Here is a 55,829-nt window from a genome sequence, read left to right on the forward strand (position 1 = left end):
CCCGTCATGCCTGATGACCATAGCGAGTCGGTCCCACCCCTTCCCATCCCGAACAGGACCGTGAAACGACTCCACGCCGATGATAGTGCGGATTGCCCGTGTGAAAGTAGGTAATCGTCAGGCTCCTTCTTGGTCAAAAACCCCACCCATTGCGGTGGGGTTTTTCCGTTTACGGAAGACCTGAAATCGCTGCATATAAGTGAGAACGGTGGGTTTGGAATGATCAAGCAAGCCTTGACAAAAAGATGTTGTTCCCCCATAATCATCAGTTCTCTGCGGAGGGGTGCCCGAGTGGCTAAAGGGGGCAGACTGTAAATCTGTTGGCTTACGCCTACGTTGGTTCGAATCCAACCTCCTCCACCAGAATGCAAGTTGTAGCAGTTGTTGGGAATCCATGATCGTTGCGGGTGTAGCTCAATGGTAGAGCAGAAGCCTTCCAAGCTTACGACGAGGGTTCGATTCCCTTCACCCGCTCCAGTGACACGGAAGTAGCGCCCATGTGGCTCAGTGGTAGAGCACTCCCTTGGTAAGGGAGAGGTCGGCAGTTCGATCCTGCCCATGGGCACCAGAAGTATTCAGTGATTGTTTGCGCCCAGCGCAACGTACGGAAAATCCTCTTAGGAGTCGAAAATGGCCAAGGGTAAGTTTGAGCGGACCAAGCCGCACGTGAACGTGGGCACGATCGGTCACGTTGACCACGGCAAGACCACGCTGACGGCGGCGATCACGACGGTTCTGACGCAGAAGTTCGGCGGCGAAGCGAAGGCATACGACCAGATCGATGCAGCGCCGGAAGAAAAGGCACGTGGTATTACGATCAACACCGCGCACGTCGAGTACGAAACGGCAAACCGCCACTACGCACACGTCGACTGCCCGGGCCACGCCGACTACGTGAAGAACATGATCACGGGCGCAGCGCAGATGGACGGCGCAATCCTGGTGTGCTCGGCCGCAGACGGCCCGATGCCGCAAACGCGCGAGCACATCCTGCTGGCGCGTCAGGTTGGCGTTCCGTACATCATCGTGTTCCTGAACAAGTGCGACATGGTGGACGACGCTGAGCTGCTGGAGCTCGTCGAGATGGAAGTGCGCGAACTTCTGTCGAAGTACGACTTCCCGGGCGACGACACGCCGATCATCAAGGGTTCGGCCAAGCTGGCGCTGGAAGGCGACAAGGGCGAACTGGGCGAAGTGGCGATCATGAGCCTGGCCGACGCGCTGGACACGTACATCCCGACGCCGGAGCGCGCGGTTGACGGTTCGTTCCTGATGCCGGTGGAAGACGTGTTCTCGATCTCGGGTCGCGGCACGGTGGTGACGGGTCGCGTCGAGCGCGGCATCATCAAGGTCGGCGAGGAAATCGAGATCGTCGGTATCCGCGCAACGGCCAAGACGACCTGCACGGGCGTGGAAATGTTCCGCAAGCTGCTCGACCAGGGGCAGGCAGGCGACAACGTGGGTATCCTGCTGCGCGGCACGAAGCGTGAAGACGTGGAGCGTGGTCAGGTTCTGGCGAAGCCGGGTTCGATCAACCCGCACACGCACTTCACGGCAGAGGTGTACGTGCTGAGCAAGGATGAAGGCGGCCGCCACACGCCGTTCTTCAACAACTACCGTCCGCAGTTCTACTTCCGTACGACGGACGTGACGGGTTCGATCGAGCTGCCGAAGGACAAGGAAATGGTGATGCCGGGCGACAACGTGTCGATCACGGTGAAGCTGATCAACCCGATCGCGATGGAAGAAGGTCTGCGTTTCGCAATTCGCGAAGGCGGTCGTACGGTCGGCGCTGGTGTCGTCGCCAAGATCATCGAGTAACGCCAGATAGTTCTCGATAATCGGTTGTATCGGGGTTGGCGGTGTCGTCAGCCCCAAATGGTTTAGGGGTATAGCTCAACTGGCAGAGCGTCGGTCTCCAAAACCGAAGGTTGGGGGTTCGATTCCCTCTGCCCCTGCCAACTATTGCGCCGTAGTGGCGCTTCGTTAAGGTGTTATGGCGAATCCTTCCGTCGAAACTGTAAATACATCTGGCGACAAGTTGATGTTGATCGCGGGTGTATTGCTGGTCTTGGCCGGGTTCGTGGGGTTCTTCTGGCTGAGTGGCCAGGAATGGTACATCCGCGGAGCCGCCTTGGCTGTTGGTGCGATCGCGGGTGTCGCAGTCGGTCTTCTCTCGGTGCCTGGCAAGGGTTTTATCGCTTTCGCCAAAGACTCGTACAAAGAAGTTCGTAAGGTTGTTTGGCCTACCCGTAAAGAGGCTACTCAGACAACGCTTGTAGTGTTCGGCTTTGTGGTCGTGATGGCGATTTTTCTCTGGGTTTGCGATAAATCCATTGAGTGGGCGATTTTCTCGGTGATTCTGGGTTGGAAATGATATGAGCGATACACCGGCATCCCCGAGCGGCAAACGTTGGTACGTGGTGCACGCCTACTCCGGCATGGAGAAGAGCGTGCAACGAGCGCTTCAGGAGCGCATCGAGCGTGCCGGTATGCAGGACCAGTTTGGCCAGATCCTTGTTCCGACTGAAGAAGTCGTCGAGGTGAAAGGTGGTCACAAATCAGTGACGGAGCGTCGTTTCTTCCCCGGCTATGTGCTGGTGGAAATGGAAATGACAGACGAAACGTGGCATCTCGTAAAAAATACGGCAAAGGTGACCGGTTTTGTCGGTGGGGCGCGCAATCGCCCGAGCCCGATTTCTCCTCGGGAAGTTGAAAAAATCATGTCGCAGATGCAGGAAGGCGTGGAGAAGCCGCGTCCGAAGACCCTGTTTGAAGTAGGCGAGATGGTGCGGGTGAAGGATGGCCCATTCACTGATTTCAACGGCAGCGTCGAAGAAGTGAACTACGAAAAGTCGCGAGTCCGTGTTTCCGTTACGATCTTCGGCCGCGCAACGCCGGTTGAGTTGGAATTCGGCCAGGTCGAAAAGTTGTAATCCAGAATTTTACGGAACGCGCCGCTCGGTGCGTTCCGTATTTCGCGCTTACGGCCCGCGTAATGGTCGTTGAGGAGCGTAACTAGCTAGTTTTTCAGCGAACACGCGCTACTACTCACTGAACGTCCACATACACGTCGGCGTTCCAAAGAGGTTCTCAAGATGGCAAAGAAAATCATCGGCTTTATCAAGCTGCAGATTCCTGCAGGTAAAGCCAACCCGTCGCCGCCGGTCGGTCCGGCACTGGGCCAGCGCGGTCTGAACATCATGGAGTTCTGCAAGGCGTTCAACGCGCAGACCCAAGCAATGGAACCGGGCCTGCCGATTCCGGTCGTGATCACGGCATTCGCGGACAAGAGCTTCACGTTCGTGCTGAAGACGCCGCCGGCCACGGTTCTGATCAAGAAGGCAGCGAAGATCGACAAGGGTTCGAGCAAGCCGCATACCGACAAGGTCGGCAAGATCACCCGTGCTCAAGCTGAAGATATCGCCAAGACCAAGATGCCCGATCTGACGGCTGCTGATCTGGACGCAGCGGTTCGCACGATCGCTGGTAGCGCCCGCTCGATGGGCATCACCGTGGAGGGCGTGTAAATGGCCAAGCTTTCGAAACGTCTGCAAGCATTTGCAGCAAAGGTTGATCGTCAGAAGCTCTACCCGCTCGAAGACGCTCTGTCGCTCGTGAAGGAGTGCGCAAGCGCGAAGTTCGACGAATCGATCGACGTCGCGGTGCAACTCGGCATCGACGCGAAGAAGTCGGATCAAGTGGTTCGTGGCTCGGTCGTGCTGCCCGCTGGTACGGGTAAGTCGGTTCGCGTCGCGGTGTTCGCGCAAGGTGAAAAGGCTGAGCAGGCTCGTGCAGCCGGTGCGGACGTCGTCGGTATGGAAGACCTGGCTGAACAGGTTAAGGCCGGCAACCTGAACTTCGACATCGTGATTGCCTCGCCGGACACGATGCGTATCGTCGGTACGCTCGGTCAGATCCTCGGCCCGCGCGGTCTGATGCCGAACCCGAAGGTCGGCACGGTCACGCCGGATGTCGCGACCGCAGTCAAAAACGCCAAGGCTGGTCAGGTGCAATTCCGTGTCGACAAGGCCGGCATCATCCACGCCACGATCGGCCGTGCTTCGTTCGAAGCAACTGCTCTGCGTACCAACCTGAATGCTCTGATCGACGCGCTGCAAAAGGCGAAGCCGGCAACGAGCAAGGGTGTGTACCTGCGCAAGGTCGCTCTGTCGAGCACGATGGGTGTGGGCGTTCGCGTCGATCAAGCGTCGATCGCAGCGCAGTAATGAATTTCATCGCCCTGACGTAAGTCGGGGCGGTCTATAAGGGCTTTGGGCGGTTGCAAGGTGGCAGTCTGCATCGCGCAACCGGTTGTCAAAGACCGTTGGCGGGCCCGCAGCAGGTAGGCGAGTCCTTAATGTAAAGCCAACGCAGATGGCGAACCCGAAAAAGTTTGTGGTGATGAAACCGTTGGATGTCCGCAGCAATGCGGGTGTCGGGCGGTCGAAATACTCCTGACTGGTCGGACGCCGTTATTGAACGCGGTACACAAGGCGCACGCCGCGTGTATCGAATCTGGAGGTTAACCGTGCCACTCAACAAAGAAAGCAAGCAGGCCGTCGTCGCTGAGGTTGCCGCGCAAGTCGCGAAAGCTCAGACCGTGGTTCTGGCTGAGTATCGTGGAATCGCGGTTGGCGATCTGACCAAGCTGCGCGCGAAAGCGCGTGAGCAACAGGTTTATCTTCGTGTGTTGAAGAACACGCTGGCGCGTCGCGCTGTCGAAGGTACGCCGTTTGCTCCGCTGGCAGAGCAGATGACTGGCCCCTTGATCTACGGCATCTCCGAAGATGCAATTGCTGCTGCCAAGGTCGTCAATGACTTCAGCAAGAGCAATGACAAGTTGATCATCAAGGCTGGTTCCTACGAAGGCAAGGTGATGGACAAGGCTGGCGTGCAAGCGCTGGCAAACATCCCGAGCCGCGAAGAACTGCTCTCCAAGCTGCTGTTCGTCATGCAGGCTCCTGTTTCTGGCTTCGCGCGTGCTCTGGCCGCGCTGGCAGAGAAGAAACAAGGCGAAGAAACCGCTGCGTAACGTACATCAGTCGAGCGTAATTGATCGCTGGCTGTATCCGAATTCAATTTAGGAGTATTTCAAATGGCAATCGCAAAAGAAGACATCCTCGAAGCCGTAGGCTCGATGTCGGTTCTGGAACTGAACGAGCTGGTTAAGGCGTTCGAAGAAAAGTTTGGCGTGTCGGCAGCTGCTGTTGCAGTGGCTGGCCCGGCAGGTGCAGGCGGCGGCGCTGCTGCTGCTGAAGAGCAGACCGAATTCACGGTCATCCTGGCTGAAACCGGCGCAAACAAGGTTTCGGTCATTAAGGCTGTTCGCGAACTGACAGGTCTCGGCCTGAAGGAAGCGAAGGATCTGGTCGATGGCGCACCGAAGCCCGTCAAGGAAGCGGTGCCCAAGGCTGCTGCTGAAGAAGCCAAGAAGAAGCTGGAAGAAGCTGGCGCGAAGGTTGAAATCAAGTAAGTTTCAACGCGCTGTGCGAAGGCTGGCGGTTTTTCACCGCCGGCCTTTTTGTGCTTTGTGGGGCTTGCGTTTTTGTGGGTTTGCTCCGGCAAGAACGTGATTCCCAGAAGCCAAAGAAAATCGCCAATCGGCAACATTGACCGGCGTTTCTCTTTGTCTTCTGAAGCGACTGCAGAAGGCAAGTTTGGTCGGGTAGCGGGCAACACAGGCATCCGCTGCCGTCAGCCAGCGGTTGGTAGCGGCCAACCACCAAGCTTCTAGGCTCGTTCAAGCCATTGGACGGCCATCGGGTCTCAGTCGGTGAACACTCGGGTTGTCTCATCAAGGTATCCTGCCTCGACAACTATGCCCGCCGTGATTCGGAGATCGTATGCAATATTCCTTCACCGAGAAGAAGCGTATTCGCAAGAGTTTCGCGAAACGCCCCATCGTTCACCAAGTACCTTTCCTGCTGGCTACCCAGCTTGAATCATTCAGCACGTTTCTGCAAGCAGACACGTCTTCGACGCAGCGTAAGCCGGAAGGCCTGCAAGCTGCGTTCACGTCCGTTTTCCCGATCGTTTCGCATAACGGCTTCGCTCGTCTCGAATTCGTCAGCTACATGCTGTCGCCGCCGGCATTCAACATCAAGGAATGTCAGCAGCGCGGTCTGACGTACTGCTCGGCGCTGCGCGCCAAGGTGCGTCTGGTGCTGCTCGACAAGGAGTCGCCGAGCAAGCCGGTCGTCAAGGAAGTCAAGGAACAGGAAGTGTACATGGGCGAAATTCCGCTCATGACGCCGACCGGTTCGTTCGTCATCAACGGCACGGAACGTGTGATCGTTTCGCAGCTGCATCGTTCGCCGGGCGTGTTCTTCGAGCACGACAAGGGCAAGACGCACAGCTCGGGCAAGCTGCTGTTTTCGGCACGTATCATTCCTTACCGCGGTTCGTGGCTCGATTTCGAGTTCGACCCGAAGGACGTGCTGTACTTCCGTGTCGACCGTCGCCGCAAGATGCCGGTCACGATCCTGCTGAAGGCCATCGGCCTCACGCCGGAACAGATCCTCGCCAACTTCTTCGTGTTCGACAATTTCACGCTGATGCCGGAAGGCGCGCAGATGGAGTTCGTACCGGAGCGTCTGCGTGGTGAAGTTGCGCGTTTCGACATCACGGACCGCGATGGCAACGTGATCGTCCAGAAGGACAAGCGGATCAACGCCAAGCACATTCGCGATCTCGACAACGCGAAGACCAAGTTCATCTCGGTGCCGGAAGACTATCTGCTCGGCCGCGTGCTGGCGAAGAACGTCGTCGACGGCGACACCGGCGAAGTCATCGCGAATGCGAACGACGAAGTCACCGAAACCGTCCTCGAGAAGCTGCGCGAAGCGAAGATCAAGGACATCCAGGCGCTCTACACGAACGATCTGGACCAGGGTCCGTACATTTCGTCGACGCTGCGCATCGACGAAACGGCGGACAAGATGGCCGCCCGCATCGCGATCTACCGCATGATGCGCCCGGGCGAGCCGCCGACCGAAGAAGCGGTCGAGGCATTGTTCAACCGTCTGTTCTACAGCGAAGAAGCGTACGACCTGTCGAAGGTGGGTCGTATGAAGTTCAACCGCCGCGTCGGCCGTGACGAAATCGTCGGCCCGATGACGCTGCAGGACGACGACATCCTCGCGACGATCAAGATCCTCGTCGAGCTGCGCAACGGCAAGGGCGAAGTGGACGACATCGACCACCTCGGCAACCGTCGCGTGCGTTGCGTCGGCGAACTCGCGGAAAACCAGTTCCGCGCGGGTCTCGTGCGTGTCGAACGTGCCGTGAAGGAACGCCTCGGCCAGGCCGAAAGCGAAAACCTGATGCCGCACGATCTGATCAACTCGAAGCCGATTTCGTCGGCGATCCGCGAGTTCTTCGGTTCGTCGCAGCTGTCGCAGTTTATGGATCAGACCAACCCGCTGTCGGAAATCACGCACAAGCGTCGTGTTTCCGCACTGGGCCCGGGCGGTCTGACGCGCGAGCGCGCAGGCTTTGAAGTCCGCGACGTGCATCCGACCCACTACGGCCGCGTGTGCCCGATTGAAACGCCGGAAGGTCCGAACATCGGTCTGATCAACTCGCTCGCTCTGTACGCGCACCTGAACGAATACGGCTTCCTCGAAACGCCGTATCGCAAGGTGACGGACGGCAAGGTGACCGACCAGATCGACTATCTGTCGGCGATCGAAGAAGGCCGTTACGTGATCGCTCAGGCGAACGCGGCGGTGGCCGACGACGGTACGCTGACCGACGAACTCGTGTCGTCGCGTGAAGCGGGTGAAACGCTGATGGTCACGCCAGACCGCATCCAGTACATGGACGTGGCGCCGTCGCAGATCGTGTCGGTTGCAGCTTCGCTGATTCCGTTCCTCGAGCACGACGACGCGAACCGCGCGTTGATGGGCTCGAACATGCAGCGTCAAGCCGTGCCGTGTCTGCGTCCGGAGAAGCCGGTCGTCGGTACGGGCATCGAGCGCACCGTGGCGGTCGACTCGGGCACGACGGTTCAGGCACTGCGCGGCGGTGTGGTCGATTACGTCGACGCGGGCCGTATCGTGATTCGCGTGAACGACGACGAAGCGGTTGCGGGTGAAGTCGGTGTCGACATCTACAACCTGATCAAGTACACGCGTTCGAACCAGAACACGAACATCAACCAGCGTCCGATCGTGAAGATGGGCGACAAGGTTGCGCGCGGCGACGTGCTGGCTGACGGCGCATCGACCGATCTGGGCGAGCTCGCGCTCGGCCAGAACATGCTGATCGCGTTCATGCCGTGGAACGGCTACAACTTCGAAGACTCGATCCTGATCTCGGAAAAGGTCGTGGCCGACGACCGTTACACGTCGATCCACATCGAAGAATTGAACGTCGTGGCACGCGACACGAAGCTCGGACCGGAAGAAATCACGCGCGACATCTCGAACCTCGCGGAAGTGCAGCTTGGCCGTCTCGACGAGTCGGGCATCGTGTACATCGGCGCGGAAGTCGAAGCGGGCGACGTGCTGGTCGGCAAGGTCACGCCGAAGGGCGAAACCCAGCTGACGCCGGAAGAAAAGCTGCTGCGCGCGATTTTCGGCGAGAAGGCGTCGGACGTGAAGGACACGTCGCTGCGCGTGCCGTCGGGCATGAGCGGCACCGTGATCGACGTGCAGGTGTTCACGCGCGAAGGCATCCAACGCGACAAGCGTGCGCAACAGATCATCGACGATGAACTGAAGCGCTATCGCCTCGACCTGAACGACCAGCTGCGTATCGTGGAAGGCGACGCGTTCCAGCGTCTCGCGCGCATGCTCGAAGGCAAGGTGGCGAACGGCGGTCCGAAGAAGCTCGCGAAGGGCACGAAGATCGAGCGCGCATACCTCGAAGATCTGGACCATTACCACTGGTTCGACATCCGCCTCGCGGACGAAGAAGCAGCGGCCCAGCTCGAAGCGATCAAGAACTCGATCGAAGAGAAGCGCCACCAGTTCGACCTCGCGTTCGAAGAGAAGCGCAAGAAGCTCACGCAAGGCGACGAACTGCCGCCGGGCGTGCTGAAGATGGTCAAGGTGTATCTGGCGGTGAAGCGCCGCCTGCAGCCTGGCGACAAGATGGCAGGCCGTCACGGTAACAAGGGTGTCGTGTCGAAGATCGTGCCGATCGAAGACATGCCGTACATGGCCGACGGCCGTCCGGCCGACGTCGTGCTGAATCCCCTCGGCGTGCCGTCGCGGATGAACGTGGGTCAGGTTCTCGAAGTACATCTGGGTTGGGCCGCGAAGGGTCTCGGCTGGCGTATCGGCGAAATGCTGCAGCGTCAGGCGAAGATTGCCGAACTGCGCGAATTCCTGATCAAGATCTACAACGAGTCGGGCCGCGCCGAAGAGCTGGACAGCTTCAGCGACGACGAAATCCTCGAGCTGGCGAAGAACCTGCGCGAAGGCGTGCCGTTCGCCACGCCGGTGTTCGACGGTGCGACGGAAGAAGAAATGTCGCGCGCGCTGGATCTGGCATTCCCGGACGACATCGCACAGAACCTCGGCATGACGCCGTCGAAGAACCAGGTGCGTCTGTACGACGGCCGCACGGGCGAGATGTTCGAACGTACGGTGACGGTCGGCTACATGCACTACTTGAAGCTGCACCACCTGGTCGACGACAAGATGCACGCGCGTTCCACGGGCCCATACTCGCTCGTCACGCAGCAGCCGCTGGGTGGTAAGGCGCAATTCGGTGGCCAGCGTTTCGGTGAAATGGAAGTGTGGGCGCTCGAAGCGTACGGCGCATCCTACGTGCTGCAGGAAATGCTGACGGTGAAGTCGGACGACGTGACGGGCCGGACCAAGGTGTACGAAAACCTGGTCAAGGGCGATCACGTGATCGATGCCGGCATGCCTGAGTCGTTCAACGTGTTGGTGAAGGAAATCCGGTCGCTGGGTATCGACATCGACCTGGACCGGAACTAATCGGACTACTGGAGAGAAGCGATGAAAGCTTTGCTCGATCTATTCAAGCAAGTCCAACAACCTGAAGTTTTCGACGCGATCAAGATCGGTCTGGCCTCGCCGGACAAGATCCGTTCGTGGTCGTTCGGTGAAGTCAAGAAGCCGGAAACCATCAACTACCGCACGTTCAAGCCGGAGCGCGATGGTCTGTTCTGCGCGAAGATTTTCGGTCCGATCAAGGACTACGAATGCCTTTGCGGCAAGTACAAGCGCCTGAAGCACCGCGGCGTGATCTGCGAGAAGTGCGGCGTCGAAGTGACGCTCGCGAAGGTGCGTCGCGAGCGAATGGGCCACATTGAGCTGGCCTCGCCGGTCGCGCACATCTGGTTCCTGAAGTCGCTGCCGTCGCGTCTGGGCATGGTGCTCGACATGACGCTGCGCGACATCGAGCGCGTGCTGTACTTCGAAGCATATGTGGTGATCGATCCGGGCATGACGCCGCTCAAAGCGCGCCAGATCATGACCGAAGAGGATTACTACAACAAGGTCGAGGAATACGGCGACGAATTCCGTGCCGAAATGGGCGCGGAAGGTATTCGCGAACTGCTGCGCGCGATCAACATCGACGAGCAGGTCGAGCTGCTGCGCACGGAACTGCGCAACACCGGTTCCGAAGCGAAGATCAAGAAGTACGCGAAGCGCCTGAAGGTGCTCGAGGCATTCCAGCGTTCGGGTATCAAGCCGGACTGGATGGTTCTCGAAGTGCTGCCGGTGCTGCCGCCGGAACTGCGTCCGCTCGTGCCGCTCGACGGCGGCCGTTTCGCGACGTCGGACCTGAACGACCTGTATCGCCGCGTCATCAACCGTAACAACCGGTTGAAGCGTCTGCTCGAGCTGAAGGCGCCTGAAATCATCGTCCGCAACGAAAAGCGGATGCTGCAGGAAGCCGTCGACTCGCTGCTCGACAACGGCCGTCGCGGCAAGGCGATGACCGGCGCGAACAAGCGTCCGCTGAAGTCGCTCGCCGACATGATCAAGGGTAAGGGCGGTCGTTTCCGTCAGAACCTGCTCGGTAAGCGCGTCGACTACTCGGGCCGTTCGGTGATCGTGGTCGGCCCGACGCTGAAGCTGCACCAGTGCGGCCTGCCGAAGCTGATGGCGCTCGAACTGTTCAAGCCGTTCATCTTCAACAAGCTCGAAGTGATGGGTGTCGCGACTACCATCAAGGCTGCGAAGAAGGAAGTCGAGAACCAGACGCCGGTCGTGTGGGACATCCTCGAAGAGGTGATCCGCGAACATCCGGTCATGCTGAACCGCGCGCCGACGCTGCACCGTCTCGGCATCCAGGCTTTCGAGCCGGTGCTGATCGAAGGTAAGGCAATCCAGCTGCACCCGCTCGTTTGCGCGGCATTCAACGCCGACTTCGACGGTGACCAGATGGCCGTTCACGTGCCGCTGTCGCTCGAAGCGCAGATGGAAGCGCGCACGCTGATGCTGGCGTCGAACAACGTGCTGTTCCCGGCCAACGGTGATCCGTCGATCGTGCCGTCGCAGGATATCGTGCTCGGCTTGTACTACGCGACGCGTGAAGCAGTGAACGGCAAGGGCGAAGGCCTGACGTTCACGGGCGTGTCGGAAGTGCTGCGCGCCTACGAGAACAAGGAAGTCGAACTGGCCTCGCGCGTCAACGTGCGGATCACGGAAATGGTCCACAACGAAGACAAGTCGGAAGGCGCGCCGGCGTTCGTGCCGAAGGTCACGCTGTATGCGACCACGGTCGGCCGCTCGATCCTGTCGGAAATCCTGCCGCCGGGTCTGCCGTTCTCGGTGCTGAACAAGCCGCTGAAGAAGAAGGAAATCTCGCGTCTGATCAACACCGCGTTCCGCAAGTGCGGTCTGCGCGAGACGGTGATTTTCGCCGACCAGCTGATGCAGTCGGGCTTCCGCCTCGCAACTCGCGCCGGTATTTCGATCTGCGTCGACGACATGCTCGTGCCGCCGCAGAAGGAAACCATCGTCGGCGACGCTGCGAAGAAGGTGAAGGAATACGACCGTCAGTACATGTCGGGTCTCGTCACCGCGCAGGAACGCTACAACAACGTGGTCGACATCTGGTCGGCAACGTCGGAAGCGGTCGGCAAGGCGATGATGGAGCAGCTGTCGACGGAACCGGTCACGGACCGCGACGGCAACGCAACGCGTCAGGAGTCGTTCAACTCCATCTACATGATGGCCGACTCGGGCGCGCGCGGTTCCGCGGTTCAGATCCGTCAGCTGGCCGGTATGCGCGGCCTGATGGCGAAGCCGGACGGCTCGATCATCGAGACGCCGATTACGGCGAACTTCCGCGAAGGTCTGAACGTGTTGCAGTACTTCATCTCGACCCACGGTGCTCGTAAGGGTCTGGCTGATACGGCACTGAAGACCGCGAACTCGGGTTACCTGACGCGCCGTCTGGTCGACGTGACGCAGGATCTGGTCGTGGTCGAGAGCGATTGCGGCACGTCCAACGGCGTGGCGATGAAGGCGCTCGTGGAAGGCGGTGAAGTGGTCGAAGCGCTGCGTGACCGTATTCTGGGTCGCGTCGCGGTGGCTGACGTCGTCAATCCGGAATCGCAGGAAACGCTGTTCGAAACGGGCACACTGCTCGACGAAGACGCGGTCGAGGAAATCGAACGCCTCGGCATCGACGAAGTGCGCGTGCGCACCCCGCTCACCTGCGAAACGCGCTACGGTCTGTGCGCGGCCTGCTACGGCCGCGACCTCGGCCGCGGCTCGTCGGTCAACGTCGGCGAAGCGGTCGGCGTGATCGCGGCGCAGTCGATCGGCGAACCGGGCACGCAGCTCACGATGCGTACGTTCCACATCGGTGGTGCGGCGTCGCGTGCGGCGGTGGCTTCGTCGGTCGAAGCGAAGTCGAACGGTACGGTGCGTTTCACGGCGACGATGCGTTACGTCACGAATGCGAAGGGCGAGCAGATCGTCATCTCGCGTTCGGGCGAGGCGATGATCACCGACGATCACGGCCGCGAGCGCGAGCGTCACAAGGTGCCGTACGGCGCCACGCTGCTGCAGCTCGACGGCGCGCAGATCAAGGCCGGCACGCAACTGGCGACGTGGGATCCGATGACGCGTCCGATCATCACCGAGTACGGTGGTACGGTGAAGTTCGAGAACGTCGAGGAAGGCGTGACCGTCGCGAAGCAGATCGACGACGTGACGGGTCTGTCCACGCTCGTCGTGATCGACGTGAAGCGTCGCGGTTCGCAGGCCTCGAAGACGGTGCGTCCGCAGGTCAAGCTGCTCGACGCGAACGGCGAGGAAGTGAAGATCCCGAACACCGAGCACTCGGTGCAGATCGGCTTCCAGGTCGGCGCGCTGATTACCGTGAAGGACGGTCAGCAGGTGCAGGTCGGTGAAGTGCTCGCACGTATCCCGACCGAATCGCAGAAGACGCGTGACATTACCGGCGGTCTGCCGCGTGTGGCGGAACTGTTCGAAGCACGTTCGCCGAAGGACGCGGGTATCCTGGCGGAAGTCACGGGTACGACGTCGTTCGGTAAGGACACGAAGGGCAAGCAGCGTCTCGTTATCACGGACCTCGAGGGCAACCAGCACGAGTTCCTGATCGCGAAGGAAAAGCAGGTTCTGGTGCACGATGGTCAGGTCGTCAACAAGGGCGAAATGATCGTCGACGGACCGGCTGATCCGCACGACATCCTGCGTCTGCAGGGCGTCGAGGCGCTGTCGCGCTACATCGTGGACGAAGTGCAGGACGTGTACCGTCTGCAGGGCGTGAAGATCAACGACAAGCACATCGAAGTGATCGTGCGTCAGATGCTGCGCCGCGTGCAGATCGTCGACAACGGCGATACGCGTTTCATCCCGGGCGAACAGGTCGAGCGGTCGGACATGCTCGACGAGAACGACCGCATGATCGCGGAAGACAAGCGTCCGGCGACGTACGAAAACGTGCTGCTCGGTATCACGAAGGCGTCGCTGTCGACCGATTCGTTCATCTCTGCGGCGTCGTTCCAGGAAACGACCCGCGTGCTGACCGAAGCGGCGATCATGGGCAAGCGCGACGATCTGCGTGGCCTGAAGGAAAACGTGATCGTCGGCCGTCTGATTCCGGCCGGTACGGGTCTCGCGTTCCACAAGGCGCGCAAGAGCAAGGAACTGGCCGACCGCGAGCGTTTCGATCAGATCGCAGCGGAAGAGTCGTTCGAATTCGGTACGCCGGAAGCGCCGGCTGCCGAACAGCAGCACACGGGCGAGTAAGTGCGGGCGGCGTAAGCCGCCACGCTTGACAAGCCACGCAAGCCGCCCAGTTTCGACTGGGCGGCTTTTTTTATGTTTTTGCGGATGCCATTGGCGTCATGCGCCGGCGCGAGCCTAGGCCGGATGGCTAAGGTTGTCGTAAAGCGCGGGCGCAGCACGCATGCGTTGGTAAAATTCGTGTCATCTGCCTTTGGCCGCCTCTCTCAAATTCATGTCCCGTCCGCTCGAAATCCTCAACGAAGTCTTTGGTTATCCCGCATTCAGAGGACAGCAGGGCGAAATTGTCGAGCACGTCGCCGACGGCGGCGATTGCCTCGTGCTGATGCCGACGGGTGGCGGTAAATCGCTCTGCTATCAGATTCCTTCGCTCGTGCGGCGCGAGCGCGGCTTCGGCACGGGCATCGTGGTGTCGCCGTTGATCGCACTGATGCAGGACCAGGTGGCGGCGCTGACGGAAGTCGGCGTGCGCGCCGCGTATCTGAACTCGACGCTGTCGAGCGCCGAGGCGATGGCCACGGAGCGTGCGCTGCGAGATGGCGACATCGATCTGCTGTACGTCGCGCCGGAACGGCTCATGACCCCGCGCTTCCAGGAGCTGCTGGAGCGCACGCGCATCGGCCTCTTCGCGATCGACGAGGCCCACTGCGTGTCGCAATGGGGGCACGATTTCCGGCCCGAATATATCCAGCTGTCGGTGCTGCATGAGCGCTTTCCGGATGTGCCGCGCATTGCGCTCACGGCCACGGCAGATGCGATCACGCGCGATGAAATCATTCACCGTCTCGCGCTTGAGGATGCGCGCGTGTTCGTGTCGAGCTTCGACCGGCCGAACATCCGCTATCGCATCGCCGAAAAGGACAATGCGCGTGCGCAGCTGCTCGACTTCATCCGCGCCGAGCATACGAAGCCGGACGGCACGACCGACGCGGGCGTCGTCTATTGCCTGTCGCGCCGCAAGGTCGAGGAAACGGCGGAGTGGCTCAAGGAAAAGGGCATGCGCGCGCTGCCTTACCACGCCGGCATGGAGTTCGAGGTGCGTCAGAAGCACCAGGAGATGTTCCAGCGCGAAGAGGGCATCGTGATGTGCGCGACGATCGCCTTCGGCATGGGCATCGACAAGCCCGACGTGCGGTTCGTCGCGCACCTCGATCTGCCGAAAAGCGTCGAGGGCTACTATCAGGAGACCGGCCGCGCGGGGCGCGACGGGATGCCCTCGAACGCGTGGATGGCCTACGGTCTTGGCGACGTCGTGCAGCAGCGCAAGATGATCGACGAGTCCGACGCCGACGAGGCGCACAAGCGCGTCCAGACTGGCAAGCTCGACGCGCTGCTCGGCCTGTGCGAAACCGCAACCTGCCGGCGGGTACGGCTGCTCGCGTACTTTGGCGAAACGAGCCAGCCCTGCGGCAACTGCGACAACTGTCTCGAACCGCCGCCCACGTGGGATGCGACGTGCGAGGCGCAGATGGCGCTGTCGTGCGTGTTCCGGGCGCAGCGGGCGAGTGGCTTCCACTTTGGTGCCGGTCATCTGATCGACATTCTGCGCGGCAATCGCAGCGAGAAAATCCTGCAACGCGGTCACGAGAAACTGACCACTTTCGGTATCGGCTCGGCGCTCGGTGAGCCGGAATGGCGCGCGGTGTTCCGCCAGCTCGTGGCGTTCGGCTATCTGACGGTCGACCACGAAGGCTTTGGCTCGCTCGTGCTGACCGAAGCGAGCAAGCCGGTGCTCAAGGGTGAGCAGAAGGTGACGATGCGCCGCTATGTGAAGCCGACCCGCACGCGCCAATCGTCCGGCCGCACGAGCGAGCGGGCCGATCCGACGATCGGCATGGGGCCGCTCGAGCGTTCCCGCTGGGAACGCCTGCGCGCATGGCGTACCGACACCGCGAAGAGCGATGGGGTGCCGGCGTATCTGATTTTCCACGATGCGACGCTCGCGGAAATTGCGCGTATCGGCCCCGATTCCATCGACGACCTGCGCGGTATTCCGGGCATGGGTGCCCGCAAACTCGACCGTTTCGGCCACGAATTGCTGCACGTCGTGGCCGCCGACTGACCGGTACGCGATCGTTTGGATTGATCAACAGGGGTGCGAAACATCGCAAGCTGTTGACTTCCTTAGTATTTTCGGAATATTATGTTAGGTTCCGGTTCTTGGGGTGCCTGCGCTCGGCTTCAATTTGTGCGCAGTCAGGCCATCCGGAAGTTCGATGCGCAGGCGTTTCCGCTTTGCCCGGAAACAGATGCGTCGATTTTGTTCAATTTCAGGAATAAACAATGCCAACCATCAATCAACTGGTTCGCAAAGGCCGCACGTCGGAAACGACGAAAAGCAAGAGCCCGGCCTTGCAGGACTGCCCCCAGCGTCGCGGCGTGTGCACCCGTGTGTACACGACGACGCCGAAGAAGCCGAACTCGGCACTCCGTAAGGTCGCCAAGGTTCGTCTGACGAACGGCTTCGAAGTCATTTCGTACATCGGTGGTGAAGGCCACAACCTGCAGGAACACTCGGTCGTGCTGATTCGCGGCGGCCGTGTGAAGGACTTGCCGGGTGTGCGTTACCACATGGTTCGCGGCTCGCTGGATACCCAGGGCGTCAAGGATCGTAAGCAGGCTCGCTCGAAGTACGGCGCGAAGCGTGCCAAGGCTGGCAAGTAATTAGCCGGTCACTCGTAGTTTCAGGTCGCCTGTCATGGCGGTAATAGCGATGGTGCCGGAATTGCCGGCGCTATCGAGTAAGTGGTCACCCGACCAGGCTGGTAAGTCTTAGGGATGAATCGGGTTAGTTGGTGGCCGCGGAGCTGAAATAGCTCCAACTGAAAAGGTAAAGGAAGAAACATGCCGCGTCGTCGCGAAGTCCCCAAGCGGGAAGTGTTGCCGGATCCGAAATTCGGTAACGTAGATGTAGCAAAATTCATGAACGTGCTGATGCTCTCCGGCAAGAAGTCGGTTGCCGAGCGTATTGTGTACGGCGCTTTCGAACAGATCCAGACCAAGGGTGGCAAGGACCCGCTGGAAGTGTTCACGGTGGCGCTCAACAACGTCAAGCCGGTGGTCGAAGTGAAGAGCCGCCGCGTTGGTGGTGCGAACTATCAGGTTCCGGTCGAAGTGCGTCCGTCGCGTCGTATGGCATTGGCGATGCGTTGGCTGCGTGAAGCCGCGAAGAAGCGCAGCGAGAAGTCGATGGCCCTGCGGCTGGCAGGTGAACTCTCCGAAGCGGCTGAAGGCCGCGGCGGCGCGATGAAGAAGCGCGACGAAGTTCACCGGATGGCAGAAGCCAACAAGGCGTTCTCGCACTTCCGTTTCTAAGCTTCCCGGTTCCGGGTTTAGCGAAAAACGGAAAGAAATTCCGGGCGGGTGCGCTTCCAGAGCGCCTCGCCCGTTTGTGTTACAGCGCGATGGGTATTTCTCGCATCGCGTCATCCCAATAGAGGATCAAAGTGGCTCGCAAGACACCTATCGAGCGCTACCGTAACATCGGTATCAGCGCTCACATCGACGCCGGCAAAACGACGACGACCGAGCGCATTCTGTTCTACACCGGCGTGAACCACAAGATTGGTGAAGTTCACGACGGCGCTGCCACCATGGACTGGATGGAGCAGGAGCAGGAACGCGGCATCACGATTACTTCCGCTGCTACCACGGCATTCTGGAAGGGCATGGCGGGCGACCGCGCCGAGCACCGCATCAACATTATCGACACCCCGGGCCACGTCGACTTCACGATTGAAGTCGAGCGCTCGATGCGCGTGCTCGACGGTGCCTGCATGGTGTACTGCGCCGTGGGTGGCGTGCAGCCCCAGTCGGAAACCGTGTGGCGTCAGGCTAACAAGTACAAGGTGCCCCGTCTCGCGTTCATCAACAAGATGGACCGTACCGGCGCGAACTTCTTCAAGGTCTACGACCAGCTCAAGCTGCGTTTGAAGGCGAATCCGGTTCCGGTCGTCGTGCCTATCGGCGCGGAAGAAAACTTCACGGGTGTCGTCGACCTGATGAAGATGAAGGCGATCATTTGGGACGACGCATCCCAGGGTACCAAGTTCTCGTACGAAGACATCCCGGCAGAACTCGTCGACACGTGCAACGAATGGCGTGAAAAGATGGTCGAAGCCGCGGCTGAAGCCAGCGAAGACATGATGAACAAGTACCTCGAGTCGGGCGAGCTGACCGAGGAAGAAATCATCAAGGGTCTGCGCGACCGTACGATCGCTTGCGAAATCCAGCCGATGCTGTGCGGCACCGCGTTCAAGAACAAGGGCGTGCAGCGCATGCTGGACGCCGTGCTCGACTTCCTGCCGTCGCCGATCGACATCCCGCCGGTTACCGGCGAGCTGGAAAACGGTGAAAGGGGCGAGCGCCGCGCAGCCGACGACGAAAAGTTCTCGGCACTGGCATTCAAGATCATGACCGACCCGTTCGTCGGCCAACTGATCTTCTTCCGTGTGTACTCTGGCGTGGTGAATTCTGGCGACACGCTGCTGAACGCGACCAAGGACAAGAAGGAACGTCTGGGCCGTATTTTGCAGATGCACGCGAATCAGCGCGAAGAAATCAAGGAAGTGCGCGCAGGCGACATCGCTGCTGCGGTTGGCCTGAAGGATGCGACCACCGGCGACACGCTGTGCGATCCGACGAGCCCGATCGTGCTCGAGCGCATGATTTTCCCGGAACCGGTGATTTCGCAGGCTGTTGAGCCGAAGACGAAGCCGGACCAGGAAAAGATGGGGCTGGCGCTGAACCGTCTGGCGCAGGAAGATCCGTCGTTCCGCGTTCAAACGGACGAGGAATCGGGTCAAACCATTATTTCGGGTATGGGTGAGCTCCACCTGGAAATTCTGGTCGACCGGATGAAGCGTGAGTTCGGCGTCGAAGCAACGGTTGGCAAGCCGCAAGTGGCTTACCGCGAAACTATTCGCGGCAAGGCGGAAGACGTTGACGGCAAGTTCGTCAAGCAGTCGGGTGGTCGCGGCCAGTACGGTCACGCGGTCATCACGCTCGAGCCGAACGAGCAAGGCAAGGGCTACGAGTTCCTGGACGAGATCAAGGGCGGCGTGATTCCGCGTGAATACATCCCGGCAGTCGACAAGGGTATCCAGGAAACGCTGAAGGCCGGCGTGCTGGCTGGCTTCCCGGTCGTTGACGTGAAGGTTCACCTGACGTTCGGTTCGTACCACGACGTCGACTCGAACGAAAATGCGTTCCGCATGGCTGGTTCGATGGCGTTCAAGGAAGCGATGCGCAAGGCTCAGCCGGTCATCCTCGAACCGATGATGGCAGTCGAAGTCGAAACGCCGGAAGACTACATGGGCAACGTGATGGGCGATCTGTCGGGCCGTCGCGGTATCGTCCAGGGCATGGACGACATGGTTGGCGGCGGCAAGATCGTTCGCGCCGAAGTGCCGCTGTCGGAAATGTTCGGCTACTCGACGTCGCTGCGTTCGCTGACCCAGGGGCGTGCAACGTACACGATGGAATTCAAGCACTATGCTGAAGCTCCGCGTAACGTGTCCGAAGCGATCATCAACGCGAAGTCGAAGTAAGCGCGCGGTAAAGTCATTCAACGATTAACTTTTTGAAAGAAGAGAAACATGGCTAAAGGTAAATTCGAACGGACCAAGCCGCACGTGAACGTGGGCACGATCGGTCACGTTGACCACGGCAAGACCACGCTGACGGCGGCGATCACGACGGTTCTGACGCAGAAGTTCGGCGGCGAAGCGAAGGCATACGACCAGATCGATGCAGCGCCGGAAGAAAAGGCACGTGGTATTACGATCAACACCGCGCACGTCGAGTACGAAACGGCAAACCGCCACTACGCACACGTCGACTGCCCGGGCCACGCCGACTACGTGAAGAACATGATCACGGGCGCAGCGCAGATGGACGGCGCAATCCTGGTGTGCTCGGCCGCAGACGGCCCGATGCCGCAAACGCGCGAGCACATCCTGCTGGCGCGTCAGGTTGGCGTTCCGTACATCATCGTGTTCCTGAACAAGTGCGACATGGTGGACGACGCTGAGCTGCTGGAGCTCGTCGAGATGGAAGTGCGCGAACTTCTGTCGAAGTACGACTTCCCGGGCGACGACACGCCGATCATCAAGGGTTCGGCCAAGCTGGCGCTGGAAGGCGACAAGGGCGAACTGGGCGAAGTGGCGATCATGAGCCTGGCCGACGCGCTGGACACGTACATCCCGACGCCGGAGCGCGCGGTTGACGGTTCGTTCCTGATGCCGGTGGAAGACGTGTTCTCGATCTCGGGTCGCGGCACGGTGGTGACGGGTCGCGTCGAGCGCGGCATCATCAAGGTCGGCGAGGAAATCGAGATCGTCGGTATCCGCGCAACGGCCAAGACGACCTGCACGGGCGTGGAAATGTTCCGCAAGCTGCTCGACCAGGGGCAGGCAGGCGACAACGTGGGTATCCTGCTGCGCGGCACGAAGCGTGAAGACGTGGAGCGTGGTCAGGTTCTGGCGAAGCCGGGTTCGATCAACCCGCACACGCACTTCACGGCAGAGGTGTACGTGCTGAGCAAGGATGAAGGCGGCCGCCACACGCCGTTCTTCAACAACTACCGTCCGCAGTTCTACTTCCGTACGACGGACGTGACGGGTTCGATCGAGCTGCCGAAGGACAAGGAAATGGTGATGCCGGGCGACAACGTGTCGATCACGGTGAAGCTGATCAACCCGATCGCGATGGAAGAAGGTCTGCGTTTCGCAATTCGCGAAGGCGGTCGTACGGTCGGCGCTGGTGTCGTCGCCAAGATCATCGAGTAAAATCGAAGATTGCTGTATTTGCTGTGCCCGGGTCCGGGCACTCGCTTCCTGCGAGCGCCCGGGCCTACGTTCTTTTTCTAATTGGCGGTGCAATATCGCCTCGCTCTTTTCAAGGAATTCGTCATGCAAAACCAGAAAATCCGCATTCGCCTGAAGGCTTTCGACTATCGCCTGATCGATCAATCGGCAGCTGAGATCGTCGACACGGCAAAGCGGACTGGCGCAATCGTTCGTGGCCCGGTGCCCCTGCCGACCCGTATTCAACGTTTCGACATCCTGCGTTCGCCGCACGTCAACAAGACGTCGCGTGATCAGCTCGAAATCCGCACGCACCTGCGTCTGATGGACATCGTCGATCCGACGGACAAGACCGTCGACGCGCTGATGAAGCTGGATCTGCCGGCCGGCGTGGACGTTGAAATCAAGCTGCAGTAAGGCTTCCAGCGGTTCTCAGGTTGATCGGAGAACGCTAAGTCATTGATTGCTTGCGAAAAACGAAAGGCCTCGCTATAATGCTAGGCTTTTCGCGCATTTGCGTAAAAAAGTCGGCGTGCTGCAGCATGGTTTCATGCCCGAAACGGCGCCGGCATTTTGTAAATTAGCCCCGACCAATCGCAGTCGGGAATGGAGAAAACGATGAGCCTTGGACTCGTAGGTCGCAAGGTTGGCATGACCCGTATCTTCACGGCTGAAGGGGATTCGATTCCCGTCACCGTGCTGGACGTGTCCGACAACCGCGTGACGCAGATCAAGACTGTTGAAACCGACGGCTACACGGCCGTGCAGGTTGCATTCGGTACGCGCCGTGCATCGCGCGTGACGAAGCCGTTGGCAGGTCATCTCGCCAAAGCCGGTGTTCAAGCCGGTGAAATCCTCAAAGAATTCAAGATCGATGCCGCCAAGGCTGCCGAGTTGTCGAGCGGCACCGTGGTTGGTCCCGAACTGTTCGAAGTGGGCCAGAAGGTTGACGTGCAAGGCGTGTCGATCGGTAAGGGCTACGCCGGTACCATCAAGCGTTACAACTTCTCGTCCGGCCGTGCATCGCACGGTAACTCGCGCTCGCATAACGTGCCGGGCTCGATCGGTATGGCGCAGGATCCGGGTCGTGTTTTCCCGGGTAAGCGCATGACCGGTCACATGGGTGACGAGAATGTAACGGTGCAAAACCTCGAAATCGCTCGTATCGACGCTGACCGCAAGTTGCTGCTGGTCAAGGGCGCCGTTCCGGGTGCGAAGGGTGGCAAGGTATTCGTTACGCCGGCCGTGAAGACGCGTGCCGTGAAAGGAGCGAAATAATGGAACTTAAGCTCCTGAATGCCAATGGTCAGGAAGGTGCAGGCGTTAGCGCGTCGGACGTCGTGTTCGGCCGTGATTACAACGAAGCCCTGATTCACCAGGTTGTGGTTGCGTACCAGGCGAATGCCCGTAGCGGCAACCGCGCGCAGAAGGATCGTGAGCAGGTCAAGCACACGACCAAGAAGCCGTGGCGCCAGAAGGGTACGGGCCGTGCCCGTGCCGGTATGTCGTCGAGCCCGCTGTGGCGCGGCGGTGGCCGTATCTTCCCGAATTCGCCGGAAGAAAACTTTTCGCACAAGGTCAACAAGAAGATGCATCGCGCAGGTCTCTGCTCGATCTTCTCGCAGCTGGCTCGCGAAGGCCGCATCTCGGTGGTCGACGAACTGACGCTCGAAGCGCCGAAGACGAAGCTGCTGGCCGAAAAATTCAAGGCGATGGGTCTCGACTCCGTGCTGGTGATCACCGACACGGTTGACGAAAACCTGTACCTCGCGTCGCGCAACCTCGCCCACGTGGCGGTTGTCGAGCCGCGTTACGCCGACCCGCTGTCGCTGATCTACTTCAAGAAAGTCCTGATCACGAAGGCTGCGGTCGCCCAGATCGAGGAGTTGCTGTCATGAGCGAGATTCGCAAGAACGATCATCGTTTGATGCAGGTCCTGCTCGCGCCGGTGGTCTCCGAAAAGGCGACGCTGGTTGCCGACAAGAACGAGCAGGTTGTGTTCGAAGTCGCGCCGGATGCCACGAAGCAGGAAGTGAAGGCCGCAGTCGAGCTGCTGTTCAAGGTGGAAGTCGATTCCGTCAACGTGCTGGTCGCGAAGGGCAAAGCCAAGCGCTTTGGTCGCTTCATGGGCAAGCGCAAGGACGTGAAGAAGGCGTATGTCTGCCTGAAGCCCGGCCAGGAAATCAACTTTGAAGCGGAGGCCAAGTAATCATGGCAATCGTGAAAGTTAAGCCGACTTCGCCGGGTCGCCGCGCGATGGTCAAGGTGGTCAACAAGGAACTGCACAAGGGCAAGCCGTTTGCTGCGCTGCTCGACACGCAATCCTCGACCGCCGGCCGTAACAACAACGGCCACATCACCACGCGTCACAAGGGTGGTGGTCACAAGCATCACTATCGCGTCATCGACTTCCGTCGCACGAAGGATGGCATTCCGGCCAAGGTCGAGCGTCTCGAGTACGACCCGAACCGTAGCGCGAACATCGCGCTGGTTCTGTACGCAGACGGCGAGCGCCGCTACATCATCGCTCCGAAGGGTGTCACAGTCGGTCAGCAACTGATGTCGGGTTCGGAAGCGCCGATCCGCGCAGGTAACACGCTGCCGATCCGCAACATTCCGGTCGGTACGACGATTCACTGCATCGAAATGCTGCCGGGCAAGGGCGCGCAGATGGCGCGTTCGGCTGGTACGTCGGCAATGCTGCTGGCTCGCGAAGGCGTCTACGCGCAGGTTCGTCTGCGTTCGGGCGAAATCCGCCGCGTGCACGTTGAATGCCGCGCGACGATCGGTGAAGTGGGCAACGAAGAGCATAGCCTCCGTCAAATCGGTAAGGCTGGCGCAAACCGCTGGCGCGGTATCCGTCCGACGGTGCGCGGCGTTGCAATGAACCCGGTCGACCACCCGCATGGTGGTGGCGAAGGCAAGACTGCGGCTGGTCGCGATCCGGTGAGCCCGTGGGGTACGCCGGCGAAGGGCTATCGCACCCGCAGCAACAAGCGCACGACGAGCATGATCGTCCAGCGCCGTCACAAGCGTTAAGGAGTAGGCAATGGCACGTTCTATTAAGAAAGGTCCGTTCTGCGACGCCCATTTGCTGAAGAAGGTTGAGGCGGCTGCAGCATCGCGTGACAAGAAACCGATCAAGACCTGGTCGCGTCGCTCGACGATCCTGCCGGACTTCATCGGTCTGACGATCGCCGTGCACAACGGCCGTCAACACGTTCCGGTGTATGTCACGGAAAACATGGTCGGCCACAAGCTTGGCGAGTTCGCACTGACCCGTACGTTCAAGGGTCACGCGGCCGACAAGAAGGCCAAGAAATAAGGGGCAATCAAGATGGAAGTGAAAGCAATTCATCGCGGTGCCCGCATCTCGGCGCAGAAAACGCGCCTTGTGGCTGACCAGATCCGCGGTTTGCCGGTCGACAAGGCGCTGAACGTTCTGACGTTCTCGCCGAAGAAGGCTGCGGGAATCGTGAAAAAGGTCGTGCTGTCGGCGATCGCGAATGCGGAGCACAACGAAGGTGCCGATATCGACGAGCTCAAGATCACGAGCATTTACGTCGACAAGGCAGCATCGCTGAAGCGTTTCACCGCACGCGCCAAGGGCCGCGGTAACCGCATCGAGAAGCAATCCTGTCACATCACTGTGACGGTCGGGAATTAAGGGGTCATACGATGGGACAGAAAATTCATCCGACTGGCTTCCGTTTGGCCGTCAGCCGCAATTGGGCTTCGCGTTGGTACGCGAACAACAACAATTTCGCGGCGATGTTGCAGGAAGACATCGGTGTTCGTGAATACCTGAAGAAGAAGCTGAAGAACGCGTCCGTCGGCCGCGTGGTGATCGAGCGTCCTGCAAAGAACGCGCGTATCACGATTTTCAGCTCGCGTCCGGGTGTCGTGATCGGCAAGAAGGGCGAGGACATCGAACTGCTGAAGTCCGAGCTGCAAAAGCGCATGGGCGTTCCGGTTCACGTCAACATCGAAGAAATCCGCAAGCCGGAAACCGACGCGCAACTGATTGCTGATTCGATCACGCAGCAGCTCGAGCGCCGGATCATGTTCCGCCGCGCGATGAAGCGTGCGATGCAGAACGCGATGCGTCTGGGTGCTCAAGGCATCAAGATCATGAGCGCTGGCCGTCTGAACGGTATCGAAATCGCCCGTACGGAATGGTATCGCGAAGGTCGCGTGCCGCTTCATACGCTGCGTGCCGATATTGACTACGCGACGTCGGAAGCAAAGACGACGTACGGCATCATCGGCGTGAAGGTGTGGGTCTACAAGGGCGACACGCTCGGCCGCAACGACGCACCGGTGGTCGAAGAAGTCACCGAAGAAAAGCGTCCGCGCCGCAACGCACGTCCGGGTGGTGATCGCCGTCCGCGTCGTGATGGTGAAGGTGGTGGCCCGGCAGGTGCACGCCGTGGCGCTCCCCGTCGTGCTGGCGGTGCCGGCGACGGGAAGACTGGAGAATAACGATGCTGCAACCGAAACGCAGAAAGTATCGCAAAGAGCAGAAAGGTCGTAACACCGGCGTTGCTACCCGCGGCAACGCGGTGTCGTTCGGTGAATTCGGCCTGAAGGCTGTCGGTCGTGGCCGTCTGACCGCGCGCCAGATCGAAGCGGCGCGTCGTGCAATGACGCGTCACATCAAGCGCGGTGGCCGCATCTGGATCCGCATTTTCCCGGACAAGCCGATCTCGACCAAGCCGGCTGAAGTGCGTATGGGTAACGGTAAGGGTAACCCGGAGTACTACGTCGCTGAGATTCAACCGGGCAAGATGCTGTACGAAATGGACGGCGTAACCGAAGAACTGGCGCGCGAAGCGTTCCGTCTGGCTGCAGCGAAGCTGCCGCTGAAGACGACGTTTATCGTGCGTCAGCTCGGCGCCTAAGGAGCAAATGATGAAGGCTTCCGAACTTCACCAGAAAGATCAGGCCGCGCTCAACAAGGAGCTGTCGGACCTGCTGAAGGCGCAATTCGGCCTGCGCATGCAACTCGCGACCCAGCAGCTCACGAACACGAGCCAGCTGAAGAAGGTCCGTCGCGACATCGCACGTGTGCGGACCGTCCTGACTGAGAAGGCGAACCAGAAATGAACGATAGCGTAAAAACCTCGCTCAAGCGGACGCTGGTCGGCAAGGTCGTCAGCAACAAGATGGACAAGACGGTTACCGTGCTGGTCGAACACCGCGTGAAGCACCCGATCTACGGCAAGTACGTCGTGCGTTCGAAGAAGTACCACGCGCATGACGATGCGAACACGTACAACGAGGGCGACCTGGTTGAAATCCAGGAAACTCGTCCGATTTCGAAGACGAAGGCTTGGGTTGTGGCTCGCCTGGTCGAGGCTGCTCGCGTCATCTAATGTCGCAAAGCTGTAGAAGTAGTTGAAATCGCAGTAAGTTTCGCTTGCAAGACCGGGATTATTTGATATAATCTCGGTCTTCCCTCTTTATGGGAGCCCCGTCGCGGGCGAAGTTGGTGGGGGAAGCGGTTCGGGCGCCAGCCTGTATCGAAGGATTCACCGGATTGCGATGGCGGGTTTCGTTTGCCGTCGCTGCTGTTCTAACCCAAGCAGCCGATTGGCTGACGGGACCAAGACTGACCGGGAAGCACCATGGTGGTGTAACCGGATTAAGTTGGGAAAGATAAACCATGATCCAGACCGAAACTCGGCTTGAAGTAGCCGACAACACGGGTGCACGTGAAGTCATGTGCATCAAGGTGCTCGGCGGCTCGAAGCGTCGTTATGCCAGTATTGGCGACATCATCAAGGTGACTGTCAAAGAGGCAACGCCGCGCGGGCGCGTGAAGAAAGGCGAAATTTACAACGCCGTGGTGGTTCGCACCGCCAAGGGCGTGCGCCGTCAGGATGGCTCGCTGATCAAGTTCGACGGCAATGCCGCAGTGCTGCTGAATACCAAGCTCGAACCTATTGGCACCCGTATTTTTGGGCCTGTCACGCGCGAGTTGCGCAGCGAACGATTCATGAAGATCGTTTCGCTGGCGCCTGAAGTGCTGTAAGGAGTCGCGATGAACAAGATTCGCAAGGGTGACGAAGTTATCGTCATTACCGGCAAAGACAAAGGCAAGCGTGGCGTTGTGCTGGCCGTTCACGGCGAAACCGTGACTGTCGAGGGTATCAACCTCGTCAAGAAGCACGTCAAGCCGAACCCGATGAAGGGTACGACGGGCGGCGTGGAAGCCAAGACGATGCCGCTGCAAATTTCGAACGTCGCATTGGTCGACGCGAATGGCAAGCCATCGCGTGTAGGCATCAAGGTCGAAGGAGACAAGAAAGTCCGTTTCCTGAAGACGACCGGTGCCGTGCTGAGCGCCTGACGCTGCGGAGTAAAAAATGGCTCGTTTGCAAGAGTTTTACAAAGAGAAGGTTGTACCCGGCCTCATCGAGAAGTTCGGTTACAAGTCCGTGATGGAAGTGCCGCGCATCACCAAGATCACCCTGAACATGGGCCTTGGCGAAGCGATCGCTGACAAGAAGATCATCGAAAACGCCGTTGGCGATCTGACGAAGATCGCTGGTCAGAAGCCGGTGATCACGAAGGCGCGTAAGGCAATCGCTGGCTTCAAGATCCGTCAGGGCTATCCGATCGGTGCAATGGTCACGCTGCGTGGCCAGGCAATGTACGAATTCCTCGACCGTTTCGTGACGGTTGCGCTCCCCCGTGTGCGCGACTTCCGTGGCGTGTCGGGTAAGGCGTTCGATGGTCGCGGCAACTACAACATCGGTGTGAAAGAGCAGATTATTTTCCCCGAAATCGACTACGACAAGATCGACGCACTGCGTGGGCTGAACATCAGCATCACGACGACTGCGAAGACTGACGATGAAGCAAAGGCTCTGCTCGCCAGCTTCAAGTTCCCGTTCAGAAACTGAGGTTACCGTGGCTAAACTGGCACTGATCGAACGTGAAAAGAAGCGTGCTCGTCTCGCAGCTAAGTACGCTCCCAAGCGTGCAGAGTTGAAGGCGATCATTAGCGATATGAGCAAGTCGGACGAAGAGCATTACGCAGCACGTCTGGAACTGCAGCAACTGCCGCGTAACTCCAATCCGACTCGTAAGCGCAACCGTTGCGCAATTACCGGTCGTCCGCGCGGCACGTTCCGTAAATTCGGGCTGGCGCGTAACAAGATTCGTGAAATCGCGTTCCGCGGCGAGATCCCTGGCCTGACCAAGGCGAGCTGGTAATAGGAGAAACATAAATGAGCATGAGTGATCCTATCGCCGATATGCTGACTCGCATCCGCAATGCGCAGATGGTCGAGAAGGTTTCGGTGACTATGCCCTCGTCGAAAGTCAAGGTTGCGATTGCGCAGGTCCTGAAGGACGAAGGTTATATCGACGATTTCGCGGTGAAGTCCGAAGGTGCGAAGTCGGAATTGAACATCGTGTTGAAGTATTACGCTGGCCGTCCGGTCATCGAGCGCATTGAACGCGTTTCGAAGCCGGGTCTGCGTGTGTACCGCGGCCGCAACGACATCCCCGTGGTCATGAATGGTCTCGGTGTCGCAATCGTGTCGACGCCGAAGGGCGTGATGACGGACCGCAAGGCACGTGCAACGGGCGTTGGCGGCGAAGTCATCTGCTACGTCGCTTAAGGCCGAAAGGAGAGAAACATGTCTCGAGTAGGTAAGAGCCCGATCGCGCTGCAAGGCGCGGAAGCGGCCCTGAGCGCCGACAGCATCACTGTCAAGGGTCCGCTGGGTACGATTTCGCAGGCTGCAAACAGCCTCGTGAAGGTGGTGAACGACAACGGCACGCTGAAGTTCGAGCCGGTCGACGAAAGCCGCGAAGCGAATGCGATGTCGGGCACGATGCGCGCACTGGTGGCGAACATGGTGCACGGCGTGACGAAGGGTTTCGAGCGCAAGCTGACGCTGGTTGGCGTTGGTTACCGCGCGCAGGCGCAAGGCGACAAGCTGAATCTGTCGCTGGGTTTCTCGCACCCGGTGGTGCACCAGATGCCGGCTGGCGTCAAGGCAGAAACCCCGTCGCAAACCGAAATCGTGATCAAGGGGATCAACAAGCAACAAGTCGGTCAAGTCGCGGCAGAAGTGCGCGGCTACCGTCCGCCGGAGCCCTACAAGGGCAAGGGCGTGCGTTACGCCGACGAGGTTGTGATCCTCAAAGAAACGAAGAAGAAGTAAGGGTGCGCAATCATGGATAAGACTCAATCTCGCCTGCGCCGCGCTCGTCAGACGCGTATCAAGATCGCTGAGCTGCAGGTCGCGCGTCTCGCCGTGCATCGCACGAACACGCACATCTACGCACAAGTGTTCTCGCCGTGCGGCACCAAGGTGCTCGCCAGCGCGTCGACGCTCGAAGCCGAAGTGCGTGCGCAACTGGCTGATCAATCGGGCAAGGGCGGCAACGTTGCTGCTGCGACCCTGATCGGCAAGCGCATTGCAGAAAAGGCTAAGGCTGCCGGCATCGAATCCGTCGCCTTCGACCGTTCGGGTTTCCGTTACCACGGCCGCGTGAAAGCGCTGGCTGATGCGGCGCGCGAAGCCGGACTCAAGTTCTAAGGGAAGAATTCGTCATGGCAAAGATGCAAGCTAAAGTTCAGGCTGACGAACGCGACGACGGCCTTCGTGAAAAGATGATCTCGGTCAACCGCGTGACCAAGGTCGTGAAGGGGGGCCGTATTCTCGGCTTCGCTGCACTGACCGTGGTTGGCGACGGTGATGGTCGCGTCGGTATGGGCAAGGGCAAGGCGAAGGAAGTGCCGGTTGCTGTCCAGAAGGCGATGGAGCAGGCCCGCCGCAACATGTTCAAGGTGCCGCTGAAGAACGGTACCCTGCAACACGAAGTGCACGGTAAGCACGGCGCATCGATGGTCCTCCTCGCTCCGGCGAAGGACGGTACCGGTGTGATCGCTGGCGGTCCGATGCGTGCAGTGTTCGACGTGATGGGCGTGCAGAACGTCGTGGCCAAGAGCCACGGTTCGACGAATCCGTACAACCTCGTTCGTGCGACGCTCGACGGCCTGCGCAAGCAGTCCACGCCGGCCGACATCGCTGCGAAGCGTGGCAAGTCCGTCGAAGAAATTCTGGGCTAAAGGTGGACACCATGTCTGATAAAACTGTCAAGGTCCAGCTCGTCAAGAGCCTGATCGGCACCCGCGAATCGCACCGTGCAACGGTGCGTGGTCTGGGCCTGCGCCGACTCAACTCGGTTAGCGAGTTGCAGGATACGCCGGCTGTGCGCGGCATGATCAACAAGGTTTCGTACCTCGTTAAGGTCATCAGCTAAGCGGCTGACCAGGACTCAAGGAGTTGATAATGGAATTGAATAACCTGAAGCCGGCTGAAGGCGCGAAGCATGCAAAGCGTCGCGTTGGCCGCGGCATCGGCTCCGGCCTCGGCAAGACCGCTGGCCGTGGTCACAAGGGTCAGAAGTCGCGTTCGGGCGGCTTTCACAAGGTTGGCTTCGAAGGCGGTCAAATGCCGCTGCAACGTCGCCTGCCGAAGCGTGGCTTCACCTCGCTGACGAAGGAATTCGTCGGTGAAGTGCGTCTCTCGGATATCGAGAAGCTGCCGGTCGACGAAATCGATCTGCTGGCTCTCAAGCAAGCCGGCTTGGTCGGCGAGCTGATCCGTAGCGCCAAGATCATTGCAACGGGCGAGCTCAAGCGCAAGGTCGTTGTGAAGGGTCTGGGTGCGACGAAGAGCGCACGCGCTGCTATCGAAGCAGCCGGTGGCTCGTTTGCCGAGTAACGCGCAAGTTATTTGCCGGCACTAGCATTTGCATCGGAGAAGGTACTTGGCTAACAGCCCGAGTCTCGCAAAACCCGGTCGCAGCGCGGCGAAGTTTGGCGATCTGCGTCGGCGAGCAGTGTTCCTGCTGCTGGCGCTGGTCGTCTATCGTATCGGCGCGCACATTCCGGTGCCGGGTATCGACCCGGACCAACTGGCGAAGCTGTTCCAAAGCCAGTCGGGCGGCATCCTTGGCATGTTCAACATGTTCTCGGGTGGCGCACTTTCGCGGTTCACGATTTTCGCGCTGGGGATCATGCCGTACATTTCGGCGTCGATCATCATGCAGTTGCTGGCGATTGTCTCGCCGCAGCTCGAGGCGTTGAAAAAGGAAGGGCAGGCAGGCCAACGGAAGATTACGCAGTACACGCGGGTCTTCACGGTTGTGCTGGCGACCTTTCAGGCGTTCGGCATTGCCGTCGCGCTGGAAAATCAGCCGGGCCTCGTGATCGATCCGGGGATGGTGTTCCGGTTGACGACGGTCGTAACGCTGGTGACCGGCACGATGTTCCTGATGTGGCTGGGTGAGCAGATCACGGAGCGCGGGCTTGGCAACGGTATCTCGATCATCATTTTCGGTGGTATTGCGGCCGGTTTCCCGAACGCAATCGGTGGTCTCTTTGAACTGGTGCGAACCGGCTCGATGAGCATCATCTCGGCGATTATCGTCGTCGCGCTGATTGCCGCTGTGACGTATCTGGTGGTGTTCATCGAACGCGGCCAGCGCAAGATTCTTGTGAATTACGCGAAACGCCAAGTGGGCAACAAGATTTACGGTGGCCAGTCTTCGCATTTGCCGCTGAAGCTGAACATGTCGGGTGTGATTCCGCCGATCTTCGCATCGTCGATCATTCTCTTCCCGGCAACCATCCTGAACTGGTTCAGTTCGGGTTCGCGCACCAGCTGGTTCGCAGACACGTTGCACAACGTGGCCGAGGCCTTGAAGCCTGGTCAACCCGTGTACGTGTTGCTGTACGCGTTGGCGATCGTCTTCTTCTGTTTCTTCTACACCGCACTGGTGTTCAACAGCAGAGAAACGGCCGACAACCTGAAAAAGAGTGGCGCTTTCGTCCCAGGCATCCGCCCGGGCGATCAGACAGCGCGATATATCGACCGCATCCTCACGCGTCTGACGCTGGCCGGTGCGATCTACATCGTGTTCGTTTGCCTGCTGCCCGAATTTCTGGTGCTGCGCTGGAACGTGCCGTTTTATTTTGGTGGAACGTCGCTGCTGATCATTGTCGTCGTCACAATGGATTTCATGGCGCAGGTGCAGTCGTACGTTATGTCGCAACAGTATGAATCGCTGCTGAAGAAAGCTAATTTCAAAGGCGGCGGCGTCCCGATGCGTTGAAAGGACTTATGGCCAAAGACGATGTTATCCAGATGCAGGGCGAAGTAATCGAGAACCTGCCTAACGCTACCTTCAGGGTGAAGCTGGAAAACGGCCATGTCGTATTGGGACACATATCCGGCAAGATGCGGATGCATTACATCCGAATTCTGCCGGGCGACAAGGTGACGGTTGAATTGACGCCTTACGATCTGTCGCGTGCGCGGATCGTGTTCCGGGCGAAGTGATTTGAAAAAAGGGTAATATCATGAAAGTGATGGCATCGGTTAAGCGCATTTGCCGCAATTGCAAGATCATCAAGCGCAAAGGCGTTGTGCGCGTGATTTGCAGCTCTGATCCGCGCCACAAACAGCGTCAAGGCTGAACGCCGCGCTTTTGCTTGCGCTTTTTGTTTGAGGAAAAACAATGGCTCGTATCGCAGGGGTTAACATCCCGAATCACCAGCATACCGAAATCGGCCTGACGGCTATTTACGGTATCGGCCGCACGCGCTCGCGCGACATTTGCGTCGCTGCTGGTGTGGCATTTTCGAAGAAGGTCAAAGACCTGAACGACGCAGACCTCGAAAAGCTGCGTGAAGAAGTCGGCAAGTTCATCGTCGAAGGTGATCTGCGTCGTGAAACGACGATGAACATCAAGCGCTTGATGGATCTCGGCTGCTATCGTGGCGTGCGGCATCGTAAGGGTCTTCCCCTGCGCGGCCAGCGTACGCGTACGAATGCCCGTACGCGCAAGGGTCCGCGTCGTGCAGCGCAGTCGCTGAAGAAGTAAGCGGAACTGACAGTTACAGGAAAACGTAATGGCTAAGGCTTCGAACAACTCCGCGGCGCAACGCGTTCGCAAGAAGGTCAAGAAGAACGTCGCCGAGGGCGTGGTTCACGTTCACGCGTCGTTCAACAACACCATCATCACGATCACCGACCGTCAAGGCAACGCGCTTGCTTGGGCAACGTCGGGTGGTCAGGGCTTCAAGGGTTCGCGTAAGTCGACCCCGTTTGCAGCTCAGGTTGCAGCTGAATCGGCTGGCCGCGTGGCGATGGAATACGGCGTGAAGAACCTCGAAGTGCGGATCAAGGGCCCTGGTCCTGGCCGTGAATCGGCGGTGCGCGCGCTGCATGGTCTTGGTATCAAGATCACCGCGATCTCCGACGTGACGCCGGTCCCGCACAACGGCTGCCGTCCGCCGAAGCGTCGTCGTATCTAAGACGCTGGTTTTTGCGAGCGCCTGTTGCCGCTTTGCGCGGTGGCGGGCTGCGCGCGTTACTGAATTGACTAAGCCCACCGTTCGACCCAAAGGGTTCGGACTAGCGTGAGTGGATACACTCGCGTGATTATTCACAGAAGGAATCAACGTGGCACGTTATATCGGCCCTAAGGCCAAGCTGTCCCGCCGTGAAGGCACCGACCTCTTCCTGAAGAGCGCCCGCCGCTCGCTCGCCGACAAGTGCAAGCTTGACAGCAAGCCTGGTCAGCACGGCCGCACCTCGGGCGCACGTACGTCCGACTACGGCACGCAGCTTCGCGAAAAGCAAAAAGTGAAGCGCATTTACGGTGTGCTCGAGCGCCAGTTCCGCCGCTACTTCGCTGAAGCAGATCGCCTGAAGGGCAACACGGGTGAAAACCTGCTGCAACTGCTCGAGTCGCGTCTGGACAACGTCGTGTATCGCATGGGTTTCGGCTCGACGCGCGCTGAAGCACGTCAGCTCGTGGGCCACAAGGCGATCACAGTGAACGGCGTCGTGACGAACATCCCGTCGATGCAAGTGAAGGCTGGCGACATCGTCGCCGTGCGCGAACAGAAGCGCAAGCAGGCTCGTATCATCGAAGCCCTGTCGCTCGCTGAGCAAGGCGGTATGCCGAGCTGGGTCGCGGTCGACGCGAAGAAGTTTGAAGGTACCTTCAAGCAGAAGCCGGAACGCAGCGACATCGCTGGCGACATCAACGAAAGCCTGATCGTCGAATTGTATTCGCGGTAATCGGATTGACTGCCGGGGCGGCCCGATTGCGTTGTGCAAGGGGCCGTCTCGGCTGTTTATTTTCAGGTTGTTACCGGTCAGCCTTATCGGTGTAACGAGCCGAGGGTATTGAAAAGGAAAACCTATGCAAACCAGTTTGTTGAAGCCCAAGATCATCGCAGTTGAATCGCTTGGCGAGAGCCACGCGAAAGTGGTCATGGAACCGTTTGAACGCGGTTATGGCCACACCTTGGGTAACGCGCTTCGGCGCGTACTGTTGTCGTCGATGGTGGGCTACGCGCCGACCGAAGTGACGATCGCAGGCGTCGTGCATGAGTATTCGACGCTCGACGGTGTGCAAGAGGATGTGGTCAACCTGTTGTTGAACCTGAAGGGTGTCGTCTTCAAGCTGCATAACCGTGACGAAGTGACGGTTACGCTGCGCAAGGAAGGCGAAGGCGTGGTCACTGCCGGCGATATCGAACTCGCACACGATTGCGAAGTCATCAACCCGGATCACGTGATTGCGCACCTGTCGAAGGGCGGCAAGCTCGACGTGCAGATCAAGGTCGAAAAGGGCCGCGGCTATGTGCCGGGCAACGTGCGTCGTTACGGCGAAGAGTCGGCCAAGATCATCGGCCGTATCGTGCTGGACGCGTCGTTCTCGCCGGTTCGCCGCGTGAGCTACGCGGTCGAAAGCGCTCGCGTTGAGCAGCGCACCGACCTCGACAAGCTCGTGATGAACATCGAAACCAACGGTGTGATTTCGCCGGAAGAAGCGATCCGTCAATCGGCTCGCATTCTGGTCGATCAACTGTCGGTGTTCGCGGCTCTGGAAGGTACGGAAGCTGCGGCTGAAGCGCCGTCGCGCGCACCGCAGATCGATCCGATCCTGCTGCGTCCGGTCGATGACCTCGAACTGACAGTTCGTTCCGCGAACTGCCTGAAGGCCGAGAACATCTACTATATCGGCGACCTGATCCAGCGCACGGAAAACGAGCTGCTCAAGACGCCGAACCTTGGCCGCAAGTCGCTGAACGAAATCAAGGAAGTTCTGGCGTCGCGTGGTCTGACGCTCGGTATGAAGCTCGAAAACTGGCCGCCGGCTGGTCTCGACAAGTAATTTCGGGTGTAGCCCGCGAGTCGTTCCGCTGTACTGTACTGGCAAAGACGCGGATTTTCCTTTAAAATCCGCGTCTTGTCTTTTTTCACTACCGGCCCGTGCACTCTCACCGCCTGCATGTCGATGCAGCGAAACGAGCGCGATAGAAGAGCTGGACCAAAACTTTGAACTGAAGGAATTAACATGCGTCACCGTCATGGTCTGCGGAAACTGAACCGCACGAGCAGCCACCGTCTGGCAATGCTCCGTAACATGTCCAACTCGCTGATCGAGCACGAAGTCATCAAGACCACGCTGCCGAAAGCAAAAGAACTCCGTAAAGTCGTCGAGCCGCTGATCACGCTCGGCAAGAAGCCGTCGCTGGCAAACCGTCGTCTCGCGTTCAACCGCCTGCGCGATCGTGACTCGGTCACGAAGCTGTTCGACGTGCTCGGTCCGCGCTACGCAAATCGTCCGGGCGGCTACCTGCGCGTCCTGAAGTTCGGCTTCCGCGTTGGCGATAACGCACCGATGGCACTGGTCGAACTGCTCGACCGTCCGGAAGTTGAAGAAGTTGAAGTGCAAGAAGCTGAATAAGCTTTTTTAGCTTCGAGAAAAAGCCAGGCACCTAGCCTGGCTTTTTTGTTTTCCACGCCTGACTCCTGATCGCCACACGCAAACAGCGCCTCGGCAGCGGCCAAATGCAGCGGGCAGCGATCTGCGGGGCGGAAGGACCCGGTGATACGATATGGGTCTGAATCGCGCGTCGCCGGAGTTTTTTGTGAGTGTGAATGTGACCTTGATGCTGACGACTGTGCCGGATGCGGCCGTCGCTCAGAAGCTCGCTGCGGAGGCGCTCGCCGCCCGTCTTTGTGCGTGCGTGACGCAACTCGGCAGCGTGCAGTCGAGTTATCACTGGCAGGGTGCAGTCGAGACTGCCGAGGAAATCCAGTTGCTGTTCAAGACCAGCCTGGCACGCGCGCCCGAACTCGAGCAGTACATCCAGGCTCACCATCCCTACGACACGCCGGAGATCCTTTGCTGGCAAGCGACGGCATCGGCCGCGTACGGCCAGTGGATCACTGCTGAAACCCAACGTACTCTCCATGTTTAACGGTCTCGACCGACGTGCGCGAGATGTCCTGCGCGTCGTATTCTTCCTGCTCGGCTGCGCGATGCTCGCGCAATTCGCCATGCCTGCCCGTGCCGCAGACGACTTTCTCGACCCCGCCGTCGCATTCAAATTCAGCGCGACCGAGCAGCCCGGCGAAGTCGACGTGACATACAAGATCGCGGACGGCTACTACATGTACCGCGAGCGCTTTGCATTCGCGACCCGAAACGGCACGGTCACGCTCGGTGAGCCGCAATTGCCGGCGGGTCACGTCAAGTTCGATCAGACGTTCAACAAGAACGTCGAAACCTATCGCAACGAGTTGACGATCCGCATTCCGGTCAAACAGGCCACGGGCCCATTCGATCTGGCGGTGACGTCGCAAGGTTGTGCCGACGCCGGCATTTGTTATCCGCCGATGGAGCGCGTGTATCACGTGAGCGGCGCGGCTTTGCAGCCTGCTGGCAGCGGGGCGCCCGCCGTGGCCACCCAGCAATCCACGGCGGACGACGAGCCCTGGTATGAGCGCGCCACCAGCGCCGACTATGCCCAGTCGCTGCTGCAGCGCGGCGGCTTCTTCGCGATCGTCGGGCTGTATTTCGTGGCCGGCGCGATTCTGAGCCTGTTGCCGTGTTCGTATCCGATGATCCCTATCCTGTCGGCGATCATCATCGGTGAAGGCGCACGAGTCACGCGTGGACGCGGTTTCGCGCTGTCGCTCGCCTATGTGGTCGGCATGGCGCTCGTGTACACCGCGCTCGGCGTCGCGGCGGCACTCGTTGGGCAGAGTCTCGGCGCGTGGTTGCAGAACCCGTGGGTGCTCGGCGCGTTCGGCGTGTTGCTGACGATTTTCGCGCTGCTGTTGATCTCCGGTGTCGACATCGAACTGCCGGCGCGCTGGCGGGATCGCATGTCGAGCGCGTCGGCGGGACGCTCGGGCGGCAAATTTACCGCTGTCGCTGTGATGGGTGCGCTTTCCGCGCTGGTGGTCGGCGCGTGCATGACTGCTCCGCTCTTTGCCGTGCTCGCGTTTATCGCGCATACCGGCAACGCCGTGCTCGGCGGTGCCGCGCTGTTCTCGATGGGTATCGGGCTCGGCGTGCCGCTGCTGATCCTCGGTCTCGGCGCAGGCACGTTCCTGCCGCGCGCGGGTGCGTGGATGGACGGCGTGAAGGTGTTCTTCGGCGTCGTGCTGCTCGCTGCCGCGCTGTGGATCGTTTGGCCGGTGCTGGGCGCGGCAGCGACCATGCTGTTGAGCGCACTCTGGCTGCTGATCGCGGCGGCCGCGCTCGGGCTTTTTTCAGCGCCGATCGCCGGCGGATCGGTATGGCGCCGGCTCGGCCGCGCGGTCGGGGTGGTGATGGCCGTATGGGCGGCGACATTGCTGGTCGGTCTGGCGGCGGGATCGTCGGACCCACTGCGGCCGCTCGCGGTCCTCGCGGCGCGCGGCGGCGTCGAGGCAACGGCCGCCAATGGGCCCGATTCCACTGGTGCGGCGCCACAGAGCGATTTGACGTTCGCGCCGGTACGTTCGTCGGATCAACTCGACCAGGCCGTCAAAACCGCCGCACAGCCCGCCATGCTCGATTTCTACGCGGACTGGTGTGTGAGCTGCAAGGAAATGGAGAAGTTCACCTTCAGCGACCCGCGCGTCCAGGCAAAACTGAAGCAGATGAAGCTGCTGCGCGCCGATGTCACCGCGAACAATACCGACGATCAGGCGCTGCTCAAGCGCTTCGATCTGTTCGGGCCGCCGGGCATCATTTTCTTCGACCCGGGCGGCAAGGAAGTACTGCGGGTTGTCGGCTACGAGTCGGCGGATAAATTTCTTCGCACGCTGGATCGGGTGAAGCCGGCCGGCGTGTAGTGGGGTGTGCCGCAGGTGGCGCTCCTGCGCCGCATCGCCTGAAGAAGACCTGCATAAAAAACGGCGGCTCGACCACGCGGTCTGCCGCCGTTCTTCGTTGCATCAACCAGCAGGCGAGCGCTAAATCGCGCTCAAGCTACTGCGCGCTGCGGCCTACTTCTGCGAACGCAAAATTCGCGCGGCATCGAGCGCGAAATACGTCAGCACGCCGTCCGCACCAGCCCGCTTGAACGCGAGCAGCGATTCCATCATCACCTTGTCGTGATCGAGCCAGCCGTTCTGCGCGGCGGCCTTCAGCATCGCGTATTCGCCGCTTACCTGATACACGTAGGTCGGGAACTGGAACTCGTCCTTCACGCGGCGCACGATGTCGAGATACGGCATGCCCGGTTTGACCATCACCATATCCGCGCCTTCGTTGATGTCCGCCTGCACTTCGCGCAGCGCCTCGTTCGAATTGGCCGGGTCCATCTGGTACGTCATCTTGTTGCTCTTGCCGAGGTTCGTCGCCGAACCGACGGCGTCGCGGAACGGGCCGTAGAACGCCGAAGCGTACTTCGCCGCGTAAGCCATGATGCGCGTGTGGATGTGGTTCTCGCTCTCGAGCATCTCGCGGATCGCGCCGATGCGGCCGTCCATCATGTCCGACGGCGCGACGATGTCGACGCCGGCCTCAGCCTGCGCGCGCGCCTGTTCGACGAGGATCTCGACGGTATCGTCGTTGATCACATAGCCGGCTTCGTCGAGCACGCCGTCCTGGCCGTGACTCGTGTACGGATCGAGTGCGACGTCGGTGAGCACGCCGAGATCGGGGAAATTCTTTTTCAGCTCGCGGACGGCGCGCGGAATCAGGCCGGCAGGGTTGGCCGCCTCGCGGCCATCGGGCGTCTTCAGCGACGGCTCGATCGCGGGAAACAGCGACAGGACCGGCACGCCCAGCTCGACGCATTGCTCGGCGACGCCCATCAGCAGGTCGACCGATACACGCTCGACGCCCGGCATCGACGGCACGGCCTGACGCACATTCGTGCCTTCGACGATGAAGACGGGGTAGATCAGATCGTTGGTGGTGAGGATGTTTTCGCGCATCATGCGACGCGAGAAGTCGTCATGGCGCATGCGGCGCGGACGGTGGTGAGGATAGAAGCTCATATCGAATCGAGGATCGTGGATGGGTGGAGTGGACACGTAGCGCCTGCCTCCGCTCCCGGAAACTTTTCGAGACAATGGTATATCATACCGATCGAGCAAGGCGCCTTGCGCTGACCTCCCCGCTTCTCCTCCCTGAGCGGGTGCCTGTCGTTTTTTCGATTAGGCTGTTTAACCCGCCGTTCAAGCGGCGGGTTTTTTTATGGGCGGCCGGAAAGTGCGGTCTTAGCCGCCATTTCATGGTTTCCGGTGCCGGTTGGCATTCATTCGGCGGTCTGCGTATCGGCCGCCGCCTCGGGAATCAGCCAGCTTTCGATCAGCGCATGCGCCTCATCGAGCCCGGTGCGCTTGAGCGCCGAGAACAGTTGCGCGCTCAGTTCACCGCGATAGCCGGCGGCGCGGTATTCGGCCAATCCCTTCTGGGCGGTGCGCAACGCGTTCGTGCTTTCCTGGCGCGTCAATTTGTCGCATTTGGTCAGCAGCGTGTGGATCGGCTTGCCGGTCGGCGCGAACCACTCGATCATGCGCCGGTCCAGCTCCGTCAGCGGCCGGCGCGAGTCCATCATCAGGATCATGCCGCGCAACTGCGAGCGCGATTGCAGATAGGTGGACAGCAGCGCTTCCCAGTGCGCCTTCGCCGCCCCCGGCACTTCCGCATAGCCGTAGCCGGGCAGGTCGACGAGATAGCCCGTCAGTTCGTCCACCTTGCCCACCGAAAAATAGTTGATGTGCTGCGTGCGGCCGGGCGTCTTACTCGCGAACGCGAGCCGCTTCTGATTGCAGAGCACATTGATCGCGGTCGATTTGCCCGCGTTCGAGCGTCCGGCAAAAGCGATTTCGGGCTGCGCGGTTGCGGGCAGATCGCGCAGATGATTGACGGTAGTGAAGAAACGGGATTCGTGGAGCAGGAAGGGCATGGTGGAAGCCAGATGGAAGACGCCGCGGAACTCGCAGCGGGAACGGGGTCAAGCCCGACTGGCGTCTAAGCGATTAGCGAGTTATTGTACAATACGATGGTTTACTGAAAACCTGAGGGGGCCGCCCCACGTGCCTTGGGGGCTCCTGGCGGTCACTCGGTCGCCGTCGTCGTACTTTGCAGAACCTCTAAAATCCCACAAGACGAGACAGGGTGTGCGAATGAATCGACTGTGCAAGACTCTGATGGTGCTTCACGTAGCGGCAGGTCTTTCAGGTTTGGCAATTCAGGCACGAGCAGCAGATCCGGCGAAACCGGACGTCAATCGGGGGCAGGCAATCGCCATGCAGGTCTGCGCGTCATGCCACGGGGCAGACGGCAACAGCGCCGGTGGTGCCTATCCGAAGCTGGCGGGCCAGCATCCTGAGTATCTCGTCAAGCAGCTCAGAGATTTCAAGACGCAGCCGGGCGCCAGGCAGCCCGCGCGCAACAATGCGATCATGGCGGGCATGGCTGCGGCGCTGTCCGATCAGGACATGGTCAACGTCGCTGCCTACTTCTCGACGCAGACGCCGAAGCCCGGCTATGCGCATAACAAGAACACTGTCGCACTCGGTCAGCAGATTTATCGCGGCGGCATCGCCGACCGGGGCGTGCCGGCCTGCGCAAGCTGCCATGGTCCCACCGGTCAAGGCATCCCGTCGCAGTTCCCGCATTTGTCGGGACAGTGGGCCGAGTACTCGGTGGCGCAGTTGACCGCGTTTGCCCAAGGGCCGGGCGCGCGTAATAACAACGACGCGATGCATGCGATAGCATCGCGTTTGTCGGACAACGAGATCAAGGCCGTCGCCGATTACATCGCGGGCTTGCATTAGGAATCCGCACGCGGAATGCAACCGGCTCGGCGAGGCCGGTAAAAACAAGAAAAGGGTGAGGGTGTCGTCTCTACGATAGCCCTGCACCCTTTTTTGCTGTTCAGTCGGAGTTTGAATGAGCGTCACCACGTCGGGTCTGCAGTCGAAGTCGAGCAATCGCGTCTTGCGCAGTACCGTCGAGCTTCTGAGCTCGATGCGTTTCGCCATTGCACTGCTCGTGATTCTGTCGATCGCTAGCATCATCGGCACCGTCCTCACGCAGGACGATCCGTATCCCAACTACGTCAACCAGTTCGGCCCGTTCTGGGCGGACATCTTCCGCGCGCTGAGCCTTTACACGGTGTACAGCTCGTGGTGGTTCATGCTGATTCTCGGCTTCCTGATGGTGTCGGTGTCGCTGTGCGTGATCCGCAATGCGCCGAAGATGCTCGCCGACGCGAAGAGCTGGAAGGACAAGGTCCGCGAAGGCAGCCTGCGTGCGTTTCATCACAAGGGCGAGTTCGCGGTGCACGGCACGCGCGCGCAGACCTCGGCGGTGCTCGCCAGGCTCTCGGCGAAGCTCGGCTACAAGTTCGTCACGCGCGAGTCGGAAGGCGCGACGCTGATCGCCGCGAAGCGCGGCGCGCTGACGAAGTTCGGCTACATTTCCGCGCACCTCGCGATCGTCGTGATCTGCCTCGGCGGCCTGCTCGACAGCAACCTGCCGATCAAGCTGCAGATGTGGCTGTTCGACAAGTCGCCGATCAACTCGAACACGGTCATCAACGAGATTCCGCCCGAGCATCGGCTGTCGCAATCGAACCCGACGTTCCGCGGCTACGCGTGGGTCCCCGAAGGGCAGCACGTGTCGACGGCGATCCTGAACCAGCCCAACGGCTCGCTGATCCAGGACCTGCCGTTTTCGATCGAGCTGAACAAGTTCATCGTCGATTACTACTCGACCGGCATGCCGAAGCTGTTCGCAAGCGACATCGTCGTGATCGATCACAAGACCGGCGCGCGCGTGCCGGCGCGCGTCGAGGTCAACAAGCCGTTCGAATACGACGGCGTGTCGATTTACCAGTCGAGCTTCCAGGACGGCGGCTCGCAAATGCAGATGACCGCCTACCCGATGTCGGGTCCGAGCGCGAAGACCGCGCCGTTCGGCGGCACGATCGGCGGCAGCGCGCCGCTGAGCACGGCCACGCCGCTCGCTGACGGGCAGACCGTCGAGTTCACCGACTTCCGCGCGATCAACGTCGAAAACATCTCGAACGGCAGCGGCCAGAACGACGCGCGCGGCGTCGCCGCGCATCACTCGCTGAAGGAAGCGTTCGACGAGCGCCTCGGCTCCGGCGCGAAGACCTCGAAGCCGCTCGATCTGCACAACGTCGGCCCGTCGGTGCAGTACAAGATTCGCGGCAAGGATGGCCAGGCGCGCGAGTACAACAATTACATGCTGCCGGTCGACGTGAACGGCGAAAAGATGTTCCTCGCCGGCATGCGCCTGAACCCCGACGACCCGTTCCGCTACCTGCGCATTCCGGCCGACAGCGGCGGCACGCTCAAGGAGTGGATGGGCCTGCGCGCGACGCTCGAAGACCCCGCGAAACGCGCCACGGCCGCGCACCAGTTCGCGCAGCGCTCGGTGCCGGGCTCGAATGCCGAACTGCAGCAACATCTCGAGGAAAGCGCGCTGCGGGTGCTGACCCTTTTTGCGGGCGCCGACAGCAGCCTGAAGATGCCGAATGGCGAAACGCCCGGCGGTTTCCAGGCGATCGCCGGTTTTATCGACCATTCGGTGCCGAAGGGCGAGCAGGAAAAGGCTGCGAGCCTGCTGCTGCGCATGCTCGAAGGCGTGACGTGGGACTTGTGGCAACTGTCGCGCCAGCAACTCGGCGAGCCCGCCGCGCCGGCCAACGCGGACTCGAGCCGCTTCATCCAGAGTTCGCTCAACGCGATATCCGACAGCTTTCTGTATGGATCGCCCGTCTATTTGCAGCTTGACTCATTCAAGCAGGTGCAAGCTTCGGTATTTCAGTTGACGCGCGCGCCTGGCAAAAAAGTCGTGTATCTTGGCAGCCTGCTTCTCGTGTTGGGCATCTTTTCGATGTTCTATGTCCGCGAACGGCGTCTGTGGTTCTGGCTCAAGGATACCGAGCACGGCACGAACGTCGTGATGGCGATGTCGAGTGCGCGCAAGACGCTCGACTTCGAAAAGGAGTTCGTCCAGACGCGCGACGCCGTAGGCGCCGCACTGGGCGCGAAACTCAGCGCAGCAGCCGACGCCGGCCCGTCCGCTCAGGCCGGCGCGCCAAGCTCACAGGATTCGACCCGGTAAGATCATGGACTTGACTCACGTTTCCTCATCCGCTTCTTCTCCCGCTTCCGCCGCGCGTGCCGACAAGGCGTTCGCGGGCGGCACGCCCGAACAGCTTCCGTACTACGACGAACGGCCGTTCCTGAAACGGCTCGGTATCGTCGACTGGCTGTTCGCGCTGGTGCTCGTCGGCGGCGCCGGGTTCGCGCTGTCGCGCTATCACCCGTTCATGAACTACTACGACAAACTGGTGCTGGTGTGCTCGGTGCCGGTTTTCGTCGTGCTCGGCTGGCGCTGGAAGCCGGTGCGTCCGCTGATGGTGGGGATCGCCGCGCTGTCGCTGTTCGCAATCCAGATCTATCACGGCGATCTGAGCCGCGCCGACAACGCGTTCTTCCTCAAATACTTCCTGTCGAGCCAGTCCGCGATCCTGTGGATGAGCGCGCTGTTCGTATTTGCGACCGTGTTCTACTGGATCGCGCTGCTGTCGCGCTCGCCGACCGGCGCCGCGATCGGCTCGAAAATGACGTGGGCGGCTGTGCTGATGGGCTTCGTCGGCATGATGGTGCGCTGGTACGAGTCGTACCTGATCGGCGCGGATGTCGGCCATATTCCGATCTCGAACCTCTATGAAGTGTTCGTGCTGTTCAGCCTGATTACGGCGCTGTTCTATCTGTACTACGAGCAGCACTACAACACGCGTGCGCTCGGCGCATTCGTGCTGCTCGTAATCAGCGCGGCGGTCGGCTTCCTGATGTGGTATTCGGTCGCACGCGATGCGCAGCAGATCCAGCCGCTCGTGCCGGCGCTGCAAAGCTGGTGGATGAAGATTCACGTGCCGGCGAACTTCATCGGCTACGGCAGCTTCGCGCTGTCGGCGATGGTCGGCGTCGCGTATCTGGCGAAGGAACGCGGCATACTCGCGGATCGTCTGCCCGAGCTCGAGGTGCTCGACGACGTGATGTACAAGTCGATCGCGGTCGGTTTCGCGTTCTTCACGATCGCGACGATTCTCGGCGCGCTATGGGCCGCCGAAGCGTGGGGCGGCTACTGGAGCTGGGACCCGAAGGAAACGTGGGCGCTGATCGTCTGGCTGAACTACGCGGCGTGGCTGCATATGCGTCTGATGAAAGGCCTGCGCGGCGCGGTGGCCGCATGGTGGGCGCTGACCGGCCTGCTGGTCACGACGTTCGCGTTCCTCGGCGTGAACATGTTCCTGTCGGGCTTGCATAGTTACGGCAAGCTGTAAGATCGGCCGCGCTGCACCGACTAAAAACCGCCGAGTGCCTGGTCACCGGCGGTTTTTTCATGGCGGACGGAATATCCGCTGCATCCAGACGTTTGCCGTTCGAGTGCCTGCGCCAGTACCGGCGCGGGGATTGGCGTCAATACCGCGGATGACAGATGCCCCCGAACGGGCGATCATCAATACGGCCCTGCGACGCGCGCGACGCGGCGGGGCAGCAAGGAGCAGCACCATGTGGATCAAGCGAAGCGACAGCATTCAACTGACCGGCGATGACATCGCGCGCAGCGAAATCACGCCGCGGCATGTCTTCGAGAACCGGCGGCGCATTCTGCAGGCGGCGGGCGCGATGGCGCTCGGCAGCCTGATCGGCGTGAGCGGAGAGGCACTTGCGACGTACTCGTCACCGGACCCGAAGGCGCAGAAACTCGCGGCGAAAACGAACACGAAGTTCGTCGCGCTGGACAAGATCACGCCGTACAAGGACATCACGACCTACAACAACTTCTACGAGTTCGGCACCGACAAATCCGATCCCGCGCAGAACGCGGGCACGCTGCGCCCGCACCCGTGGAAGGTGAGCGTCGAGGGGGCGATCAAGAACCCGAAGGTGTACGACATCGACGAATTGCTGAAGCTCGCGCCGCTCGAGGAACGCGTGTACCGGCTGCGTTGCGTCGAAGGCTGGTCGATGGTGATTCCGTGGATCGGCGTGTCGCTGTCGGAACTGATCAAACGCGTCGAGCCGACCGGCAACGCGAAGTACGTGCAGTTCATCACGCTCGCCGATCCGTCGCAGATGCCGGGGTTGTCGACACCCGTGCTCGACTGGCCCTATTCCGAAGGCCTGCGCATGGACGAAGCGATGCATCCGCTGACGCTGCTGACGATGGGCGTCTACGGCCAGGTGCTGCCGAACCAGAACGGCGCGCCGGTGCGTGTTGTGGTGCCATGGAAGTACGGCTTCAAGAGCGCGAAGTCGCTCGTGAAAATCCGTTTCGTCGAGAAGCAGCCGCCGACCAGCTGGAACACGTATGCGTCGAACGAATACGGCTTTTATTCGAACGTGAATCCGAACGTCGATCATCCGCGCTGGAGCCAGGCGACCGAACGGCGCATCGGCGAGGACGGTTTTTTCACGCCGAAGCGCAAGACGCTGATGTTCAACGGCTACGGCGATCAGGTCGCATCGCTCTATCAGGGCATGGACCTGAAGAAGAATTTCTGAGGCGACGGCGATGACGATGACTTCCGACACGCAATCCGTCACCCGGAACGAACCCGCGACGCAAGGGGCGACCTCGGCCGCGCGAGCGAAAGCGTCGGCGGCGCAGCGGCCCGTGGGCGGCGCGCGCTGGATCGTGCCGGCCAAGGTCGCGGTGTTCATCGCGGCGCTGTATCCGCTCGCGCGCATCGTGCTGTTCGGCATGACCGACCGGCTCGGCGCGAATCCGATCGAGTTCATCACACGCTCGACGGGCCTGTGGACGCTCGTGTTCCTCTGCATCACGCTGGCGGTGACGCCGCTGCGCCGCCTCACCGGTGTCGCCGCGTTGCTGCGCTTGCGGCGCATGCTCGGTCTTTATGCGTTCTTCTACGCGGCGCTGCATTTCACCACCTACCTCTGGTTCGACAAGTGGTTCGATCTCGCGGCGATTCTGAAGGACATCGGCAAGCGGCCGTTCATCACGGTGGGCTTCGCGGCGTTCGTGCTGCTGATCGCGCTCGCGGCCACCTCGCCGCGCGCGATGGTGCGCAAGCTCGGGCGTCGCTGGCAGACGCTGCATCGCGCGATCTACGCGATCGGCGTGCTCGCGATCCTGCACTTCTGGTGGATGAAGGCCGGCAAGCACGATCTGCTGCTGCCGAAGATTTACGGCGCGATCATGATCGCGCTGCTCGGCTGGCGTCTGGTGGTGTGGCTGCGCGAGCGGAGTCTGAAAACGCGGCGACGGTGACGGCGAGCGCTCGGCTTACGCTGCTTGGGTGGCGATAGCGCTCAATAGCAAAAAGGCGATGCCGTAGTGGCATCGCCTTTTTGCTTTTTGCTGCTTGCATGAGGAACCGGGTTCAGTGCGGCGCTCGACGTTCCTCGATGCTGACCGGTGCTTATCGATGTTTACTCCGGCAAAATCGCCTCACCCGCAAACAGCTGCTGCACCTCTTCACGCGCGCGAACCACATGCGCCTGTGTACCATCCACCATCACTTCGGCGGCGCGTGCACGCGTGTTGTAGTTCGAGCTCATCACGAAGCCGTACGCGCCGGCCGAGCGGATCGCGAGCAGGTCGCCCGGCTCGACGGCGAGCAACCGTTCTCGGCCGAGCCAGTCGCCGCTTTCGCAGACCGGGCCGACCACGTCGTACACGTGCGCGGGCACGTCACGCTTCACGACGGGGTCGATCGCGTGATACGCCTCGTACATCGCGGGGCGCGCGAGATCGGTCATCGCCGCGTCGACGATCGCGAAGTTCTTGTCCGCGCCCGGCTTCAGGAATTCGAGACGCGTGAGCAGCACGCCCGCATTACCGACCAGCGAGCGGCCCGGCTCGAAATACACTTCGCGATGGCCGTGGCCGCGTGCTTCGATGCGATCGAGCACCGTGCGCACGAACATGCCGATTTCCGGCGGCGTTTCGTCGTCGTAGGTGATGCCGAGACCGCCGCCCACGTCGATATGGCGAATCGTCACGCCGTCCTGCTCGATCTGCTCGACGAGGTCCAGCAGTTTGTCGATCGCGTCGAGATACGGCGCGACTTCGGTGATCTGCGAGCCGATATGGCAGTCGATGCCGACCACCTCGAGATTCGCCATCGCCGCGGCCGCCCGGTACGTGGCGCGCGCGTCTTCGAAGGCGACGCCGAACTTGTTGCTCTTGAGTCCGGTGGAAATATACGGATGCGTTTTCGCGTCGACGTCGGGATTCACGCGCAGCGACACCGGCGCTTTCTTGCCCATTTCGCCGGCCACCGTGTTGAGGCGGTCGAGTTCGGGAATCGATTCGACGTTGAAGCATTTGACGCCGGCCGCGAGCGCGTCGCGCATTTCGCCCGCCTGCTTGCCGACGCCCGAAAACACGGTGTTTTCCGCTTTGCCGCCCGCCGCCAGCACGCGCGCCAGTTCGCCGCCCGAGACGATGTCGAAGCCCGCGCCGAGGCGCGCGAACACGTTCAGCACCGCGAGATTGCTGTTGGCCTTGACGGCCACGTGCACGCTCGCGCGGCGTCCGGCGCAGGCGCCTGCGTAGGCGTTCCATGTGGCGGTGAGCGCGGCGCGTGAATAAACGTAGAGCGGCGTGCCGAACTGCTCGGCGAGGGAAACGGCGGACGCGTCTTCAGCGTGCAATATGCCGTCGACGTAGTCAAATGCGGATCGAGTCATGCGAAAGTCTTATTGAACGGAAGGAGCGGCAGAGGCGGGCAGCGGCACGGCGGGAGCGGAAGCCGCCGAAGCGGGCGGCGTGGCAAGCTGATCTTCGGGGGCCAGCGTGAGCGGCGTGCCCGAGGTGTCCGGGATCGAGCCCATGTCGGCCGCGCTGCCGCTAGCCGGTTGCGTTTGATCCGGCGCCGGCGTTTGCGTGCGATGAGCCGGCGGGGCAGGCATGGGCGGCACGGTTGGCAGATAGAGCGAGCCGCGTTGACCGCAACCGGCGAGCACGCAACCTGCGAAAATGGCTAAAACCGCTACAATCGCGCGGCCGGGTGCCGCCGCGCGCATCCGAGATACGACTCGCATGACTGTCCCTGAATGAATAATCGATGGAGTTTAGCATGTCCGATAGTGATTACCTGACCCGTGCGGAAGCCGTGCTGGCCGCCATCGAGAGCGCGCTCGACGACATCGGCGCCGACATCGAAGCCGAGCGCAGCGGCAACGTTCTGACGCTCGAATTCGAGAACCGCACGAAGATCATCGTCAACCTTCAGCCGCCGATGAGCGAGATCTGGATCGCCGCGAAGGCGGGCGGTTTTCACTTCCGTTTCGTCGATGGGCAATGGCGCGACACGCGCAGCGGCGCGGAGTTTTTCGCGGCGCTCTCGCAGTACGCGACCGAGCAGGCCGGCGAGCCGGTGCAGATCGCCGCGCAGTAAGCCCGAGGCGCTCTCAAAACAGAACCGCCGCGTATCGAGCCATCGAACGCGGCGGTTTTTGCTTTCCGGCGGGAGTTCTACGCAACTTCGCGAGGCAGCCTCGGTGTCCGCGGCTCAATGCCCGCGGAACAGATTCATGATGTCCTGCTTCTCCTGCTCGCCGACCTGCTCGGGCGCCGCCGAGGCCGCGGAAGCGGCGCTCGCCCCGGCGTCGAGCGTGGCCTGGCTCACGCCGACCGTCGCGACGAAACCGTGCCCCGGCGTGAAGTCGTCGAAATAAAGCTCCGAGCCGATTTCGCTGACATCATCGGGGCGCGCCATCTTGTACTCGGGCACGCCCTTCAGTGCGTGGCCCATGTACTCGATCCACACCGGCAGCGCGAGGCCGCCGCCGGTTTCCTTGTCGCCGAGACTGCGCGGGTTGTCGTAGCCGATCCATGCGATGGCCGTGAGCGTGTGCTGATAACCGGCGAACCACGCGTCGCGCGAATCATTGGTCGTGCCGGTCTTGCCGCCGAGATCGGTGCGCTTGAGCGCGTTGCTCTTCGCGCCGGTGCCGCGCTGCGCGACGCTTTGCAGCAGACTGTTCATCACGTAGGCGTTGCGCGGCTGGATCGCGAACGGCGCGCTTTGTCCGGCCACGAGCGGCTGCGCATGGGCGACGACGACACCGCGCTGATCGGTGACTTCGGCGATCAGATACGGGTTGATGCGGTAGCCGCCGTTGGCGAACACCGAGAACGCGCCCGCCATCTGCAACGGCGTGACGAGACCCGCGCCGAGCGCCATCGGCAGATAGGCGGGGTGACGCTCGGCGTCGAAGCCGAAGCGCGTGATGTACTGCTGCGCGTACTTCGTGCCGATCTGGTTCAGGATGCGGATCGACACGAGGTTCTTCGACTTCTGCAGCGCGGTGCGCATCGTCATCGGACCGTCGAAGCCGCCGCCGTAGTTCTTCGGCTCCCACGCCTGGCCGCCGGTTTCGGCGGCGCTGAAAAAGAGCGGCGCGTCGTTGATGATCGTGGCCGGCCCGAGTCCCTTTTCGAGCGACGCCGAATAGATGAACGGCTTGAAGCTCGACCCCGGCTGACGCCACGCCTGCGTGACGTGATTGAACTTGTTCTTGTTGAAGTCGAAGCCGCCGACCAGCGCACGAATCGCGCCGTCCTGCGGGACCACCGAAATAAACGCGCCTTCCACCTGCGGCAATTGCGTGATCGACCAGTCGCCGTCGTCGTTCTTCACGAGCCGCACGATCGCACCGGGCCGGATGCGCTGATTCGGCTGCGCGCGCGGGCCGAGCGCGAACTGCGCATAGCGCAGGCCGTCGCCCTGGATCGTCGCGACGTTGCCGTCGATGAACGTCGCCTGCACCTGCTTCGGACTCGCCGCCGTGACGACGGCCGCGATGATCTCGCCGTTGTCCGGATGCTCGACGAGCGCGTCGTCGATCGCCTGTTCGCGCTCCTGCGCATCGGACGGCAGATCGATGAACGCCTCCGGCCCGCGATAGCCGTGCCGCCGTTCGTAGTCCATCAGCCCCTTGCGCAGCGCGCGATAGGCGACGTCCTGATCGGCCGAGTCGATCGTGGTCACGACGTTCAGCCCGCGCGTGTAGGCTTCCTCGCGATACTGCGTGTACATCATCTGCCGCACCATTTCCGCGACGTACTCCGCGTGCACGCTGTACTCCTTCCCCATGCCCTTGACGACGAGCGGCTGGCCGCGCGCGTCGTCGTACTGCTGCTGGGTGATGTAGCGCAACTCGTACATGCGTTGCAGGATGTACTCCTGCCGCACCTTCGCGCGTTTCGGATTGACGACCGGGTTATACGCGGACGGCGCTTTCGGCAAGCCCGCGAGCATCGCCGATTCGGCGAGCGTCAGATCCTTGAGATCCTTGCCGAAGTACACCCGCGCGGCGCTCGCAAAACCATAGGCGCGCTGACCGAGATAGATCTGGTTCATGTACACCTCGAGAATCTGATCCTTCGTCAGCTTCGACTCGATCTTGTACGCGAGCAGCATCTCGTAAATCTTGCGCGTATAGGTTTTCTCGCTGGAGAGGAAGAAGTTGCGCGCGACCTGCATCGTGATCGTGCTCGCGCCTTGCGTCGCGTGGCCGTTGGCCAGCGCGACGAAGCCCGCGCGCGCGATGCCGGTCAGGTCGACGCCGCCGTGGTCGTAGAAGCGCGCGTCCTCGATCGCGAGGATCGCGTTCTTCAGGCTGTCGGGCACGTCCTGGATATGCACGATGTCGCGCCGTTCCGCGCCGAATTCGCCGATCAGCACGTGGTCGGCCGTGTAGATGCGCAGCGGCACTTTCGGACGATAGTCGGTCAGCGCATCGAGCGAAGGCAGGTTCGGCGTGGCGACCACGAGCGCATAGCCGAGCACCAGCGCCACGCACACGACGCCCGCCGCGATCAGCCCCACAAAGCTGAAGACGAGCTTCAGCCACAACGGGCGTTTGCGCTTTGTCGGCGCGGGCGGCGGGGACGTAGGAGACGTGGGTTGCATAGGGGTATCGAAAAAACGGTCCCGCGATTATAGCCGCCTCGCTTCCTCAGCTTTCGGAATGCTTACGAATGGTCTGGAAAGCAGTGTGAAAACCGGCGGCGCGCCGTGCCTGGAGATGGCTTCACTGTAGTCGCTTTGATCCCGCGAGGGGCGTCCTCGCCGCAACGTTGGCCATTTGGCTGAATGTCGCTCGGAGCCGTGTCTCTCCACAATGGTCCCTCGTTGCTCGCGTTCGAATGGTTCGTCGCGTGAGTCAGAGGGAGGGCCTGATGGCATATAAAAATTCGTGGCTTGAAGCGATGCAGTCGGGGCGGCAGCGCTTCGCCGCCGGGATCGACGTCGGTTCGCAAAGCGTGCGGCTCGTCGTGCTGAGTCAGCGTGCGCGCGCCTATGGCGCGCTGCATCTCGAATATGTGAAGACGGTGCCGCTGGCGGCTGGCGCGATGGCGGGCACCGAGATCGCCGACCGCCAAGCCATCGCGCGCGCCTTGCGCGATGCGTTTGCGGGGCTGCCGCGGCTGTGCGCGACGCATGCGCTGCAATGTTCGATGGCGGTGCCCGCGTCGGCGACGCTCACGACCACGGTGCCGCTCGCACAGCTCGCGGCGCAGAGTCATTGCGTGGAAGAGGACGGCGGGCCCGCGCTTGCCGGCCTCGCGCCCGCGGTAATGGGCGAGGCGGAGCGCATCGCCGGCATCGAGCGGCATGCGCTCGCGGTCGACTGGTATGTCGACGACACGCCGGCGCCGGTGCGTTCGGTGACGATCGCGGCGACCGCTCGCCAGCATCTCGAAGCGCGCATCGAATGCGCGGCGACCGCGGGCATTTCGCTGACCGCGATCGACGGCGAGCCGCATGCGGCGTTGCGCGCGCTGCGCTATGCAGCGGATCAGGAACTCGATGCGCACGAGCCGTATGCGGCGCTGTGGATCGGCACGGACGGCGTGTACGGGTGGCGTGTCGTCGACGGCGCGATCGAGGGCGAGATGCATTACCCGGCGCCCGAGCACACCGATCTCGCGGATGCGCTGCGCGACCTCGTTCGCGGGCCGGTGTTCGATTGCGCGCTGGTCGGCGGCGAGATCGATCTGCTCGATGGCGTCGGCTTTTCGATGGCCGATATCGGCGACGTGCTCGGCTGCTCGGTGCTGCCATTCGAATGCGCGCTGCTCGGCAGCCGCATGCGGCCGCTCGACGACGGACTGCTGTACGAGCCGGCCGGCGCGGTCGCGTTCGGGCTCGCGCTGCGCGGGGTGATCGAATGATGCGCGGCCTTTCGTTTGTGTTTCTGCCGTTCTGGCCGGCGGCGCGCCCATCGCTGCCGCCGACGCCGCCGGTCGCGTCGCGTGAGACGCGCTTCGCGAAGCCGTGGCTCGGCGGTTTCAATCTGCTGCCTTACCGGCAACGCAATGCACGGCTGGCGCGGCGGCGCTGTCTGCGCGACTGGGCGGTGGCGGCGAGCGTCGGCGCGGCCGGCGTACTTGCATTTGCCGGCTGGCAGGCAGTCGAAAAGACGCGGCTCGAGGCACGGCGTGCGTTGGCCGAACAGGCGCTCGCGCAACTCGCGGCGCCGCTCGCCGAGCACGCGAAGCTGCGGCGAGCGCAGGACGAGCAGCGCAACGACGCTGCGCGCGCAACGAGCCTGTCGGTGCCGCTCGCGCACCTGCTTGATCTGCTCGAAGTGCTGAGTTTCGAACCTGGCGACGGCGTCGTGCTGCGGCAGTTGCGCCAGCGCGAGTATGAGACGGAGTTGCTCGCGACGTCGCGCAGCCATGTTGCGTCGGCTGAATGGCTCAAACGCGTCGGGGCGGTTCACGGCGTGCAGGGCGCGGAGATGCGCGACCTGCATCGGCCGGCCACGCGCGGCGGCGCGGCGACGGATAAGACGGTAAATAAGGCGGCAAATAAGACGGCGGATACGACGGCAAGCGGTCCAGTCGAGTTCGACGCGCGTTTGCGCTGGGGGGAGCCGCCGCCGAAAAACACGCTGCTGGCTGGGGCGTCGGCGGCGCACGGGGCGAAGTCCGCAAAATCGGGAGGTGAAAAATGAGCACGACCTTTTTCGAAGCGGGCGGCGTGCCGTACGCCTCGTTCGATCTTTCGCGCTGGATAAGGCGTGTGCGGGTGCCGCTCGATGCGTGGAGCCGGCGTCGCCGCTGGCTGGTCGCGTCGCTGCTTGCGCTGCTCGTGTTTGGCCTCGGCGCGTATGGCTGGATTGCCGTCGATCTTGGCGGTCTGGTCGCGAGCCGAGCGACGCTCGCGCTCAGCACGCAGCGTCTCGCCGATGCGCGGCGCGCGCTCGCGCAATTGCCGTCGTTGCGCCGTCAGGCGGCCGCGCTGCCGGTTGTCTCTCCGGCTGCTGCCTCATGGGGTTCGGCGGACGACGTGCGCGTCGTTTCCGAACTGGCCGCGCAGAACGGCGTGGCGTTGCTCTCCGTGGAACCCGGTGCCGCGAGCGGCGACGGCGCCGAACGCATGCGCCCTTTGCAACTCACGGCGCGCAGCGACTTCGTTCATCTGATGGCGTTCTTTCATGGGCTCGCGCAATTGCCGGTGCTGATCGTTCCCGTCGACGTGACCGTCAAGCAGGACAGCACGGCGCTCGCGGTGAGCGCGACGTTGCGCGTGTTCGAGGCGCTGCGGCCGGCCGTGGCGGCCGACGCGGCTCGGCTGCGCGATGGCGCGAGCGTCGATGCCAGCCTCGATCCGGACGAGACCGATGAAGACGACGAGGAGCTTGTGTTCTTCGATCCGTTTGCGCAGCCGCCGACGTACACCAGCGGCGCGCCGGACGATGCCGAACCGTTGCGTCTGGTCGGCCTGCTCAGCGATCGCGGGCACGGGCTCGCACTGCTCGATACGCCGGACGGCGCCACCACGGTCACGGCCGGGCAGCAGCTTGGCACCGAGCGTGTCGCGCGGCTCGACGCGCTCGGCATCACGCTCGCGAACGGCGCACTGACGCGCACGCTCACGTTGACGGAGGCGTCATGACGAATCGGGTGAAGCGATGGGGCATGGTCGTGTCGCGCATCGGGCGCGGCTGGAGCGGCAGTGCCGGTCTTTGCCTCGGCCTCTGCATCAACGCCACGGTGGGTGCAGACCTCGCGCAGGCTTCGATACCGCCATTGTTGCCGCCACTGCCGGCCTATATGTCGCTCGAAGATACGGATTCGTCAGCGGATTCGGGATACGGAACGGCGCCGTTGCCAAGCGGTGGCGGCGGCGAGGTGCCGAATCCGTTTCGCGACGGTTCGGCACAAAACGCGGCACAAAGCGCGGCGCAAAACACCGCGCAAGATGCGGACGCTACCGGAACGGCCGCGCCCTCGGCCGATGCGCCAAACGCATCCCTGAGCGACTCCGCCGACGGCACGGCAAGCACCGGCAGCGCCGTCCCGTCGCCGAAACAATCCGCCGCAGCCGCGCGCGACGACACCGCCGGCGGCACGCTCGAAGGCCCACCCGTCCCGCTGCCGCCGCCCGCACGCCTGAGCGACGCAGCGAACGCTGCCGCCGATGCCGGTCTGCCGGCCGGCGACAAACCGATCTCGCTGAATTTCCAGCACGCGGAACTCGGTGCCGTGCTCAAAGCGTTCGCCGAGTTCACCGGCCTGAACATCGTCGCGAGCGACAAGGTGCGCGGCGCCGTTTCGCTGCGGCTCGACAAGGTGCCATGGCGCACCGCGTTCGACACGTTGCTCGACGTCAACAATCTGTCGATGGAACGGCACGGCAACGTGCTCTGGGTGGCGCCGGCCGCGGAGCTGGCCGCGCGCGAACGGCAGCGCTTCGAAGCGCACGCGCGGGCCGCCGATCTCGAACCGCTCGCGAGCCGCACGTTCCAGTTGCACTACGCGCACGCCGAGGACGTGCGGCGTCTGCTGACCGGCTCAGGCACCCAGCGCGTGCTGTCCAAACGCGGTGCCGTGACCGCCGATCCGCGTACCAATCTGCTGTTCGTGACCGATCTCGCGGGGCGGCTCGAACAGATCGCGGCGCTGATCGCGGCCGTCGACCGGCCGACCCGCCAGGTGCTGATCGAGGCGCGCATCGTGGAGGGCGACCATGGCTTTTCGCGCAATCTCGGCGTGAAGCTCTCGCTCGCGGGCACGAGTGCGGACGGCACGGCAAGAGGCCTCGGCGGCGGCGCGGACGGCACCGTCTTCGATCTGTCCGCCCGGCCGGTCTCGGGCTTCGATGCCGCCACCGCGGGCCTCACGTTGTTCGCGGCCCACGCCACGCGGCTGCTGAATCTCGAACTCTCCGCGCTCGAGGCCGAGGGGCATGGGAAAATCGTCTCGAGCCCGCGGGTCGTCACCGCCGACAGGATGAAGGCGATCGTCGAGCAGGGCACCGAGCTGCCGTATCAGGCCAAGGTCGGGCAGGGCGTGTCGGGCGTGCAGTTCCGCCGGGCCACGCTGAAACTGGAAGTCGAGCCGCAGATCATGCCGGACGGCCGCGTCGTGCTCGATCTCGACGTGGCGAAGGACAGCGTCGGCGAGCAGACCGACGCCGGGCCCGCGATCAACACCA

61 protein-coding genes, 4 tRNA genes and 1 rRNA gene (1 of these 66 running past the window's edge) are annotated in these 55,829 nt (G+C 61.4%); 60 read left to right on the top strand and 6 right to left on the bottom strand.

All coding sequences use genetic code 11. The features are described from left to right. Positions 1–9: 9 nt before the first annotated feature. The 12 genes from rrf (at position 10) to rplL (ending at position 5,476) form a co-directional block, all read left to right on the top strand. Positions 10–123 (top strand): 5S ribosomal RNA (gene rrf / locus GXB81_RS07735). 154 nt (positions 124–277) lie between these two features. Further along, positions 278–363 (top strand) — tRNA-Tyr (locus tag GXB81_RS07740). 40 nt (positions 364–403) lie between these two features. Next, a tRNA-Gly gene (locus tag GXB81_RS07745) sits at positions 404–477 on the top strand. A gap of 16 nt (positions 478–493) precedes the next feature. Continuing rightward, a tRNA-Thr gene (locus tag GXB81_RS07750) sits at positions 494–568 on the top strand. A gap of 62 nt (positions 569–630) precedes the next feature. Continuing rightward, on the top strand, positions 631–1,821 hold the full coding sequence (gene tuf, locus GXB81_RS07755; RefSeq protein WP_167045394.1) for an elongation factor Tu: 1,191 nt from the start codon (positions 631–633) through the stop codon (positions 1,819–1,821). Positions 1,822–1,885: 64 nt separating this feature from the next. Beyond that, a tRNA-Trp gene (locus GXB81_RS07760) sits at positions 1,886–1,961 on the top strand. A 35-nt stretch (positions 1,962–1,996) separates the two neighbouring features. Next, a complete protein-coding gene (gene secE / locus GXB81_RS07765; protein WP_167045397.1) occupies positions 1,997–2,377 on the top strand; it encodes a preprotein translocase subunit SecE in 381 nt (126 codons plus the stop codon). A 1-nt stretch (position 2,378) separates the two neighbouring features. Continuing rightward, a complete protein-coding gene (nusG, locus tag GXB81_RS07770; protein ID WP_007180147.1) occupies positions 2,379–2,936 on the top strand; it encodes a transcription termination/antitermination protein NusG in 558 nt (185 codons plus the stop codon). Positions 2,937–3,098: 162 nt separating this feature from the next. Further along, a complete protein-coding gene (rplK, locus tag GXB81_RS07775; protein WP_042329781.1) occupies positions 3,099–3,530 on the top strand; it encodes a 50S ribosomal protein L11 in 432 nt (143 codons plus the stop codon). Further along, the gene (rplA, locus tag GXB81_RS07780) at positions 3,531–4,229 is read left to right on the top strand and encodes a 50S ribosomal protein L1 (RefSeq protein WP_167045400.1); all 699 of its coding nucleotides are present in this window, start codon (positions 3,531–3,533) and stop codon (positions 4,227–4,229) included. 302 nt (positions 4,230–4,531) lie between these two features. Next, positions 4,532–5,035 (top strand): 50S ribosomal protein L10, encoded by a 504-nt coding sequence (gene rplJ / locus GXB81_RS07785; protein WP_167045857.1) that lies wholly within the window; start codon positions 4,532–4,534, stop codon positions 5,033–5,035. Positions 5,036–5,098: 63 nt separating this feature from the next. Further along, entirely contained in the window at positions 5,099–5,476 is a 378-nt protein-coding gene (rplL, locus tag GXB81_RS07790) for a 50S ribosomal protein L7/L12 (RefSeq protein ID WP_167045402.1), read from the top strand. A 33-nt stretch (positions 5,477–5,509) separates the two neighbouring features. Here rplL and GXB81_RS07795 read toward each other — a convergent pair whose 3' ends face one another. After that, positions 5,510–5,722, bottom strand: coding sequence for a hypothetical protein (locus GXB81_RS07795; RefSeq protein ID WP_167284481.1), 213 nt, complete (start codon positions 5,720–5,722; stop codon positions 5,510–5,512). A 124-nt stretch (positions 5,723–5,846) separates the two neighbouring features. Between GXB81_RS07795 and rpoB the strand changes: the two genes are divergently transcribed. From rpoB to dsbD, 38 genes are all read left to right on the top strand, one after another. Continuing rightward, positions 5,847–9,953 (top strand): DNA-directed RNA polymerase subunit beta, encoded by a 4,107-nt coding sequence (rpoB, locus tag GXB81_RS07800; protein WP_167045408.1) that lies wholly within the window; start codon positions 5,847–5,849, stop codon positions 9,951–9,953. Positions 9,954–9,974: 21 nt separating this feature from the next. Further along, positions 9,975–14,213 carry a DNA-directed RNA polymerase subunit beta' gene (gene rpoC, locus GXB81_RS07805; protein WP_167045411.1) on the top strand — a complete coding sequence of 1,413 codons (4,239 nt, stop codon included), beginning with the start codon at positions 9,975–9,977 and terminating at the stop codon, positions 14,211–14,213. Between the two features lie 211 nt (positions 14,214–14,424). After that, positions 14,425–16,272 carry a DNA helicase RecQ gene (recQ, locus tag GXB81_RS07810; protein ID WP_205988787.1) on the top strand — a complete coding sequence of 616 codons (1,848 nt, stop codon included), beginning with the start codon at positions 14,425–14,427 and terminating at the stop codon, positions 16,270–16,272. 221 nt (positions 16,273–16,493) lie between these two features. Further along, the gene (rpsL, locus tag GXB81_RS07815; protein ID WP_006053290.1) at positions 16,494–16,874 is read left to right on the top strand and encodes a 30S ribosomal protein S12; all 381 of its coding nucleotides are present in this window, start codon (positions 16,494–16,496) and stop codon (positions 16,872–16,874) included. 180 nt (positions 16,875–17,054) lie between these two features. Continuing rightward, on the top strand, positions 17,055–17,525 hold the full coding sequence (gene rpsG / locus GXB81_RS07820) for a 30S ribosomal protein S7 (protein WP_006053291.1): 471 nt from the start codon (positions 17,055–17,057) through the stop codon (positions 17,523–17,525). A gap of 131 nt (positions 17,526–17,656) precedes the next feature. Then, the gene (gene fusA / locus GXB81_RS07825) at positions 17,657–19,759 is read left to right on the top strand and encodes an elongation factor G (RefSeq protein WP_167045418.1); all 2,103 of its coding nucleotides are present in this window, start codon (positions 17,657–17,659) and stop codon (positions 19,757–19,759) included. Positions 19,760–19,807: 48 nt separating this feature from the next. Next, the gene (tuf, locus tag GXB81_RS07830) at positions 19,808–20,998 is read left to right on the top strand and encodes an elongation factor Tu (protein WP_167045394.1); all 1,191 of its coding nucleotides are present in this window, start codon (positions 19,808–19,810) and stop codon (positions 20,996–20,998) included. A 123-nt stretch (positions 20,999–21,121) separates the two neighbouring features. Then, positions 21,122–21,433 (top strand): 30S ribosomal protein S10, encoded by a 312-nt coding sequence (rpsJ, locus tag GXB81_RS07835; RefSeq protein WP_017777154.1) that lies wholly within the window; start codon positions 21,122–21,124, stop codon positions 21,431–21,433. Between the two features lie 201 nt (positions 21,434–21,634). Continuing rightward, entirely contained in the window at positions 21,635–22,294 is a 660-nt protein-coding gene (gene rplC, locus GXB81_RS07840) for a 50S ribosomal protein L3 (RefSeq protein WP_205988788.1), read from the top strand. Beyond that, complete coding sequence (gene rplD / locus GXB81_RS07845) at positions 22,294–22,914, top strand: 50S ribosomal protein L4 (RefSeq protein ID WP_008923346.1); 621 nt, start codon at positions 22,294–22,296, stop codon at positions 22,912–22,914. The genes rplC and rplD overlap by 1 nt, the downstream gene beginning before the upstream one ends. Beyond that, the gene (gene rplW / locus GXB81_RS07850) at positions 22,911–23,225 is read left to right on the top strand and encodes a 50S ribosomal protein L23 (protein ID WP_008923345.1); all 315 of its coding nucleotides are present in this window, start codon (positions 22,911–22,913) and stop codon (positions 23,223–23,225) included. The genes rplD and rplW overlap by 4 nt, the downstream gene beginning before the upstream one ends. Positions 23,226–23,227: 2 nt before the next feature. Further along, on the top strand, positions 23,228–24,055 hold the full coding sequence (gene rplB / locus GXB81_RS07855) for a 50S ribosomal protein L2 (protein WP_167045424.1): 828 nt from the start codon (positions 23,228–23,230) through the stop codon (positions 24,053–24,055). A gap of 10 nt (positions 24,056–24,065) precedes the next feature. Continuing rightward, complete coding sequence (gene rpsS / locus GXB81_RS07860; RefSeq protein ID WP_006998484.1) at positions 24,066–24,341, top strand: 30S ribosomal protein S19; 276 nt, start codon at positions 24,066–24,068, stop codon at positions 24,339–24,341. A gap of 12 nt (positions 24,342–24,353) precedes the next feature. Beyond that, complete coding sequence (rplV, locus tag GXB81_RS07865) at positions 24,354–24,683, top strand: 50S ribosomal protein L22 (RefSeq protein WP_007730533.1); 330 nt, start codon at positions 24,354–24,356, stop codon at positions 24,681–24,683. 11 nt (positions 24,684–24,694) lie between these two features. Further along, positions 24,695–25,498 (top strand): 30S ribosomal protein S3, encoded by an 804-nt coding sequence (gene rpsC / locus GXB81_RS07870; RefSeq protein WP_167045427.1) that lies wholly within the window; start codon positions 24,695–24,697, stop codon positions 25,496–25,498. A 2-nt stretch (positions 25,499–25,500) separates the two neighbouring features. Continuing rightward, positions 25,501–25,917, top strand: a complete 417-nt coding sequence (gene rplP, locus GXB81_RS07875) for a 50S ribosomal protein L16 (protein WP_008923342.1) — start codon at positions 25,501–25,503, stop codon at positions 25,915–25,917. A 10-nt stretch (positions 25,918–25,927) separates the two neighbouring features. Beyond that, on the top strand, positions 25,928–26,122 hold the full coding sequence (rpmC, locus tag GXB81_RS07880) for a 50S ribosomal protein L29 (protein WP_007180130.1): 195 nt from the start codon (positions 25,928–25,930) through the stop codon (positions 26,120–26,122). Beyond that, complete coding sequence (gene rpsQ, locus GXB81_RS07885) at positions 26,119–26,391, top strand: 30S ribosomal protein S17 (protein WP_007180129.1); 273 nt, start codon at positions 26,119–26,121, stop codon at positions 26,389–26,391. The genes rpmC and rpsQ overlap by 4 nt, the downstream gene beginning before the upstream one ends. Before the next feature lie 290 nt (positions 26,392–26,681). Then, entirely contained in the window at positions 26,682–27,050 is a 369-nt protein-coding gene (gene rplN / locus GXB81_RS07890; RefSeq protein ID WP_006998478.1) for a 50S ribosomal protein L14, read from the top strand. Between the two features lie 9 nt (positions 27,051–27,059). Further along, positions 27,060–27,368: a 50S ribosomal protein L24 gene (gene rplX / locus GXB81_RS07895; RefSeq protein ID WP_008923340.1), complete on the top strand. Its 309-nt coding sequence runs from the start codon at positions 27,060–27,062 to the stop codon at positions 27,366–27,368. A gap of 16 nt (positions 27,369–27,384) precedes the next feature. Further along, positions 27,385–27,924, top strand: a complete 540-nt coding sequence (gene rplE, locus GXB81_RS07900; RefSeq protein WP_085489231.1) for a 50S ribosomal protein L5 — start codon at positions 27,385–27,387, stop codon at positions 27,922–27,924. Positions 27,925–27,931: 7 nt separating this feature from the next. Continuing rightward, positions 27,932–28,237, top strand: a complete 306-nt coding sequence (rpsN, locus tag GXB81_RS07905) for a 30S ribosomal protein S14 (RefSeq protein ID WP_013340737.1) — start codon at positions 27,932–27,934, stop codon at positions 28,235–28,237. 14 nt (positions 28,238–28,251) lie between these two features. Then, positions 28,252–28,647 carry a 30S ribosomal protein S8 gene (rpsH, locus tag GXB81_RS07910; RefSeq protein WP_006052216.1) on the top strand — a complete coding sequence of 132 codons (396 nt, stop codon included), beginning with the start codon at positions 28,252–28,254 and terminating at the stop codon, positions 28,645–28,647. An 18-nt stretch (positions 28,648–28,665) separates the two neighbouring features. Then, entirely contained in the window at positions 28,666–29,196 is a 531-nt protein-coding gene (rplF, locus tag GXB81_RS07915) for a 50S ribosomal protein L6 (RefSeq protein WP_167045430.1), read from the top strand. 12 nt (positions 29,197–29,208) lie between these two features. Beyond that, positions 29,209–29,574: a 50S ribosomal protein L18 gene (gene rplR, locus GXB81_RS07920; RefSeq protein ID WP_008923336.1), complete on the top strand. Its 366-nt coding sequence runs from the start codon at positions 29,209–29,211 to the stop codon at positions 29,572–29,574. A 14-nt stretch (positions 29,575–29,588) separates the two neighbouring features. Beyond that, the gene (rpsE, locus tag GXB81_RS07925) at positions 29,589–30,107 is read left to right on the top strand and encodes a 30S ribosomal protein S5 (RefSeq protein ID WP_167045433.1); all 519 of its coding nucleotides are present in this window, start codon (positions 29,589–29,591) and stop codon (positions 30,105–30,107) included. An 11-nt stretch (positions 30,108–30,118) separates the two neighbouring features. Beyond that, positions 30,119–30,301: a 50S ribosomal protein L30 gene (rpmD, locus tag GXB81_RS07930; RefSeq protein ID WP_008923335.1), complete on the top strand. Its 183-nt coding sequence runs from the start codon at positions 30,119–30,121 to the stop codon at positions 30,299–30,301. Positions 30,302–30,330: 29 nt separating this feature from the next. After that, on the top strand, positions 30,331–30,765 hold the full coding sequence (gene rplO, locus GXB81_RS07935) for a 50S ribosomal protein L15 (RefSeq protein ID WP_008923334.1): 435 nt from the start codon (positions 30,331–30,333) through the stop codon (positions 30,763–30,765). 46 nt (positions 30,766–30,811) lie between these two features. Further along, on the top strand, positions 30,812–32,158 hold the full coding sequence (gene secY, locus GXB81_RS07940) for a preprotein translocase subunit SecY (RefSeq protein ID WP_008923333.1): 1,347 nt from the start codon (positions 30,812–30,814) through the stop codon (positions 32,156–32,158). A gap of 8 nt (positions 32,159–32,166) precedes the next feature. Continuing rightward, positions 32,167–32,385 carry a translation initiation factor IF-1 gene (gene infA / locus GXB81_RS07945; protein WP_004521905.1) on the top strand — a complete coding sequence of 73 codons (219 nt, stop codon included), beginning with the start codon at positions 32,167–32,169 and terminating at the stop codon, positions 32,383–32,385. A gap of 20 nt (positions 32,386–32,405) precedes the next feature. After that, entirely contained in the window at positions 32,406–32,522 is a 117-nt protein-coding gene (gene rpmJ, locus GXB81_RS07950) for a 50S ribosomal protein L36 (protein WP_004199844.1), read from the top strand. 41 nt (positions 32,523–32,563) lie between these two features. Next, positions 32,564–32,929 (top strand): 30S ribosomal protein S13, encoded by a 366-nt coding sequence (gene rpsM / locus GXB81_RS07955; protein ID WP_006052223.1) that lies wholly within the window; start codon positions 32,564–32,566, stop codon positions 32,927–32,929. Positions 32,930–32,957: 28 nt separating this feature from the next. Further along, positions 32,958–33,362, top strand: coding sequence for a 30S ribosomal protein S11 (gene rpsK / locus GXB81_RS07960; protein ID WP_006052224.1), 405 nt, complete (start codon positions 32,958–32,960; stop codon positions 33,360–33,362). Positions 33,363–33,510: 148 nt separating this feature from the next. Continuing rightward, positions 33,511–34,134, top strand: coding sequence for a 30S ribosomal protein S4 (gene rpsD, locus GXB81_RS07965; protein ID WP_167045447.1), 624 nt, complete (start codon positions 33,511–33,513; stop codon positions 34,132–34,134). Positions 34,135–34,258: 124 nt separating this feature from the next. Then, complete coding sequence (gene rpoA, locus GXB81_RS07970) at positions 34,259–35,236, top strand: DNA-directed RNA polymerase subunit alpha (protein ID WP_007730697.1); 978 nt, start codon at positions 34,259–34,261, stop codon at positions 35,234–35,236. A gap of 183 nt (positions 35,237–35,419) precedes the next feature. After that, complete coding sequence (gene rplQ, locus GXB81_RS07975; protein WP_013589828.1) at positions 35,420–35,812, top strand: 50S ribosomal protein L17; 393 nt, start codon at positions 35,420–35,422, stop codon at positions 35,810–35,812. A 190-nt stretch (positions 35,813–36,002) separates the two neighbouring features. Further along, positions 36,003–36,329, top strand: coding sequence for a divalent-cation tolerance protein CutA (cutA, locus tag GXB81_RS07980; protein ID WP_205988803.1), 327 nt, complete (start codon positions 36,003–36,005; stop codon positions 36,327–36,329). Next, complete coding sequence (gene dsbD / locus GXB81_RS07985) at positions 36,322–38,196, top strand: protein-disulfide reductase DsbD (protein ID WP_205988789.1); 1,875 nt, start codon at positions 36,322–36,324, stop codon at positions 38,194–38,196. Before cutA ends, dsbD begins: the two co-directional genes overlap by 8 nt. 153 nt (positions 38,197–38,349) lie before the next feature. Here dsbD and hemB read toward each other — a convergent pair whose 3' ends face one another. Continuing rightward, complete coding sequence (hemB, locus tag GXB81_RS07990) at positions 38,350–39,348, bottom strand: porphobilinogen synthase (RefSeq protein WP_167045453.1); 999 nt, start codon at positions 39,346–39,348, stop codon at positions 38,350–38,352. 260 nt (positions 39,349–39,608) lie between these two features. After that, positions 39,609–40,262 (bottom strand): ribosome biogenesis GTP-binding protein YihA/YsxC, encoded by a 654-nt coding sequence (gene yihA, locus GXB81_RS07995; RefSeq protein WP_167045456.1) that lies wholly within the window; start codon positions 40,260–40,262, stop codon positions 39,609–39,611. A 220-nt stretch (positions 40,263–40,482) separates the two neighbouring features. Here yihA and GXB81_RS08000 point away from each other — a divergent pair, with 220 nt between their 5' ends. The 5 genes from GXB81_RS08000 to msrQ all read left to right on the top strand — a co-directional run bounded on the left by GXB81_RS08000 (position 40,483) and on the right by msrQ (position 46,639). Next, the gene (locus tag GXB81_RS08000; protein WP_167045459.1) at positions 40,483–41,136 is read left to right on the top strand and encodes a c-type cytochrome; all 654 of its coding nucleotides are present in this window, start codon (positions 40,483–40,485) and stop codon (positions 41,134–41,136) included. A 115-nt stretch (positions 41,137–41,251) separates the two neighbouring features. Then, complete coding sequence (locus GXB81_RS08005; protein ID WP_205988790.1) at positions 41,252–43,456, top strand: cytochrome c biogenesis protein ResB; 2,205 nt, start codon at positions 41,252–41,254, stop codon at positions 43,454–43,456. Between the two features lie 4 nt (positions 43,457–43,460). After that, entirely contained in the window at positions 43,461–44,684 is a 1,224-nt protein-coding gene (gene ccsB, locus GXB81_RS08010; protein ID WP_167045465.1) for a c-type cytochrome biogenesis protein CcsB, read from the top strand. A 229-nt stretch (positions 44,685–44,913) separates the two neighbouring features. Further along, positions 44,914–45,909: a protein-methionine-sulfoxide reductase catalytic subunit MsrP gene (gene msrP, locus GXB81_RS08015; RefSeq protein WP_167045468.1), complete on the top strand. Its 996-nt coding sequence runs from the start codon at positions 44,914–44,916 to the stop codon at positions 45,907–45,909. A 16-nt stretch (positions 45,910–45,925) separates the two neighbouring features. Next, on the top strand, positions 45,926–46,639 hold the full coding sequence (gene msrQ, locus GXB81_RS08020) for a protein-methionine-sulfoxide reductase heme-binding subunit MsrQ (protein ID WP_205988804.1): 714 nt from the start codon (positions 45,926–45,928) through the stop codon (positions 46,637–46,639). 161 nt (positions 46,640–46,800) lie between these two features. Here the strand turns inward: msrQ and lysA are convergent, their stop codons facing one another. Further along, complete coding sequence (gene lysA, locus GXB81_RS08025) at positions 46,801–48,063, bottom strand: diaminopimelate decarboxylase (RefSeq protein WP_167045474.1); 1,263 nt, start codon at positions 48,061–48,063, stop codon at positions 46,801–46,803. Positions 48,064–48,072: 9 nt separating this feature from the next. Beyond that, positions 48,073–48,417, bottom strand: a complete 345-nt coding sequence (locus GXB81_RS08030) for a lipoprotein (RefSeq protein WP_167045477.1) — start codon at positions 48,415–48,417, stop codon at positions 48,073–48,075. Positions 48,418–48,452: 35 nt separating this feature from the next. On the opposite strand from GXB81_RS08030, the gene cyaY reads away from it, so the two are divergent. Continuing rightward, complete coding sequence (cyaY, locus tag GXB81_RS08035; RefSeq protein WP_167045480.1) at positions 48,453–48,773, top strand: iron donor protein CyaY; 321 nt, start codon at positions 48,453–48,455, stop codon at positions 48,771–48,773. 114 nt (positions 48,774–48,887) lie between these two features. Here the strand turns inward: cyaY and GXB81_RS08040 are convergent, their stop codons facing one another. Further along, positions 48,888–51,293 (bottom strand): penicillin-binding protein 1A, encoded by a 2,406-nt coding sequence (locus tag GXB81_RS08040; protein WP_205988791.1) that lies wholly within the window; start codon positions 51,291–51,293, stop codon positions 48,888–48,890. Positions 51,294–51,562: 269 nt separating this feature from the next. Here GXB81_RS08040 and pilM point away from each other — a divergent pair, with 269 nt between their 5' ends. The 4 genes in view from pilM to pilQ are tightly spaced (at most 23 nt apart) and all read left to right on the top strand, a layout consistent with a single transcriptional unit that may run on beyond the window. After that, positions 51,563–52,558, top strand: a complete 996-nt coding sequence (gene pilM, locus GXB81_RS08045) for a pilus assembly protein PilM (RefSeq protein WP_167045486.1) — start codon at positions 51,563–51,565, stop codon at positions 52,556–52,558. Beyond that, a complete protein-coding gene (locus GXB81_RS08050) occupies positions 52,555–53,343 on the top strand; it encodes a fimbrial assembly protein (RefSeq protein WP_241016281.1) in 789 nt (262 codons plus the stop codon). Before pilM ends, GXB81_RS08050 begins: the two co-directional genes overlap by 4 nt. Then, positions 53,340–54,287 carry a hypothetical protein gene (locus GXB81_RS08055; RefSeq protein ID WP_205988792.1) on the top strand — a complete coding sequence of 316 codons (948 nt, stop codon included), beginning with the start codon at positions 53,340–53,342 and terminating at the stop codon, positions 54,285–54,287. Before GXB81_RS08050 ends, GXB81_RS08055 begins: the two co-directional genes overlap by 4 nt. Before the next feature lie 23 nt (positions 54,288–54,310). After that, positions 54,311–55,829 carry the 5' portion of a type IV pilus secretin PilQ gene (pilQ, locus tag GXB81_RS08060; RefSeq protein ID WP_241016282.1) on the top strand. Its footprint extends 209 nt past the window's final position, so only the first 1,519 of its 1,728 coding nucleotides appear in the window; its start codon is at positions 54,311–54,313; the stop codon falls past the right edge of the window.

Origin of the sequence: Paraburkholderia sp. Ac-20336, assembly GCF_017105025.1 — a bacterium.
Taxonomy (GTDB): domain Bacteria; phylum Pseudomonadota; class Gammaproteobacteria; order Burkholderiales; family Burkholderiaceae; genus Paraburkholderia.

Coding starts and splice junctions, on each gene's coding strand:
- rplA (WP_167045400.1), top strand. CDS start 3,531: ATGGCCAAGCTTTCGAAACGTCTGCAAGCATTTGCAGCAAAGGTTGAT.
- rpsQ (WP_007180129.1), top strand. CDS start 26,119: ATGAACGATAGCGTAAAAACCTCGCTCAAGCGGACGCTGGTCGGCAAG.
- rpsK (WP_006052224.1), top strand. CDS start 32,958: ATGGCTAAGGCTTCGAACAACTCCGCGGCGCAACGCGTTCGCAAGAAG.
- rpmJ (WP_004199844.1), top strand. CDS start 32,406: ATGAAAGTGATGGCATCGGTTAAGCGCATTTGCCGCAATTGCAAGATC.
- rplP (WP_008923342.1), top strand. CDS start 25,501: ATGCTGCAACCGAAACGCAGAAAGTATCGCAAAGAGCAGAAAGGTCGT.
- msrQ (WP_205988804.1), top strand. CDS start 45,926: ATGACTTCCGACACGCAATCCGTCACCCGGAACGAACCCGCGACGCAA.
- GXB81_RS08005 (WP_205988790.1), top strand. CDS start 41,252: ATGAGCGTCACCACGTCGGGTCTGCAGTCGAAGTCGAGCAATCGCGTC.
- ccsB (WP_167045465.1), top strand. CDS start 43,461: ATGGACTTGACTCACGTTTCCTCATCCGCTTCTTCTCCCGCTTCCGCC.
- rplL (WP_167045402.1), top strand. CDS start 5,099: ATGGCAATCGCAAAAGAAGACATCCTCGAAGCCGTAGGCTCGATGTCG.
- rplX (WP_008923340.1), top strand. CDS start 27,060: ATGAACAAGATTCGCAAGGGTGACGAAGTTATCGTCATTACCGGCAAA.
- rplN (WP_006998478.1), top strand. CDS start 26,682: ATGATCCAGACCGAAACTCGGCTTGAAGTAGCCGACAACACGGGTGCA.
- pilM (WP_167045486.1), top strand. CDS start 51,563: ATGGCATATAAAAATTCGTGGCTTGAAGCGATGCAGTCGGGGCGGCAG.
- rplW (WP_008923345.1), top strand. CDS start 22,911: ATGAGCGAGATTCGCAAGAACGATCATCGTTTGATGCAGGTCCTGCTC.
- rpoA (WP_007730697.1), top strand. CDS start 34,259: ATGCAAACCAGTTTGTTGAAGCCCAAGATCATCGCAGTTGAATCGCTT.
- tuf (WP_167045394.1), top strand. CDS start 19,808: ATGGCTAAAGGTAAATTCGAACGGACCAAGCCGCACGTGAACGTGGGC.
- yihA (WP_167045456.1), bottom strand. CDS start 40,262: ATGCCCTTCCTGCTCCACGAATCCCGTTTCTTCACTACCGTCAATCAT.
- rpsE (WP_167045433.1), top strand. CDS start 29,589: ATGGCAAAGATGCAAGCTAAAGTTCAGGCTGACGAACGCGACGACGGC.
- rpsL (WP_006053290.1), top strand. CDS start 16,494: ATGCCAACCATCAATCAACTGGTTCGCAAAGGCCGCACGTCGGAAACG.
- rpoB (WP_167045408.1), top strand. CDS start 5,847: ATGCAATATTCCTTCACCGAGAAGAAGCGTATTCGCAAGAGTTTCGCG.
- lysA (WP_167045474.1), bottom strand. CDS start 48,063: ATGACTCGATCCGCATTTGACTACGTCGACGGCATATTGCACGCTGAA.
- GXB81_RS08030 (WP_167045477.1), bottom strand. CDS start 48,417: ATGCGAGTCGTATCTCGGATGCGCGCGGCGGCACCCGGCCGCGCGATT.
- infA (WP_004521905.1), top strand. CDS start 32,167: ATGGCCAAAGACGATGTTATCCAGATGCAGGGCGAAGTAATCGAGAAC.
- rplF (WP_167045430.1), top strand. CDS start 28,666: ATGTCTCGAGTAGGTAAGAGCCCGATCGCGCTGCAAGGCGCGGAAGCG.
- nusG (WP_007180147.1), top strand. CDS start 2,379: ATGAGCGATACACCGGCATCCCCGAGCGGCAAACGTTGGTACGTGGTG.
- rpsG (WP_006053291.1), top strand. CDS start 17,055: ATGCCGCGTCGTCGCGAAGTCCCCAAGCGGGAAGTGTTGCCGGATCCG.
- rpsC (WP_167045427.1), top strand. CDS start 24,695: ATGGGACAGAAAATTCATCCGACTGGCTTCCGTTTGGCCGTCAGCCGC.
- rpsM (WP_006052223.1), top strand. CDS start 32,564: ATGGCTCGTATCGCAGGGGTTAACATCCCGAATCACCAGCATACCGAA.
- rplR (WP_008923336.1), top strand. CDS start 29,209: ATGGATAAGACTCAATCTCGCCTGCGCCGCGCTCGTCAGACGCGTATC.
- GXB81_RS08055 (WP_205988792.1), top strand. CDS start 53,340: ATGAGCACGACCTTTTTCGAAGCGGGCGGCGTGCCGTACGCCTCGTTC.
- hemB (WP_167045453.1), bottom strand. CDS start 39,348: ATGAGCTTCTATCCTCACCACCGTCCGCGCCGCATGCGCCATGACGAC.
- cyaY (WP_167045480.1), top strand. CDS start 48,453: ATGTCCGATAGTGATTACCTGACCCGTGCGGAAGCCGTGCTGGCCGCC.
- GXB81_RS08000 (WP_167045459.1), top strand. CDS start 40,483: ATGAATCGACTGTGCAAGACTCTGATGGTGCTTCACGTAGCGGCAGGT.
- tuf (WP_167045394.1), top strand. CDS start 631: ATGGCCAAGGGTAAGTTTGAGCGGACCAAGCCGCACGTGAACGTGGGC.
- rpmC (WP_007180130.1), top strand. CDS start 25,928: ATGAAGGCTTCCGAACTTCACCAGAAAGATCAGGCCGCGCTCAACAAG.
- rplK (WP_042329781.1), top strand. CDS start 3,099: ATGGCAAAGAAAATCATCGGCTTTATCAAGCTGCAGATTCCTGCAGGT.
- dsbD (WP_205988789.1), top strand. CDS start 36,322: ATGTTTAACGGTCTCGACCGACGTGCGCGAGATGTCCTGCGCGTCGTA.
- rplC (WP_205988788.1), top strand. CDS start 21,635: ATGAGCCTTGGACTCGTAGGTCGCAAGGTTGGCATGACCCGTATCTTC.
- msrP (WP_167045468.1), top strand. CDS start 44,914: ATGTGGATCAAGCGAAGCGACAGCATTCAACTGACCGGCGATGACATC.
- rpsS (WP_006998484.1), top strand. CDS start 24,066: ATGGCACGTTCTATTAAGAAAGGTCCGTTCTGCGACGCCCATTTGCTG.
- recQ (WP_205988787.1), top strand. CDS start 14,425: ATGTCCCGTCCGCTCGAAATCCTCAACGAAGTCTTTGGTTATCCCGCA.
- secE (WP_167045397.1), top strand. CDS start 1,997: ATGGCGAATCCTTCCGTCGAAACTGTAAATACATCTGGCGACAAGTTG.
- rplE (WP_085489231.1), top strand. CDS start 27,385: ATGGCTCGTTTGCAAGAGTTTTACAAAGAGAAGGTTGTACCCGGCCTC.
- rpsH (WP_006052216.1), top strand. CDS start 28,252: ATGAGCATGAGTGATCCTATCGCCGATATGCTGACTCGCATCCGCAAT.
- rpsJ (WP_017777154.1), top strand. CDS start 21,122: ATGCAAAACCAGAAAATCCGCATTCGCCTGAAGGCTTTCGACTATCGC.
- GXB81_RS08050 (WP_241016281.1), top strand. CDS start 52,555: ATGATGCGCGGCCTTTCGTTTGTGTTTCTGCCGTTCTGGCCGGCGGCG.
- rpoC (WP_167045411.1), top strand. CDS start 9,975: ATGAAAGCTTTGCTCGATCTATTCAAGCAAGTCCAACAACCTGAAGTT.
- rplD (WP_008923346.1), top strand. CDS start 22,294: ATGGAACTTAAGCTCCTGAATGCCAATGGTCAGGAAGGTGCAGGCGTT.
- rplV (WP_007730533.1), top strand. CDS start 24,354: ATGGAAGTGAAAGCAATTCATCGCGGTGCCCGCATCTCGGCGCAGAAA.
- rplB (WP_167045424.1), top strand. CDS start 23,228: ATGGCAATCGTGAAAGTTAAGCCGACTTCGCCGGGTCGCCGCGCGATG.
- rplO (WP_008923334.1), top strand. CDS start 30,331: ATGGAATTGAATAACCTGAAGCCGGCTGAAGGCGCGAAGCATGCAAAG.
- rplQ (WP_013589828.1), top strand. CDS start 35,420: ATGCGTCACCGTCATGGTCTGCGGAAACTGAACCGCACGAGCAGCCAC.
- GXB81_RS08040 (WP_205988791.1), bottom strand. CDS start 51,293: ATGCAACCCACGTCTCCTACGTCCCCGCCGCCCGCGCCGACAAAGCGC.
- rpmD (WP_008923335.1), top strand. CDS start 30,119: ATGTCTGATAAAACTGTCAAGGTCCAGCTCGTCAAGAGCCTGATCGGC.